This is a genomic window from Paenibacillus shunpengii (genome assembly GCF_042684905.1).
Taxonomy (GTDB): domain Bacteria; phylum Bacillota; class Bacilli; order Paenibacillales; family Paenibacillaceae; genus Paenibacillus; species Paenibacillus shunpengii.
This window is the reverse complement of the sequence record NZ_JBHUMJ010000009.1, coordinates 1-57,671: the sequence shown is the minus strand read 5'-3', so window position 1 is coordinate 57,671 and position 57,671 is coordinate 1. Positions and strand designations below refer to the sequence as shown.

Here is a 57,671-nt window from a genome sequence, read left to right as displayed (position 1 = left end):
AATCTTATAAATGATGGAGCCGGTTCTTTCTATCTGCTGACGAACGACTTTGGGTGTCATCAGCCAATTAGTTTGATGTATATAATTGTGGATGCCGATAAGATGACCTTCAGCGTGCATTCTTCTTAACAGCTCGGGATTGCGCTCTGCATGTTCACCCACAACAAAAAAGGTGGCCTTGGCATTATGCTTCTTCAACAGATCAAGCAGCTGCGGCGTGTAGTCGGGATCCGGGCCATCATCGAAAGTTAATGCAAAATCCTTTAGATTCCTTCCGCGTCTGAATACTCGAAATCCGAATAAACGGCTGATCAAACTAGGTATAAATGCATAAAAAGATGTAATGTAAAAGAGCAACAGCAGCAAGTTCTGCATGACGGTATTCCTCACTTTTTTAGACTCGTAACGTGTGGTTGTAAGACGTACATTACAAAATCTTAAAAACAACACTAACTATTATTTTATCATATTGTGAATAAAATGAACCCTTGATTTTAAAATTAACGTATACTTCCTAGATAGGAGAATTACACACTTTATAAAAGGAGTCGTTGTTATAATATGCTTCCTCTTTACAAAAAATATTGGCGAACCGCACTCGATGTCGGATTAATTGCGCTGACCGTATTTCTGATCATGTTTGTTTCAAGCCAGCTGTACCAGATCGCTGCTCCGGTATTTCTATCTTTTCTTGTATTTGTCATTATCGAGCCCTTGGCTAAGTTTCTACATAAAAGAGGCTTAAAAAAAGCCTTGGCGTCAGCCATTTCGGTACTTTTGTTCGTAGCTGTTCTCTTAGGCATCTTCTTCGGACTAGGTGTAATCATTGTATCGTCCATTACTCAATTCCAGGATAATATCCCGGCGTATATGACACTGATCCAGACCCAATTTACTCAGCTGCTCGAAATGTTTCAGACCCAGTGGAATGCACTGCCGGCAACCGTGACTGACCAAATTAATCAGAATTTTGAAAAAGTAACGGCAGCCCTCTCCTCTTGGGGCGCAGGCTTCCTCGGGTACATAGTCGGTATGCTGAGCTCCTTCTCCTCGTTCATCGGAAATTTTGCAGTGGCCATTATACTGGCATTCTTCCTGAGCGTCGAGTTTGATATGTGGAGAATGATTACCAAAAGAAAAGCACCTAATACGCTTAAGCAAGCTTATCTGTTCTTGAAGAATCATGTATTCAAGGCGATTGGAGCTTATCTTAAAGCACAGCTCATTCTCATCTCCATTACTTTTGTGCTTGTATTGATCGGTCTAATCATTCTCGGAACCGGAAACGCCCTTACACTCGCGCTCATCGCAGCTGTACTGGATCTTCTGCCGCTGCTCGGGGTACCTGTTATATTTATTCCGTGGAGCATTTATTTGTTCATCGTGGGTGATGTCGGAACTGCCGTTGGCTTATTAATCGTAATGGGCGTGACTATGCTCGTAAGACAGCTGGCTGAGCCAAAAATATCAGGCAACTCCATCGGGGTAACGTCCGCCTATCTGATGTTATCCTTTATGCTCATCTCGCTCTCGATCTTCGGCATTTCTGGCGTCATTCTCTCACCAATCCTGCTCATTCTGATTAAAGAATTGTGGCAGCAGGGGTATTTGCAGCGCTGGATCCGATTGCCTGAGGATGAATTCCAATCCTCTCCTTTTGCAGTGGATGATCAGAACAACAGCAATTGATATTGAATTCAAAAAAAAGGATAGCAGGCACGCAATAGCATGCCTTACCTATCCTTTTTTCGTACGTGGAACTTATAGTTCCGCTCCTCTTCTAATCCGAAGTACCTGCAAGAACATCCATAACCTGCTGAAAAAGCGCTGTGGCTTTATGTTGGGAATGAACCGACTCATTTTTCACCAGAACGGCTACAGCGTACTTGGGATGATTTACGGGTCCATATCCGATAAACCACTGATTATTCTTCTCCACGCCATTGTGCAGCACTTGAGCCGTCCCGGATTTGCCGGCTAACGGCCAAATGGCCTGCTGCAAACGAATGCCTGTCCCTTCCTCGACAACCTGCTCCATATAGGATCGCAGCTGCTTCGCAGTCGAACTGTGAATTTGAAAGGGAGAAGCTGTGGGCATCCCGGATTGGGTCAAAGACGGGTCTTTAATCTCGGCAAGGAGCTTGCCATCCGCATAATGAATCTCTGATACAATCTTGGGAGAGAGTACCTGACCTTCATGGAGTACCGTAACGATCATATTAGCCGCCTGAAGCGGGGTGATCTTTACATCTCTTTGACCGATTGCCGTCTGGATCCGAATTCCTTCATCGTTCTGCTTCAATATATCTGCCGAATGGAATACTTCTCCTGCGTCCTCGTGATCAAACAGTCTAAAATCCTGCAGGCCCAAGTAATGCTCCCGATGATAGCCTACTTGCTGTCCAAGCCCCAAAGCATGGGCTGCTTGTAGAAGCTGGCTCGAGGTGAGCCTTGAGGCTACCTCTGCAAACGCAACGTTGCAGGACCCGGCAAAAGCCTCTTCGAATGTAATCGTACCATGTCCTTCTTTTTTCCAGCAGGCCAGGCCATACTTGCCATAATGACCTGAGCAATGAAATGTTTCAGTTGAGCTCACAGCCCCTTGCTCCAAAGCTGCGGCTGCAGTGACCAGCTTGAATATAGAACCGGGAACCGCCGCCGTGGTGGCCTGATTGACCGAGCTGCCGTCCTCAAGGTGAATATCCGCTGGATGGTAAAAAGGACGCGATACCATCGCCCTTACCTCGGCATTGTCCGCATCGAGCACAACGACTGCTCCTTCATTCACCTCAGCTTGAGTGGTCAGCTGCTCCAGCTTCTGCTGAAGGGATAAGTCTATCGTTGTTTGAATATGGAGCGGATATTTGGGATTATGCGGTGCGATAAGTCGTGGTCCCATGCCTTCTACCGGCTTCTTGTGACTATCTACCATATTGGAGACAATGGTTGGACCAAGTCCCTTTAGTAAGGGTTCAAGACTTCGCTCTAGACCTGCGGCACCTGTTTTTACATTAAAGGGATCCTTGACTTCGAGCTTTACAACCGGCTTCTCAGCGTCAGGCATTTCAGATAAATAGCCCAGCCACTGCATTCCATTCTCCTTCAAGGCAGAGTATCGATCCATATAGGGCAGAGCCTGAACATCCTCCAGCTGCAACTGCCGAATTGCCTGGATCTGTGCCTGGCTTAACTTCACCGGCTCTCCTGTGGGAGATTTCCAGTATACAGGGGAATGAAGCGCACTCCATTTCTCCCACAACTGGTTTGCGTCTATATTCAATATATGAGCCAATTTTCGATGCTGCTGTTCCTGTTCCCCATTTAACTTATCCTCTAACGGGAATAAGACCGGAACCCATATCAGCTGCCCTGTAATCGGCTTGTGATTCCGATCCATAAATTGTCCCCTGCCTGAATCCAGCACGATTCCCTGCTCACGCTGAAGCACGGACATTTGCAGCATCGTTCGTTCAGAATTCTCTAAGTGATGATTCACCTGAATGAACTGAATATACCCAAGGCGTATAATTATGGCTGCAAATACGATCAGCATCAGGAATAAGGCGTAAAATATTCTTTGTTTTCGAAGCAAATTCATAGCTGCCGCCTGCCTTTGATTCCTTAGTTAGGATTTATACAAGAAACTCAATTACATCCTATTATCTCCCTTTCCGTTATGCTCAAAACCTATCTTTTTATTAAGTTCATCTCCTCAGATATAGAAAAACCTCCGTCCTGTTGGACGGAGGAAAGTAAAATCATTCAGCTTTCATATGAAAAAGATTATATACGGAATGCAGATAATGTACTTTTCAGCTCCTCGGATACGCGTTCCATTTTGTTCGATAGCTCCACGAGCTGGTTGCCGACACTCTGCTGTTCACTACTGAGAGATGCAACCTCCTGCGACGTAGCAGAGGACTGCTCAGCTACAGAGCTTACACTCATCATCGTTTCAGATAATGTAGCTTGGGATTGACTCAGCGCATCGATGGAAGCGGACGTTTCGGTCAGCTTGTTCACGAACATCCCCATCTGTTCTTCTACGGTTTGGAAGATCTCGCCTGTTTCCTTCACAGCTTGTATCTGTTCCTGGAAGAGCGGGTATGCTTCTGACAATGCTGCTACCGTCTCGTTCATTTCATTCATAATTCGATCCGTCATCTCCGCAACCATGTCAATCGATTGCTTCGATTGATCTGCCAATTGCCGCACCTCGCCTGCTACTACCATGAAGCCTCTGCCTGCGGCGCCAGCTCTTGCTGCCTCGATTGTCGCATTAAGCGAGAGTATATTCGTTTGTCTTGCAATATTATGGAGGACATCCAGAATGCCCAGAATAGATGAAGTGCTTGTTTTGAGTGTATCTACTTTTGTAACCAACGCTCGAATCATCTGCTCGCTTTGCTCCGTTTTGCCTAGCAGCTCACCAAGATACTTTGTACCTTCCTGGCTCGCCCCTTCAACCAGTCTAGCGGATTGATCAAGCTCCTCGTTGGTTCCAACCACCTTCTGCATCTGTGTTGAGATCAGCTCCGTCATCTCACTGCCTCTCTCTGCTTCGGATGCCAGGTTCGTAGCCCCACCTGCAATTTGTTCGGTTGCGATCGCTACTTCAGCTGCTGCTGCAGCCGTCTTCTGTGAGGCTGAGCTAAGCTCAGATGCCGTCAGCAGCACATCTTCTGCCGTCTGATTCGTCTGATTCACGAGCTTGGTGATCTGTTCCATCATCAGATTAAAGCTCTCGGAGAGCATCCCTATTTCATCTTTGCTCTTATGTGTTGTACGCACCGTCAGATTGCCCTTCGCTCCTTCGAACATCAGATCCTTCAAATTCACCAGCGGCTTCGCAATCATGCGTACCATCCATATTCCTAGTAAAATAGCGGGCACTAAGGAAACAATCGCGACGATAATCGTTGTAACGAGAATCGACTGTGCATCCTTAACCAGCTCGACCACCGGGATCATCCCAATAATCCTCCAGCCGGATACATCAAGTGTGTTATAGACTGCCAGAACCTCTTCATTCTGACCATTGATGGTATTCCTTGCATCGGTGGAGCCTGCTTCCTCCGTAATTTCGGAATAGAAGGAGAGCTCAGTTTCGCGGCCTGCCCGATCAGGAAGGGTAGAAGCAACCACAATGCCATCCTCTGAAATTGCTTGTGTAACTCCGTTCTCACCCAAATTTATAGTCTTCAGTTCGTCTTCAATAGCACTTGCCTTAATCTCTATTACGATGATATAAGTACCGATACTGGCATTCACATTTTTAAGAGCTCTGGCCATTCGATATGTATGTTCCTGTCCAGATTCTGCAACTGTAGTTGGCAGCCACATGACCCCTCCGGCTTCGAGCAGGGTATTAAACCATTCTTCCTCACGAACACCACTCATGGTTGAAGCTGCCCCGGTGCTGATCACAGGAACCTCTTCATTCTTATGAATGATGGTCATTGAAGCTACTGTTGCATTTGTAAACTGCATATTCGTAAGCGACTCGCCTACCAGGGACGTTGCCTCAAATCTGTCGAAATCGGATATGCCCGTGCTGAGTAATGTCTCTAGATTGCTTTGAATATGGGTATCGAAAAAGATCTGTGTCGATAAATCTACATAACGCTCCATAATCAGATCGAGCTTTTGACCCACTTGATGAATGGCTTCCTGGTTGGCAACAGAGGCCGTTTCTTTGATCGTCGATTTGGCAGTTTGATAAGACAGGGTGCCTAGACCAAACACGACAAGCAGGATAGCAACCATGAAAATAAGAAATAATCGTACACCTACTGAACGCAAAGGATTAAATTTCAATACTTGCTTCCAAGATAAGATCGAAGCCAGTTCAAGTCTCTTTTTCTCCTTTTTTTGGATCTCCTCCTCATGTTTACGCTTTCTTTTTTTCACTGGATTCCACTTCATCTTTTATTCACCCACCGTAAAGAATTATCATAGCTATGTAAACTTTCTAGTATTATCTATTATTTCGACAAGTTTCTTCCAAAACCTTTGCTTTTTTGAGAAATTAACTATAACTTTTTTCCTAGAATACTATTAAAAAAAAGCCCTCGTTTGCCGATATACGAGGGCTTTGGTCCTGAGTCTTATTTACTTCTTCTTGCGCATCATGTCAAAATACGCTACAGGCTGGTCCACTTTCATCTTAATGTATTGCAGCGGATGGCGGGCAGCCTCCAGCTGATTACCTGCTTCATCGAAGATTTCAGTAACCTTCTGCTTAAAGAATGTTCCATTCGGTCCAAAAAATTCGATCTCCATGCCCGGCTTAAAGTAATTCCGCTGCTCGATCGTTGCTACCTGTGTCTGTGGATCATAGTCCATGACAAGTCCGGCAAAATCATACGGTACTGCCTTCTCTTCCGGCTCATAAATATGATCCTCATGATCTGGTGTATCGTAGAAAAATCCAGTGTTCAGCGGACGATTAGCTGCCTTCTGTATTTCCTCCAGCCATTCCGGCTTCAACACATAGTTGTCCGGATCTTCCATGTAGGAATCAATCGCTTGTCGATATACATTAACGACCGTCGCTACATAATGAATGGATTTCATTCGGCCTTCAATCTTGAAAGAGTCAATTCCTACATCAATTAAGTCTGGAATATGCTCTAGCATGCACAAATCCTTGGAGCCCATTGTAAAGGCCTGATCCTCTTGCTCATACAACGGAATCTGATTGACGCCGAGCTCAAAATTTTGAAGCACACGAGCGTTCTGCATATCCTCCTCAGATACCCACACGCCCTCCTCGCGTACATCTTCAAACAGGTCATATTTCCAGCGGCAGGACTGGCAGCAGCCGCCTCGGTTCGAGTCGCGGTCTGTGAAATGATTGGATAGCACACAGCGGCCGGAATAGGACGAGCACATCGCGCCATGAATAAATGCCTCAATCTCAATATCCACATGCTTCTTGATCTCTTGAATTTCCTCGAAGCTTGCTTCACGTCCCAGAACGACACGCGGCAGTCCTTCTTCTTTCCAGAACTTGACTGCCTGCCAGTTTACCGTTGATTGCTGCGTACTAAGATGCACTTCCATACCTGGAGTCACACGCTGAGCGACCTCTATAATGGCCGGGTCTGCAGCGATAATAGCCGCAATGCCTGCCTCGTACAGATTTTTCAGGTAAGCTTCAATCCCATCCACATCTTCATTATGTGCGTATATATTGGTCGCTACAAAGACTTTGGCACCATATTTCTTCGCAAACTCTACACCTTCACGCATTTCTTCAAAGCTGAAATTATCTGCGTTTGAACGAAGGCCGTATTTTTGACCGCCAATATACACTGCATCTGCACCATAATGGATAGCAAACTTCAATTTCTCCAAATTTCCTGCAGGAGCTAGAAGCTCAGGCTTAGCCAACCGGTTACGCTTACCTGAATACTTCCGTTTTGATAATGTTTCCATTCTACCTATTCGCACCTCGAATCAATAAACTTGTTCTTTGTAGAAAAATCCAAACGAAAGCTCACGCTCTGGGTCTTGCAGCTGACGCACTTCATCCAGCCATTCTTCCTTATAGGCATAACCGGACGGATCAGCAGTATAAGCATCTATCGCTGTACGATAAGCACGGACAACCGCCTCATTATATGCCGCACTCTTCAGAAGCCCTTCAATCTTGAAGGAATGTACACCAGCCGCCATTAACAGATGGAGATCCTCCATAATGCAAATATCCTCTGAGCTCATAATATGCGTGCCATTACGATCCTCGTAAATCGGGAATTTCTCTTCCCTGCGCTCTGCTTCAATGAGGAACAAGCCTCTGGCTAAGCCGAGATCTCCCTCAACGGGGCGGCCTTGCTGCTGCATATAGCTCGCTACCAATTGGCGCTTAGAATGATATATGTTCGTCATCCCATGAACTTGAACCTGGGCTTCAACCTCTAGAAGATCTATCATTTCGGTTATCTCATCCATATTTAGTTCTCTTGCAAGGACAACCCGGCTAGCCCCTTTACGTCCCCAATAATTTGCGGTTCTATAGTTGGTAGAGGTCATCTCTGCGTTCCAGTGCAGCTTAAGCTCAGGTGCAAATTCCCGAACAGCGCTTAACACCGAAGGATCATTAAATTCAATTCCCTCCACACCGGCTTCCGCCAGCGCACGTACATACTCTGGAATATCAGACAGCACATCATTATTCATAATGTTGTTCATGGATACGTAGATTTTGGCATCATATGTCTTCGCCAGCCGTACCGCTTCTGCAATCTGATCCAGCATGAAATTTCCCGCAAGGCGCATTCCAAACCGGTCTTCCCCAATAACAACAGCATCCGCTCCTGCCTTCAGCAGGCGCTCTGCTTCCTGTAAATCACTTGCTGTGACGAGCAGTTCATAAGGCCGTGTCAAAGCCATCCCTCCGTTATTCCGCACTTTCATTACTTTTCTCGATATTGTCTAAATGCTCTTCATAGGTCTCAGCAAATAAATGCTCTGAGCTCCCATCCTTCTTGGTAACGTAAAATAAATAATCAGATGGCTCCGGCGCAAGCGCAGCTTCAATCGCACTTAAGCTTGGGCTTGCAATCGGACCGGGCGGCAGTCCTTCATTCCGATAGGTGTTATATGGACTTTCCACTTCAAGATCCTTGTACAAGAGACGCTCCTTCTGCTTATCCAGCAAATATTGAACAGTAGCATCCATTTCAAGCCTCATATCTTGCTCTAGCCGATTATAAATGACTCCCGCAACGAGCGGTCTTTCACGATCGACCACCACTTCACGTTCAATGAGCGAAGCTGCAGTAAGCAGCTGATGAAGATTCAGGTTAACCGCCTTGAGGTCTGCATCCAGTTCAGGAATACCATTCAGTCTATCCTGCATTTCCGTCAGCATGCGACGAATAATATCTTCCGCTGTACTATCCTTCTTCATCTCGTAGGTTTCAGGAAATAAATATCCCTCAAGTGCATATCGGTAATTTGCATTGTCCGGTATAGAAGCCACCAGAGGAATGTCATTAAACAGCTCCTTATCTTGAACTAACTGCATAAAGATCTTACCGTCTGTAATCCCTTCATCCTCCAGCTTCTGCGCTATCTGCTTTAAAGTATAGCCCTCTGGAATTGTAAAACGCAGCATTTCTTCTTTTTGTACATCTCCGCTATTAAGAGCCGTAATCATTTCATCATAATTCATTCCGGGTTGAAAGGCATAAGTGCCTGCTTGAAAGTTCGCACCTTGATCGTTCAGCTTCAAATATGCTTTGAATAATAGAGCGTTTCGAATCAGTCCCTTATCTTCAAGTAAATCGGCGATGCCTGAGGTACCTGTTCCGGGTTCGATCGTGAAGACAACAGGCTCGTCCTTGGAAGCCACCGGCTTCATGGATTGCCATACATACAGTCCTCCCCCTGCTAACACGACAATAAGCAGGATTAGCACGATGAACCGTCTGAAGTATTTTGCTTTCAAAAAAAATTCCACCCCTTCATAACTAAAAAGAGCGGACTTCTCCGCCCTTCCATAATTCAATCCTATTCATACCTACTATGATAACATACAAATCAGGCACCTCGGTAGAGGTGCCTCATTCTAGCCTTCGTCATCTGGTAAAGACCATTCATCATAGAGCTCAGCAATGTTCTCCCACTCTTCATCATCTTCAATCGTGATCAGCTCAGGAATTCCATTCTCATTGTACATAACCCGAAGCAGCTCATAATCATCGAACTTGCTCTTCAAGGCTTGCAGTACAACATATCCTTGACCCAACACTTCGAACTCAGCGAGAAGCTCATAGGGAACCGACTTACCGCTCTCATCTTCCAGTTCAACCTCAGATCCAAATGTTTCTCTTAAGCGAGTTGTAACGACAAGATTCGCTCTTGAAAAAGGATATTCGGTCATCTATACATTCTCCTCGTCTTCTTCAGCCGCAACAAGGGTATTGAAAGTTTCTTCAACGATGGCCCATTCCGCTTCATCCTGAATCGTGAACAGTTTAATATCATCCCCGTCTTCTTCATAACGGAATGCATATACTTCGGACTCATCTTCGTCCTCGTCCGCTTCCACAGGGACAACCATCATGTATTTAGCATCTGAACCATCGACGTCAAAGGTCATGATGACTTCAAACTCCTCATCGTTGCCTTCCTCATCGGTAATATAAATAATCTCGCGATCCTCGTCCATACCCAAACGATTATCCGTCATAGCTTAACGTCCCCCTCACCTTGTACTTTTGGCATCTAAATAATTTTGCAATATTAAGCTTGCGGCCATTTTGTCCACAACCTTCTTACGCTTCTTCCGGCTGACGTCAGCTTCAACGAGCGTTCGTTCTGCCGAAACGGTGCTCAGCCTCTCATCCCACAGGTGAACGGGCAAGTCCAACATCTCCCGCAGCTTCTGTGCAAATTCCATGCAAAGCTCGCCGCGAGGACCTACGGTGCCGTTCATGTTCTTGGGTAAACCAACGACGATCTCACTAGCTTCGTTCTCACGAACGAGCTCATGAATTCGTCCAAATTCATCCCCATCCCGGCGCCGTTCTATTACTTCCAATCCCTGGGCAGTCCAGCCGAAGGCGTCACTGATCGCGACACCAATTCTTCGGTCGCCATAATCCAAACCCAAAATCTTCATTCAGTTCTCCTATTCTTATCGGTGATTGGCCAGATAAGAACGTACCAGTTCTTCAATCAGTTCGTCGCGTTCTTTTTTGCGGACTAGACTTCTGGCATTGTTGTGACGAGGGATGTAGGCAGGATCCCCGGAGATCAGATAACCTACGATTTGGTTAATCGGATTATATTCTTTCTCCAGTAATGAATCATATACCTTTAGAAGAATCTCTTGTGCAGAGGCTTCTTCCACATCACCCTTGACGTTGAATTTAACTGTCTTATCCATGGAGTCCACTTATGACACCTCGCTCCTGCATAAGGCAAGAGAGTAAACTCTTGCCATGCCGAATTGATTTCTTCTATATCATAACATATTTTGGCGCTTTGCAAATATATCAAAGAAAGTGAGTGTTTTAACTTTTTGCGGGAAGAGCCGTATCGTTATCCTGCGACGATCTGTTCCGCTACGCGGAGCGCTTCATCCAGCTTCGAGGCATCCTTGCCGCCGGCTTGTGCCATGTCAGGACGTCCGCCTCCACCTCCGCCGCACACACTTGCTACTTCTTTAACTATTTTACCCGCATGCAGGCCTTTTTTCACATGCTCCTGCGGTACGACAACGACAAAATTCACTTTATCCTCGTTTGCCGCTCCAAGCACAAGGACCGTATCCGGCAATTTCACCTTGAGCTCATCAGCTAGTGTACGAAGTGCTTCCATTCCGGACACTTCCACTCGAGTTGCAAGCAGCTTGGTATCCCCATGCTGGACTACTTTATCCGTAAGCTGACCTGCTTCTATCGAGCTGAGCTTCCCTTGAAGAGATTCGTTCTCACGTGTCAGCTCCTTCACTTGCAGATGAAGCGAATCAATACGCTTAGGAACATCGTTAAGATTGGATTTGAGCAGTGCAGCGGATTGTTTCAGCAGATCCAGCTGTCCTTCCAGGTATTCATATGCGCCGCGTCCTGTAAGTGCCTCGATCCGTCTCACACCAGAGCCAATGCCGCTTTCGCTTACCAATTTGAAGAGACCAATCTCAGAAGTGTTATTTACATGACAGCCTCCGCATAGCTCGAGGCTGTAGCTGCCCACTTGAACGACGCGCACGATGTCTCCATATTTCTCGCCAAACAATGCCATTGCACCCATAGCTTTTGCTTCATCAATAGATTTATATTCAATGACTACATCTAGTTGATTCCAGATTTGCTCATTTACTTTACGTTCGATGTCGAGCAGCTCTTCTGGCGTAATGCTTCCGAAATGGGAGAAGTCAAAGCGCAGTCGTGAAGGTTCGACCAACGAACCTGCTTGATTGACATGCTCACCAAGCACTTCTTTCAATGCCTTGTGAAGCAGGTGAGTTGCGGTATGGTTCTTGACAATCGCATCCCGGCTCGTCTTGTCTACTTCGGCTTTGACCTTATCCCCTACGCGAAGCTCACCAGCTTCAACGTTTACGATATGAACATGCTGTCCAAGCGGTGCTTTCATCAAGCCCTCTACTTTAGCCACAGCAGCTGCTCCGCGAAGAAGCCCCTTGTCACTAACTTGGCCGCCGCTCTCCGCATAGAAAGGAGTGATATCAAGTACGACTTGACAAGTATCGCCTTCACCGACTGCATCTACACTCACATCATTGTGAATAAGAGCAACTACCGTTGATTCTGTCACGAGGTCATTATATCCAACAAATTCACTTTTAACCGTCAGATCGGCAATCGCCCCGCCTTGAACCTTCATACTCTCATTCTCATGTCGTGCAGAACGAGCACGATCCCGCTGCTCTTGCATTGCTGCATCAAAGCCTTCACGGTCTACAGTCAGGCCATGCTCTGCTGCATAATCCTCTGTGAGGTCGAATGGGAAGCCATAGGTGTCATATAACTTGAAAGCATCTTGTCCGCTGATAACAGAACGTCCTTCTGATTTAGCCTGTCCACTGATATCTGCCAGAATGGCAAGACCATCACTCAGTGTTTCATGGAAACGTTCTTCCTCCGTCTTCACCACTTTAGCAATGAATTCTTGCTTGTCGATAACCTCTGGATAGTATACACCCATAACGTCTGCTACTTGCTGTGTCAATTCATACATGAAAGGACGATCTAGACCAAGAACTTTGCCGTAACGCACTGCACGACGAAGCAAACGGCGGATAACATAACCACGACCCTCATTGGAAGGCAGCACCCCGTCACCAACGGCAAACGCAACGGTGCGGATATGGTCAGCAATGACTTTAAGCGCGACGTCAATCTCTACGCTGTCATTGTATTTCACTCCGGCAATTTCGGCTGTACGCTGAATCATCGGCTGGAACAGATCTGTATCGAAGTTGGAATCTACATCCTGCAGAATCGAAGTCAAACGCTCCAGACCTGCACCTGTATCGATATTTTTGTTCGGAAGCGGTGTATAGCTGCCATCCTTGTTATGGTTGAACTGGGAGAATACCAGGTTCCATACTTCGAGGTAGCGCTCATTCTCTCCACCTGGGTACAGTTCCGGATCGTTCGCGTCATTGCCGTAAGCTTCGCCGCGATCATAGAAAATTTCAGTACAAGGTCCGCATGGACCTTCACCGATATCCCAGAAGTTATCTTCGAGCTTGATGATGCGCTCAGCCGGCAGGCCGACTTTTTCATTCCACAGCTTATATGCTTCTTCATCCTCTGGATAAACGGTAACGGACAAGCGTTCGGGATCAAATCCGATCCATTTCTTGTCAGTCAAGAACTCCCATGCCCAAGTTACCGCCTCTTCCTTGAAGTAGTCTCCAATGGAGAAGTTCCCGAGCATTTCGAAAAAGGTATGGTGTCTGCGCGTTTTGCCGACATTCTCGATATCATTGGTACGGATACATTTCTGTGAATTGGCAAGACGTGGATTCTCAGGCTTCACACGTCCGTCAAAGTACTGCTTAAGAGGCGCCATCCCTGCGTTAATCCATAATAAGGATGGGTCATTATGCGGTACAAGCGATGCGCTGGGTTCGATTTTATGTCCTTTGGATGCAAAAAACTCGATCCATTTGGAACGGATTTCACTAGCCTTCATAGTTCATAACCTCCGGTTTTTAAATGTATATCGATTAGCCTTCGCGACTCTTGGGGTACTCCGCTCCATGGTCAGATTGTTCTCCGATCGTCGTTGTTTCTGAATTTGATCAGAATAATTACCAGTGGTAAAAATTCAGAAACAAATACGAGCGCTTCGCTTCTATGAACAATTCTGCCCACTCCGCTTTGGGTGTGTCCCACTGAAAAGGAAGAAGGCTAAAAAATAAATAAAAAAAAAGGTTATTCCCGGTACGGGAGAAAAAGCCGCAGGGAATAAAAAAACGCCCCTGATGAGATCAGGGACGAGTTAATCGCGGTACCACCCTGGTTATCGCTGCAGCTCATCATACGAATGAGAATACAAGCGATCGCCTTGTAGAACCTGATAACGGTAGGTCAACCGGCGGCTTTAACCGCTCTCCGAAATTAGCTTTCCGCCGCTTCATTCCAGGACTCTTACACCCAGCAGCTCATCACCTAATGATAACTGTTAGTTAGCAGGAGCTGAAGGAGTCCATTCTCTGAGGGAACACCCTGACGTACTTGATTTCATCATTGAATTTACGATATAAACATACATAATTTATTATATCGTTCCAGAATGTACATGTCAACGCAGCCTTTCGGGAAAGGAAAGAGTTGCTGCCTTATTCGATCGTCTTCCGCTTGATATAGTATATAAAGAAATGCTGAAAGATCACCTTAACCGCAGCAAATACAGGAACAGCCAGTACTAGACCGATCACTCCCGCCAGTTCTCCTCCGACAAGCAGCGCAAATATGATCGTCAGCGGATGCAGATGAAGCGTTTTGCCAACCACTTGTGGAGACACTACATTGCTCTCTAGTATTTGGCAAAGGGTGTTCACGATGACGACAAACAGCACCATTTTAAAGGAGATCGTAGATGCCATGACTACCGCCGGAGCAGCACCCAGAAAAGGACCCAGGTAAGGTACAATATTAAACACACATACAACACTCGCCAGAAGCAAGGCATACGGCATGCCAATGATCATATATCCGATGTAAGCAAATATGCCGACAACAATACATACGATAAACTGACCTCTTATATAATTGCCGAGCGCCGTATCAATATCTTTTAAGAGCATGACAATGGATTTTCGCTGTGAACGCGGAAGATAGGAGACGACCGCTTTTTCCATAACATCAAAATCCTTGAGCATGTAAAAAATCAGAAACGGAACGATAAATATATTGAAAATCGTATTGATCGTTGAGCCGATGTTGTCCATAAAAGCGGAGATCCCTGTGGCCAAACGATTCTCCATTTGGTACAGCCATCCATTAATACCTGTCCTAATCCCCGGAGGCATTAAACCGCTGTTCATGTTATTCATTAAGCTCTGTGCATGCATATTGAGCTCAGGCAAGTGCTCATTCAGTTGTTCCAGCTGTTCAACAAACATCGGAATGACATTCATCAGGATAACGACAAGACAGGTGATAAACACAGCATATATAAGCAGCACAGCTATGCTTCTAGGCACTTTACGGCCTCCGAGCATACTAACGACAGGGTTTAGCACATACGATACAATTAAGGCAACAATGAATGGTGCGAGTATAGCTTTGAAAAAATCGTATATATCAAGGAGCATTGGCCGAAGCAGCCAAATAAAATATAAAATGATAAGGGCAAGTAATATGAGCAATCCGTATCGAAACAGCTTGCTGTTTTTTAAGTGCTCCACATCTGTCTCCTCCTCGGACGGGCTTATCCATGTAAGTATATGTAGGACCATCACAATTTAATCCTGTACTCGTCCAAGGGACATAAAGGTACAACAAAAAAACGCTAACTGTATTCCAACAGGCTGAAATACGATTAGCGTTTCTATTTTTTCTGACTATCCCCATCACATGAACCGACAGCTATGTATACTTCTTCTAGAAGTCATGACTAGCGCGTGTTAGACCGTGCATAGAGGAAGTTGTTGGTAATAAGTTATTGTGATATTTGTATGCCAGGATAATCCTGTGGCATCTCATCACCAAAGAATAGATCATCAAGTGAGCTCAGCGTTCCATCCTCTTCCACTTGATACACTGACATCTTATCTCCGTTCACTGTCAGCTCAATAAAGCATCCCCAGCAATAAAATTGGTGTGAACCAATCTTTCCTATATCTTTGGAACTACAATTTGGACATTTCATTAACTTCACCTATCCGTTAGCAGAATATTAAACACTTAATACTGTCATAGCTTGAACTTAAGATCATATACTTGGTTACATATCCGCTCTCTTAATTCATTCTATACAGATGCTGCTCACTTGCAGCAGGAACGATAATGGCATGCTCGCCAAGCGTTATCTCTTCTGCAAGAGGCAGCCATTTCCGGCCTTCCATCAAGTCAGTGACAAACCCGTCACTAATTTCGAGACTTATTATATGATTTCCCAATTCCTGGTCAAAATAAACGTCGGTTACGTGCCCGAGCCTCAAGCCTTCCCTTGTAAGCACCGACATATCTCTTAGTTTATGATGACCTTTGGCATAGCTATATTGTATGTCGTCAGCTTCCGTATGCCGGATCGCCTGTTGATTACGAATCATTACTGCATCCTCGCCATAAGCGACGATGTCTCCCCATTCAATCGTTTTGACCTTGCCCGAAAAAAGGGCTCTACCGTCTAACTCGATTCCACAAATCTTCCAGTCCTCTGTAAGCAAAAAATCAACAATTTTGCCGATTTGTCTGCCGACCGTCATATCATAAACGGCAAGACCTATCATCTCTTGAAGTTTCATGTCTGCTTGGGGGTATCCCTTTCATCTCCTTGAATTAGAATATGAGCAGCACGAGGTGCTACTATATTCGGCCGATGACAACAGGACGCAAATTCCCTCCTCTGTCCGTATATATAGAAACCCTTAAGCTCTACTACGCAGCCGCTTAATAATGGTTCCAACTTTTTGAGCGGTATATACCAAATCTTTTTTAGTATTACCCAGCCCAAAACTAAATCGAATCGCAGAATCCATAATTTCTTCAGGTAATTGCATCGCTTCAAGCACATGGGAACGCGAGAGTGAGCCTGAGGTGCATGCGGAGCCGCTTGCGCAGGCTACACCTTCTACATCAAGATTCATAAGCATCGTCTCCGTTTTGACAGAAGGGAAACTGACGTTAACGATATGAGGAAGAACCTGTTCAGGATGGCCATTCAACACAAATTCACCTTCTCCGACTTCCTTGCTGAGCTCTTCAAGAAACACGCTTCGCAGTTCAAGATCGTGTGCTGTTCTCTCCTCCATATGAGAAGCTGCTATTTGCACCGCTGTTGCAAAACCAACAATCCCCGCCATATTTTCCGTACCCGCACGGCGTTTACGCTCCTGAAGTCCTCCGAACGCGATCGGATTCAGCTTCACCTCACGACGCAGATACAGCGCTCCGACACCTTGAGGTCCGTTAATTTTGTGGGCTGAGAAGCTCATCATATCCACAGGCAATGCATGCAGATTTATAGGAACAGAGCCGAGTGCCTGTACTGCATCGACATGAAATAAAACACCGTACTCCCGTGCAATGCTTCCAATCTCTTCGATGGGCTGAATGGTTCCCACTTCGTTGTTGGCATACATCACACTAATTAAAATCGTATCTGGTCTTATGGCTGATCTCACATCATCTGTGCTGACAAGTCCATAGGAATCAACCGGAAGATAGGTAACCTCATAGCCCTCTTGTTCCAACTGTTCAAAAGAATGGAGTACTGCGTGATGCTCAATGGAAGTGGTAATGATATGCTTTCCATTATTTTCATGGGCAGATAAGGCACCAAAAATAGCCAGGTTGTCACTCTCTGTCCCCCCTGACGTAAATATAAGCTCATCCGGAAAAGAGCCCAAAAAAGCCGCGATCTTATCCCGGGCACTGCTTACGGTACGCTTCGCAGCACGCCCGAAGGCGTGCACGCTCGATGCGTTACCAAATTGACTAGTCATCACCTTAAGCATTGCTTCTGCAACTTCAGGATGCACCGGAGTGGATGCGGCATGATCCAAGTAGATATTCATTTTGACTTTCACCCCGCTTAAATATAGAACATGTAGCTGTCTGATTCAGTATCCTCTTTATAGGAGATCAGATCTTGAAGTGTTGTAGAATCCAGTACCTCTGCAATACTGTTGCGGATACGCATCCACAAGTCACGTTTGGCCGGATCATCTTCCTCTGTAAAATCAACCGGAGAAATCGGTCCTTCCAGCACCCGAATAACATCTCCTGCTGTGATCGTAATGGGCTCGCGCGCCAAAATGTATCCGCCATATGCTCCCCGGATACTCTTAACAAGACCTGCATTGCGCAGTGGTGCGATGAGCTGCTCCAGATAATGCTCTGACAGCTGATTTTTCTCTGCAATACTCTTAAGTGAAGTCGGGCCCTCGCCAAATCGCCCAGACAGTTCCATCATAATGGTTAATCCGTAACGGCCTTTAGTAGATATCTTCAAGTGTGTACACCTCATTGTTTAGTAATATTCTAAGGAACCAGTCGTATTTTGTAATTATGAGCTCGTTCGCATCATGAGAAGGTTTATGTCGTGATTTAATTCGGTCTTATGATCAGCATTGCCATATTTCACAGTATTCCGATCATAACCATTAAACAATGGTAACATAAACAGGACGTTTATGGGGAAAAAACAATGACGATAATATTAAGAATTAGATGAAGCTTTCAATCGATTCAGTCCTCTATATCGTAATTGTTCGATTTACGTCGTAAGTTAGGGTAGAGTGTGTTAAAATAAAACGCGTATTACAATTTTAGATAGAGATGGTGATGACGATGTCTAACGATAATCAAAACACCCGCGTCATCGTCGGCATGTCGGGAGGCGTAGATTCCTCCGTCACAGCACTGCTGCTCAAACAGCAGGGTTACGACGTCATCGGTATTTTCATGAAAAACTGGGACGACACCGATGAATTCGGTCATTGTACGGCAGAAGATGATGCGGAAGATGTCCGCCGCGTCTGTGAACAGCTGGACATTCCTTACTATACAGTCAACTTCGAGAAGGAATACTTTGATAAAGTATTTTCCTATTTCTTAGATGAATATAAGTCCGGTCGAACTCCTAATCCGGATGTCATGTGTAACCGTGAGATCAAATTCGGTGAATTCCTTAACAAAGCGCTCGACCTTGGGGCCGACTATGTTGCTACAGGACATTATGCACGTCTGATTCAAGAGGACGGAGCATACAAACTGCTTCGTGGTGTAGATAATAACAAGGATCAAACCTATTTCCTTAATGCACTGAATCAGGAGCAGCTGTCTAGAGCCATGTTCCCGATCGGTCATTTGCCTAAGCCTGAGGTGCGCCGCATTGCGGAAGAAGCCGGTCTCTACACGGCCAAGAAGAAAGACAGCACAGGTGTATGCTTCATCGGTGAACGCAATTTCAAAGAATTCCTCTCTGGCTATCTGCCTGCCAAATCCGGCGATATGGTCGATATCGAGAGCGGAGAAATAAAGGGTCGTCACGACGGGCTCATGTATTATACGCTCGGCCAGCGTCAAGGTCTTGGCATCGGCGGCTCCGGCAATGGACAGCCTTGGTTTGTAGCAGATAAGGATTTAGAGAAGAATATTCTCTACGTTGTTCAAGGCGACAAGCATCCGAGCATGTACTCTACCGGACTTATTGCCACAGGAGTAAACTGGATTGCGGGTAATGATCACGTACCGAGTGCTCCTTATCACTGTACTGCCAAGTTTAGATATCGCCAGCCGGATCAAGGCGTGACTCTAACCTGGCGTGAAGATGGCACGGTACATGTTCAGTTTGATCAAGAGCAAAAAGCAATTACGCCAGGACAAGCTGTCGTATTTTATGACGGTGATGTGTGTCTCGGCGGCGGTACAATAGATATCGTTGAAAAGGTTACTGCAGGTTCACCTGCTTAAGCGTGATTCAGACACATAAGCAGATGAGTAAAGCCATTCCTCATGTATTACCATGAAGAATGGCTTTTTTCCTGCTTTTTTTATAGGAATTATTTAAATTTTTAATTAACGATGAATGTGGTTAACCACATACCTGCGAATGCAGCAGCTATTCCCACGGTTACAGAACTCATGACGTACAATACGGCCTGCATTCTTTTATGCGCTCTTATAAGCTGCATCGTTTCATATCCGAAGGTAGAAAATGTCGTATACGCTCCGCAAAATCCAATGCCGAGCACTGCCCACCATAACGGTGGCAATATGCCTTTCACGGTGAGCACATACAGGATTCCAAGCAGCAAGGATCCGCTGATATTAATCACCCAGGTACCCCAAGGAAACGATGATCCTGCAGCGGCTGCCTTACGAGTTATGATTTTTCCTAGTGTATACCTGAGCATCGCTCCTGCCATTCCCCCTACTCCAGCAGCCCAGATCATATTGTGTTCTCCTTCCGCGATGCCTTGCCTAACATCCATTTGCCCCATCGGATTCCTACCTCACTCATGAATATTCCGATCGCTACACTTAGAACCACGTATAACACTCCAAGCAACAGCTCACTCATGCCGGCTAATCGGACAACATCCACCGTGAAGGTAGAGAACGTAGTAAAAGCACCGGTAAATCCGGTGCCAATACATAACCTGAGCTCAGGTCTGATGTTCCATTTAGCCGGAGTAACCGTGAAAAACCAGCCCAAAAAGAAGCAGCCTGCCATATTAATCAGCCATATAGTCAGAGGAAACAAACCTTCTCCCGGCTGAATCAGATCCTGTACCCCATATCGGGCTGCCGTTCCCACAAATCCGCCGATACCGATGTAAATAAGCTCCTTCATCCTCTGTGATTCCGGATTCTTCTCCGCTCCTGATTCAGCTTGATTTTGGACTCATTGCCTTGCTCCGTTGCCTCGTAGAAGATTTCATCCTGAATCTCCTTCGGCAAGTATTGCTGCTCTACATAATGCCCCGGATAATTGTGCGGATATTTGTATCCCACATGTCCAAGCTGAACAGAGCCCTTGTAGTGTCCGTCTCTTAGATGGAGCGGCACTTCCGCCGATTTTAATTCATCCATCGTAGCCATTGCTTTGGCTATAGCGGTGTACACTCGGTTGGATTTTGGACTCTCAACCGCAAACAGGATGGCCTGCGCAATGTTCAGCTTGGCCTCCGGCCAGCCGTTGTTGCGGTAAGCCTCAAGGGCAGATACAGCCTGTACCATCGCCTGAGGATTAGCAAGACCAATATCCTCGCTTGCCGCGGCGATGAGCCTGCGTATGAACGTCATCGGGTCCATCCCCAGCTTCTCTACCGCATACAAGAACCAGAAGAGAGCCGCGTCACTGGAGCCCCGAATGCTTTTGTGAAAGGCAGACAGTACATCGTACTGTGTTGACTCATCCGCTTTGACGATGGGACGACGGATCGATTCCTCGGCTACCGTAAGTGTAATATGAATCGTACCGTCTGGATCAGGCGGCGTCGTCAGCGCTGCAAGCTCCAGTGCATTCAGCGCCCTTCTAATGTCTCCGTTTGCCATGGAAGCGATATGAAGAAGGGCATCCTCATCGGCTTCCAGCTTCATATACCCGAGTCCTTTCTCCGAATCATGTAGAGCACGTCGCATGGCGAGGAGTGAATGCTCCTTCGTCAGTGATTCCAACTGAAACAAGGTTGAACGGCTGAGCAAGGCTCCATTCACATAATGAAATGGATTCTCTGTCGTTGCACCGATGAAGATAATGGTGCCCTTCTCCACAGCCGGCAGCAAAGCATCCTGTCTAGAGCTGTTGAAACGGTGTACCTCATCCAGGAAGAGGATTGTCTTCGTGCCGTACATGGACTTATTATTTTGGGCCTGTTCAATGACCTCTCTGACATCTTTTACTGAGGCATCGACTGCATTCAGGCGGACAAATTCGCCTTTCGTATGGTGAGAAATAATATGCGCGAGTGTCGTTTTGCCGCAGCCTGGAGGGCCGTATAGCAGGATAGATGAGACCTGATCTGCCTCAATCGCCCGTCTAAGCAGCTTCCCGGGTCCGACAATATGCTCCTGACCTATATATTCATCCAGGCTCTGCGGACGCATGCGATCAGCAAGCAGCCGCGCCTTCGGCTCCGCATCCTGGCTGTATGAGAATAAATCCATCATTTCACTTCCCTTAAGTTGTGCTTACCTTATCATAACACATGTCCTTCCTGTTCCTGATTTAGGAGTGACACACTTGTAATTTTAATCTTAGGTCCGTACTGCTTGCGGATGACTTTTCTCGCTTCGATGGCGGTTCTGGCTTTGACGATGATTTCCTTGAATTCATTTTCTTCCGTATCAATGACAACCACGTACCTTCTCGCACCGCATTTCATAAATACCACCTCCATGAAGCCTTAAACTTCTCATTTTCAAAAATTCGATTTTTCAATCCTAAATCCTTTATCGGAATTAATTATGGTAAAATCTAACTATTCGGTTGTTAAATACGTTTCTCTCTAGATAGGGAGGTATGCACATGGTTAAACGAACGGCCGCAGCCAGCCTGATAATACTCATCTTGGTTATTTTCGGCGGAAGATTCTATTTCACTTATAAACTGGACGGTCATATTTTGTATGCAGAGTATGCAGTATGTCTGCTTGTCACCATCGGTGTGCTTCTGTATGGTCTTATTACCGAGCAGCGCAATTTGAAAAACAAAACTTATTCGAAGAAGGACATGATGAAATGGTCTCGTGGTCACAAGGTCATCATTCTATGTTCAATCGTCATTATATTGCTGGGCAGCCATTTAATTTATTTGCAATTTCATTATCCCGTGCCCAAAACAGGGCCTGTCGGAGATCTGCTGAATTCAAAACCAGATTGGTTTGATATAATGGTTCGTTTCTATATCATTATGACTGCCGTCTTTACTGCTCTTCGTTCAACTCTTGTTATTCGTGCCTTCTCTCGTGCAATGGAGAAGCAACATGAGATCATTAAGGAGGATGCTGACCATCTCTAAGAAAAACTTGGCTTTAATTATTTTTATCTTTTGCTCTGGTGCTGGACTGTTCAGTTTATCATTTTTGCAATCGGACGGTCCCTTATGGGATTTTCCAATTATTTTAATCGCGTTAGCCAGTTGTAGTTCATTCCTATGCTATTCCATTCTGGAGTTTCGTGAGCTGTTGAACGATAGGGATGAGGACAAAATCAAAAAATTTAAATCCGGCACTTATTATACTTTAATTGTATCCATCATCTGGATCCTGCTTTATATACCCAGGCTTCGGGACGATCTTACTCCAGAAGTGTTTGATGGAAGAGTAATGCCCATTGATTGGGACTCGGCACAGTTACATCTTCTTGGTATTATCTTTTTCTCATTGTTCCTGTTACGGTCAATCGCTGGACTACGGGTTCTGAAAAGGCTCAAACAGAGTGTATCTCGAACATAGAGTAAATTATCAACAAATAGAAAAAGGAGAGCTGCATGTCTAAGAAAACGATAAGCATGGTTCTTTATATTGTAGGAATTGGTATATTCCTCATCCGTACGTTCGTTCACGAAGCTGACCGTCTGATTAGTCTTGATTTTGTACTTCTCACTTTATTTACCGCAGGTGCAGGGATCTATATGATATGGCAAGAGAATCATGAGCTGCTGGGCAGTGTGATGGATGAAAAGCTGCTCAAAATGCGAAGGGAATATCTCTTCGGCTTGTTCGGTATCGGTTTTGTTATACTTCTACAAGTCGATATGCTGTTCAATGAGCTGAATCCAAGACCTAAAATAAACGGCATACCAAGACCTGTCGATTGGCCCTCCGTTCAGATCAAAGTCTTTACCACCATCTTATTTACTGTTTTGTGGGTTCGATATATTTTTGGATACTTTATTCTCCGAAACAAAAAAGCTGAGAACACATAAGCCGCATCCAAATCATGGGTGCGACTTACGTTCCTCAACCTAATTAACTGCCAGCCTTACTCTGGCCAGCCTTCCACAACAACCTCGTCGTTATCCTGCTCCACGTAGTGAGGCCGATCCTCACCATTCATGAGCCACAGCTCATGCAGCGCACGCGTACAGCCGACATATAAGAGCTTGGCATCCCATGCACTGCTGCCATAATGAGCTTGATCTGCGTCAGCAACAATGACAGCATCGAACTCCAGTCCCTTGGACAGATACACCGGAAGCACGGAATAACCGCCCTCATATTGCTTCTTGCCGTCATCGATCAGATTAACCTCCAGCCCTTCTGACCGAAGCCTCTCATGCACAGCTTTAGCTTCCCGCAGAGAACGTGTCAGGATGGATACCGTCCGGTAGTCCTTGCCAATGAGCGTCTCCATTGCTTTTTTCAAGGAAGCTTCTCTTCCCTCTTGTCCGTAATCAATGAGCCGAACACCGTCTCCACTCCGGAACACGGGTACCGCGGTGATGCCGCTTTGAACGCCTTTTTCCAGAATCGTATTAGCAAACTCAATGACTTCCATCGTAGATCGATAGCTTCGGGTCAGCGCAAAATAATCATTATACTCCGGTGCAAAAAGTGAGCTCATTTCCTCCCACTGATGCACGCCTCGATAGGCATGAATGCCCTGGGATAAATCGCCGAGGATCGTAAAGGAGTGCCCTTTGACGAACAGATCCAGAAGTGCGATGTGAAATGGGGAGAAATCCTGCGCCTCGTCAATGACCACATGGTCAAAGCGCTGATTACCGTCCACCTCATGTACCAGTACATGCAAATAGACGAGCGCCGGAAGGTCCTCTTCGCGAATGACATTGTTCTTCAAATCAAGAGCTGTTGACTTCAACACAGACTTTGGAATCTGGCTGACGGCTTCCTCCGGCATGGGGCTCGCGCCTTTGGCTGCTTTGAAGATCTGTTTGTACAGTGTAAGCGGCTCATATTTGGGCCATTTGTTGCCATAAGCCTTCTCTCGTGCCGATGCCTTCTTCTTCCACTCTTTAAGAACGGCGGCCGAAGGCGCCTTTTTGAGCTCCATTTCAATCCAGCGATGTACCCGGGCCATGACTCGTTCTTTGCGCTTCGCGAGAGGGTATGGCTTATACTCTTCCTCAAACCACTTCACAATCTCTGCCCTCGGAAGCACTGCGCCGTCCCAAGGTGAGAAGTCCATGTCCGGTACAGAGCTGATCTCCATCCTCTTAATGCAGTCACGGAGAATTTCCATAAATGCGATAGATCCCTTAAACCGTCCCGGCACTTCCTCCGTAATCTCCGGTAGTTCTCCTTCACCCTCGAACCAATAAGACAGCGTTTCTGCAGGATCGGCCAGCCTCAGCTCCAAATCCAGCAGATTCATAGCCCAATCCGAGAAGGTGCTCTGCTGAATATCGCCAACCCCGAGCTCAGGCAGTACGTTTGAAATGTAATCTAGGAACATATTATTGGGGGCAAAAATAATCATTTTCTCTGCCGAAACCTGCTCCTTGTACTGGTACAGTAAAAAAGCAAGACGATGGAGCGCCACGGTTGTTTTACCACTCCCTGCAACCCCCTGAATAATGAGCGCAGTATTCCGCGCTGCCCGGATAATCCGGTCCTGCTCTGCCTGAATCGTAGATACAATATCACGCAGCTTGTTGTCCTTGTTCTCCCCAAGTCGATAGACGAGGAATTCATCCGATACGGCAGGCTGGTCACTATCCCGATTATACGTGTCTGCCACACGCTCAAGGATCTGCTGGCGAATTACAATATTTCGCTTTAAATATACGAGACCTTCAATGATACCTTCGGGTGATTCATATTCTGCGGGGCCTTCCCCACCAGTAAAAGAATAAAAGAGACTCGCCACTGGCGCCCGCCAATCAATGACCAGCGGCTGATCTGTGTACTCTTCACGATCTACGCCGACTTTGCCAATGTATAGCGGCTTTGAACTGCCAGTGCCGAGCTCTTCAAAATCAAGACGTCCGAAATAGGGCTCCTTTACACTCTTGGAAAGTCTTTGTCTGCGTTCCTCTCGGCCCGCCTCCAGCACCTGCTCTGTAAAGTCATGCCCGGTATATACCGGAACCGACTGAAGCTTCGCAAGCTGCTGATCGACTTCCTTCATCGTATCTTTAAGCCTCTGCTCCTCTTCTTGATAGGCACTTTGAATCGTGTCATCCATAGTTCAGTTACCTCCTAAGAAATATTTTGCAGCTCGGACGTATCCGTACAGCAAAAGGAGTACTAATATACCACAAAAAATAAAGAAAAGCCATTCATTTCCGGAGAGGCCTAGACTTCGCCATGGTGAAGTCTACGGTCTCTTTTACAACAAAGCATATACTACAAAATTGAGCAGGAAGAGCACGGCTATGAAATACATAACCTTAGGCACTTCCCTTCCTTGACCGGCCGCCAGCTTAGCAACGGGATATGCAATGAATCCAAATGCCATACCATCGACAATGCTATACGTGAAGGGAATCATCACCATAATCAGGAATGCAGGAAAAGCTTCAGTATAATCCGAGAACTTGATATCCTTAACGCTTTGCACCATCAGACCGCCGATAATGATCAGAATGGGTGCAATTGCACTATCCGGTATGAGCGTTAATAATGGGATGAACAAAAATGTAGCTCCAAACATTACCGCTGTCGTGAGCGGCGTAAGCCCGGTTCGTCCTCCCGCAGCAATTCCTGCCGTTGTTTCGGCTGCTGCGACTACAGGACTTGTACCGAATATTCCGGCAAACACATTCGTAATGGAAAGTGCCCGAAGGCTTCCTTTAAATGTCTCCGGACGCTGGGTAATGTTCGTATGAGAGGCAATGAGGCCAATATTTTCAAATACAACAATAAGCAGCAGCAAGAAGACCGCAATCCAGAAGGATAGATTCACTAGCCCTGTAAAAGACAGCTCCCCAAACAATTGTCCATACTCTCGTATGGGCTCCGATGCGGACATCATTTGAGATGGGGCTTCTGCAGCACCAAGTACATAAGCCAATATCGTACCTGCAACCATGCTAATAAGGAGTCCGCCCTGCACATTTCTGACGAACAACACAAAAGCTAGCAGTAAGGTAAGACAAGCTGTCAGCACACCAGGATCATCAAAATGGCCGATCGTAACAAAGGTCGTTTGATGCGCGACAACAATCCCGCTTTTTTGAAGACCGATAAAGGTCAGGAATAATCCGATCCCCACCGTAATACCATGCTGTAAATTGTGAGGAATTGCTTCACTAATCACTTTATACAGGTTCGTAAAAGCGACAATCGCAAAAAGAATGCCCGTAATCGTGACCACCGCTAATGCTTCCTGCCAAGTCAATTTCATCGAATGCACCAATGTATAAGCAAAAAATGCGTTTATTCCCATTCCCGGAACTACGATAATCGGCGATTTGCCGATAAACGCCATAAATAAACAGCCAGCAATTGAAGTTAACAAGGTTCCCACCATAGCTGCCTGCAGCGGCATACCCGCATCCGCCAGAATAGAAGCATTGACCATTACAATATAAACCACAGAGAAGTAGGAGATGATTCCTGCACCAAGTTCTTTCTTGAGCACATCTCCTTGTCTCATTCCAACCCATCGGAACAGACTTTTTTGTTTCATAATACTCTAATCCTCTTTTCCTTCACTTCTCAGATATCACATATCCATATAAATACTCAAATACTCCATACAAAGAAAAAAAGCGTGAATACCATACGCTGGTATCCACGCGGGAACAAGTTTATCTTGTTCAGTTTGTGCTCATTTTAAACCTAAACCTGTAAGCATCGGCTTAAGCTTGCTTCTTATTTCTCGGCTAGCAAATCCTTGATGGCTTCACTGACCATGATAAGTCCTGCAACAGGAGGCACAAAAGCATTACTTGCAGGCGGCTGTTTTGCTTTACGGATCTCAGGTGCATTTTCCGGAACAATCTTATCCGTTACATCCTGACGCGGCTTCATCGGCTGCTCTGTTGAGAAGACGACCTTTACGCCTTTCTTAATCCCGTGCTCCTTGCGCAGTTTGTTACGAATGACACGAGCAATCGGATCCATGGAGGTCTTAGAAATGTCGGCGACCTGGAACTTGGAAGGATCCATTTTGTTGGCAGCTCCCATGCTGGAGATCATCGGAATTCCTCTCTCCATACACTCCTTGATTAAGTGAATCTTGTAAATAATGGTATCAGAGGCATCCAGTACATAATCCAGCTCGTATTTAAACAATTCCTCGTAAGTCTCTTCTGTATAGAACATGTTAAGGGCAATGGCATCGATTTCCGGATTAATCAGCTTCACCCGATCTACCATCAGATCTGCTTTCTTCTGACCAATCGTGGTCGTTAAGGCATGGATCTGACGATTGATATTCGTAATGTCGACGACATCCTTATCAATCATAATAATCCGTCCTACACCGGTACGAGCCAAAGCTTCCACGGCCATTGAGCCGACGCCCCCGATGCCGAGAACAGCAACGGTGCTGTTCTTCAGCTTTTCCAGGCCTTCCGGTCCAATCGCAAGTTCCGTTCTTGAAAATTGATGTAGCATGGTGACAATTCGTCCCCCTTACTTAGTTCTTTTCCGCTTTGGGCTTGCGAGAAACGCGGATATGAAGCTGTTCCAGCTGCTTCGTATCTACTTCCGACGGCGCATTCATGAGTAGGTCAGTAGAGCTTGCTGTTTTCGGGAATGCAATCGTTTCACGCAGGTTGTTACGTCCTGCAAGCAGCATAACCAAACGGTCGAAACCGAAGGCGATACCGCCATGTGGAGGCGTGCCGTATTCAAATGCATCCAGCAAGAAACCAAATTTATCGTAAGCTTCTTCCGTGGACAGACCAAGCGCTCCGAACATTTTCTCCTGTACATCCCGTTTAAAGATACGCATGGAGCCGCCGCCTACTTCATAACCGTTCAGTACCAAGTCATACGCCTGAGCACGAATTTGACCCGGATCGGTTTCGAACAGGTGCAGATCCTCTTCCTTCGGACGCGTGAACGGATGATGCTCTGCCACATAACGTTTCTCGTCTTCATCGTATCCAAGGAGTGGGAAATCCACCACCCAAGCAAATTTAAACTTATTATCGTCAATCAAACCAAGCTGACGGCCGATTTTCAAACGCAGTGCGCCCAACACATCTGCTACTACTTTTTTGTTGTCAGCTGAGAACAGAAGCAAGTCTCCGTCCTCCGCGCCTGTGCGCTCTTTGATCGCTTCGATCTCTTCAGGTGACATAAATTTCACGATAGGTCCTTTGAATTCGCCTTCTTTCACTTGAATCCAAGCCAGTCCTTTGGCACCATAACGCGCTGCATAAGGTCCCAGGTCATCAATTTCTTTACGAGTCCATGTTCCGCAGCCTTTCGCGTTCAAGCATTTCACTTCTCCGCCTTTTTCAATAACCGAAGCAAATACTTTAACTCCGCTCGTTGCTACAATATCATTCAGCTCAACAAGCTCCATGCCAAAGCGTAGATCCGGTTTGTCTGAACCGTACTTGCCCATTGCATCCGCATAAGTAATACGCTGGAACGGGGTCTCGATCTCGACTCCTTTGGTTTCGCGGAACAGCTTAACCATCAGATCTTCCATCATTGGAAGCAGCTCATCCTGCTGCAGGAAGGAAGTCTCAATGTCGACTTGCGTGAATTCCGGCTGACGATCGGCACGAAGATCCTCGTCACGGAAGCAGCGAGCAATCTGATAATAACGCTCCAAGCCGCCAACCATAAGGAGCTGCTTGTATACTTGTGGTGACTGTGGCAAAGCGAAGAATTCGCCTTCATGCACACGGCTTGGCACCAGGTAATCACGCGCACCTTCCGGCGTGCTCTTCGTCAGAATCGGTGTTTCTACTTCAATAAACTCTTTTGCATCCAGGAAGTCACGGAATACTTTAGCTGCTTTGGAACGCAGACGAAGCGTTTCCTGCATTTCCGGACGACGCAGGTCCATATAGCGATATTTCAAACGAAGGGATTCATCCACTTCAATTCCGTCTTCGATAAAGAACGGTGGAGTTTTAGATGCATTCAGCACTTCAATCTCTGTAATTTGTACTTCAATCAAGCCTGTTGGCAGGTTCGGGTTAACCGTCTCTTCCTCACGCTTGACTACCGTTCCTTTCACTGCCAGAACGTATTCACTGCGGACACGGTCAGCAATCTTAAGCGCTTCGCCGGAGTAATCCGGGTTAAATACGATCTGCACGATGCCGCTGCGGTCACGCAGATCAATAAAGAGCACGCCCCCGAGGTCACGGCGAGTCTGTACCCAACCGTTTAGTGTAACTGTTTGACCGATGTGCTCGGTCGTGAGTGTTCCGCATTGATGACTTCTTTGCATCTTCATTCTCCTTTGTAATCAGAAATTTATATAAAATCACCCTCCTAAATCCTCCCTGACAGGGAGGACCCCAAAGGGACCCTGCCCTCTGGACACCCGGAAGCTGCAGCAGAAGCAGCAGTTGGTGGAAGGTGAAAAAACTTATGTTGGTGGTGGGAGCGCTACTGTCCTTACCTTTTCCGCGTTGCTGTAAAGGTAAGGACCACGCTTCACTGCGTCCCAAGAGCGTTCAAACCCCTGTAGCCTTCGGCGTGATTTGCATTGCTTCGCTTCATGCAAGGCAAGTGCGCGTAAACCGTGGTAGCCTTCGGCGTGGTTTGTATTGCTTCGCTTCATGCAAGGCAAGTGCGCGTAAACCCTGGTAGCCTTCGGCGTGGTTTGTATTGCTTCGCTTCATGCAAGGCAAGTGCGCGTAAACCCTGATAGCCTTCGGCGTGGCTTGCATTGCTTCGCTTCATGCAAGGCAAGTGCTTGAAAACCCTGATAGCCTTCGGCGTGGCTTGCATTGCTTCGCTTCATGCAAGGCAAAGGCTTGAAAACTCTGATAGCCTTCGGCGTGGTTTGCATTGCTTCGCTTCATGCAAGGCAAGTGCGCCTAAACCCTGATAGCCTTCAGCGTGGCTTGGATCGCTTCGCTTCATGTAAGGCAAGTGCTTGAAAACCCCCTAGCCTTCGGCATGTCTTACACCGCTTCGCTCGGTGCAAGCGGAAGCGCTGCTATACTATTGCAGCGCGGAGACCAGGTCGGCGAGCTTCACAACACGCTGCTCGCCGTCTTGCATTGACTTGAGCGTGATTTCTCCCCGCTCAAGCTCATCCTCGCCAAGTATCGCGGTATACCGCGCTTTCAGGCGATCGGCCGACTTCATTTGGGCCTTCATCTTCCGGCCCAAATAATCGCGCTCTCCGCTGTATCCAGCTTGGCGCAGTTTAAACAGCTGCGCTGTCACCTCGGCCTCAGCAGCTTCGCCAAGGGCTACAAAGTAAACATCAAGCGGCTTCACCGCATCAAGCTCCACTCCCTGCTTATCCAGAATCAGCAGGATACGCTCAAGACCGATTCCAAAACCAATTCCCGGTTGATCCGGTCCGCCGATATCGCCTACAAGTCCGTTATAACGGCCGCCGCCGCCTATCGTATCGATGGCTCCGATTCCTTCTGCTTTCAGCTCAAAGGCAGTCATCGTGTAGTAATCAAGTCCCCGTACAAGACGATGATTCAGTGTATAGGGAATTTCCATACTGTCCAAATAGGCTTGTACCTTCTTGAAGTGGTTCGTTTCTTCCTCACTCAGGCTGTCCAAAATGGAAGGCGCGTCAGTAAATTTATCCTGATCCACCTTACAGTCCAGCACACGCAGCGGGTTCCGATCCATCCGGGATTGACAATCCTTACACAGCGATTCTCTCATTGGGTTAAGGAAGGCCAGCAGGGTCTCGCGATATGCAGCCCGGCTCTCCGCATTACCAACGGAGTTCAGCTCCACGTTAACGCCCTGAAGGCCAAGCTCCCGGCAAAATTGATATCCAAGTGCAATAACCTCTGCGTCAATTGCAGGGTCTACCGCACCGAACGCTTCCACTCCAAACTGGTGAAATTGACGCTGGCGTCCCGCCTGCGGCCGTTCATATCTGAACATCGGGCCAGTGTAATATAGCTTCGTTACATCCGGTTCTCCGTACAGCTTGTTCTCCACGTAGGAGCGGACAACTCCTGCTGTTCCTTCCGGTCGAAGCGTCATGCTCCGATCGCCCTTATCTTTGAAGGTGTACATTTCTTTCTCTACAATATCCGTGGTTTCACCCACACCCCGTTCAAACAGATTCGTCTGTTCGAATATCGGTGTACGAATCTCCCGATAGTTAAACCGTCCGCACAGCTCTCTTGCCTTACTCTCAACATATTGCCACTTCTCTACCACACCTGGCAGCAAATCCTGTGTCCCTGTCGGTTTTTGAAAAGCCATTCTTCATCCCTCCATCACTTTCCAATTCTTTGTTCTAGTATCTAAATTTTCTGAAAAACATAATTAAAAAGAATCCATTCCATAACACCTTTAGTTGCTTAAATCATGGGTTTATATAAATCAGAATTTTGAGTTATGAAATGGAATCAAAACAAAAAATCTCCCGCCCTGTCTCATACATGAAACAGGGACGAGAGATTGCTAGAAGCATATCTACCGTGGTACCACCCACATTCCGAACAAAGATTACTGCTAATCCTTCGTTCGCTTAAGGCGTGTAACGCTCGCCAGCGCGGTACGGCTAATCACCCATTGCTTTCGCCGCCCGTTCTCGAGGAAGTCATTCGTCCGGTCATCATGAGAATCCTTCCAGCCTAAGGGATTCATCTCTAAGCATGTGGGGCACGGAGTACTTGGTCCTGTCATCAAATCACATTATATATCCTTATATTATTGTTCGATTGTAATGAACCCATACATTAAAGTCAAGCATTTTACAAAAGAAAATAACATGCGAGGTAAACTAATTCCAGAAAAAAGACAGAAAAAAACCTACAAAAACGGTTTGTAGGTTCAAAGTATATATTAAAAAAGGGGGTCATGCTGTTATTATAAACAGCATATATTAATAATTGATGTTGTTAATATTACGAGTGTATTACAATTTTGAAAGCGCTTTAACTAGCTTGGTCTAAAATGTCTCATTCCATAAACCGTTACACAACGTTCCTGCGGATTCCGCATCAATCCTTCTGTAAAAGCTTGCTCTTGCATATATCATTAAAGATTACTCATCTATTTCCACATATCCGCCTTTAGAGCGAATTTTGTTTACGACTTCCTCGTATTCTTCATCCTTTACCTTCACAGATAATACATAATGGAGGTTGTCATAGTCGTCAGTAAATACATCCTCCGCATTCAGCAGCCCGCCTTCCCGATTTCCATTGCGATCTGCCGCTGTTGGTTCATCCGGATTACGATCTGACACAACGGGAACTATACCCTCCGTTTGTGTTCCAGCTGCTGTGCCTACAGCACCGGTTGTATTAACCCCCCCTACGTTGTTATAGGGAACAAGAGGAATGAGAATTCGATTTGATCTCCCTATGGAAGAATCCAGTTCACCTACCTCCAATTGCTCTGTAGCAAACGCATGTAGGGAGATTCTGGCACCTTCTGCATCATCCTCGGTTCTGAAATACGCTTGTATTCTCTTCGACATGACAAACCCTCCTTATTAAAATAGTTAGTTCATTGTGTTCTGAAGCACGACATTGAAAGTCGGCTCCATTTTATATCGCTTTTAGTATTTCTCGTACAAATGCAGGTTCATCCTCAGGTGTACGGGATGTAATGAAATTACCATCTACAACGGCTTCCTCATCACGGAATTCAGCACCAGCATTGATCATATCGTCTTTAAGCGGTGGATAAGAAGTAACGGTACGTCCCTTCAACAGATCCGCGCTCGCCAAAATTTGCGGGCCATGGCATATCGCTGCAATTGGCTTCTTCGCCTGATTGACTTCGGTAACGAAGGTCAGAATTTGATCATTCAAACGAAGATTTTCTGGTGAAGATCCACCCGGAATGACGACGGCGTCATAATCAGCTGCACTGACCTCCGTAATGGCTTTTTCAATTGTGTACTCTTCTTTTCCTTGTTTCCCTTTCACGGTAGCTCCTGCTTCAAGGCCGATAATCACGGCTTCATGTCCTGCTTTTTTTACCTCATCGTAGGGAACTTTCATTTCCGAGTCTTCGAATTGGTCTGCTAACAAAAATGCTACTTTACTCATTGATTATCGTCTCCTTTCAAGGCAATAGCGCCTCGAGTATTCATTACCCTGAATGACCTGTTTTATAACATCCACCGCAAAAATCTCTATATCCATAAAAATTCAATTTATAAGTCATCAAATGAAAAAAACTATCTCCTTGAGAGAAGTTCTCCAAGAAAATAGCTCTAAGATCGCGGCAACCGGATTCTGACCGGCTTATCTGTTGATGTTGTTTCATACAACGAGATTGTTTTGGTTGCTGCTACATTGGCCAAATGCATGGCTTCGGGTACACTTCCCGGCAGAAGCAGCATAGACACATTCATGTTCATTTGCTTTAGAGATTGTCGCATACCAAAAAGACACCGTCCTCACTAGGCTTATTCATTACCTAGTATGTCCCGGTGTCTATGGAATTAATCTGATGTAAACCTACGAAGTCGAGTTAGACCTTGCTCTCCAAGATCAGCGTCACAGGGCCGTCATTATTCAGCGCAACATCCATCATCGCTCCAAATTTCCCTGTCTCAACGATAAGCCCCTTGCTTCTAAGCTGCTCATTAAAATACGCATACAGCGGCTCTGCCACATCAGGCCTTGCCGCAGCCATGAAGTTCGGTCTTTTTCCTTTACGTGTATCTCCATACAGCGTAAATTGCGACACGGATAGGATGGCACCGCCGACATCCATAATGCTATTGTTCATTTTTCCGGCTTCGTCCTCAAACACACGCAAACCGGCGATCTTTTCGGCCAAATAGTCAGCATCCTTCAGTGTATCCTCATGCGTTATACCAACAAGCAGCATAAATCCTCTATTTATCTGACCGACAATCTCTTGATCTACAGTTACTTTCGCTTCGCTTACGCGCTGCAATACCACTCTCATGTTGATCTGTACTCCTTATTGCATAATCCGATGTACAGAATATACATCTTTAACTCGCTTAATTCGCTCTACAACCGATTGCAGATGATCCGTATTCCGAATCAGAATGGTCATATGAACCTGAGCAAGCTTATTCTTATCTGTACGCCCCGTAACAGCAGATATATTCGTCTTACTTTCGGACACGGCCTGAAGTACTTCATTAAGCAGCCCATTCCGATCATGTCCAGTAATCTCAATATCGACGCTGTAGCTCGCCGTTTCATTCTCGTTCTCCCACTCTACTTCGATCACACGTGCCGCTTCTTCCCCTTCGAGGTCTAATGACGGAAGATTCGGGCAATCGGTACGATGGACAGAAACCCCGCGCCCGCGCGTAACATACCCTACAATTTCGTCACCTGGCACCGGATTGCAGCAGCGTGCAAATCGCACAAGCAAATTATCAATGCCTTTGACTTTAACACCGTTGGTATGCTGAGCCTTTCGCTCAGGAGCGGCCTTAATTTCCTTGCGTTCTGTCGTAAGCTCAAGCAGGCTTGCTTCCTCCTGCTCTTTCCGGAGCTTCTCTGTCAGACGTGTCACGATTTGGGATGCAGTAATACCGCTGAAGCCAATCGCAGACAGCATATCGTCAATATCGTTAAACGCGAAACGTTTGCAGACCTCCTGCAATTTGTCATCCGTAAGCCATTGAGAAGGCTCGAGGCCAATCCGTTTCAGCTCACGTTCAAGGCTATCTCGACCTTTTTCGACATTTTCTTCACGTTTTTCTTTCTTATACCACTGTTTAATCTTACTGCGTGCATGAGAAGATTGCGCAATCTTCAACCAATCACGGCTAGGACCATACGAATGCTTGGAAGTCAAAATTTCAACTATATCGCCGGTCTTGAGCTGATAATCCAGTGGTACAATTCGTCCATTAACTTTAGCTCCAATCGTACGGTTACCTACTTCTGTATGAATCCGGTAAGCAAAATCAAGAGGCACTGAGCCTGCAGGAAGCTCAATGACTTCACCTTTTGGAGTAAACACAAATACAAGATCCGAGAAAAAGTCCATCTTCAAGGATTCTACAAACTCTGAAGCATCCTTCGCTTCATTTTGCAGCTCAAGAATCTCTCTGAAGAACGTAATGCTGTCCTCTAAATTATTGCCTCCGCCTTCCTTATACGCCCAGTGGGCAGCAATACCGAACTCTGCTGTGCGGTGCATATCCCAAGTACGAATCTGAACCTCGGTCGGCTCTCCCTTTGGACCTACTACGGTCGTATGCAGAGACTGATACATATTGGCTTTGGGCATCGCAATATAATCTTTGAATCTTCCAGGCATCGGCTTCCATAAGGTATGGATAATTCCGAGGGTAGCATAGCAATCTTTAATATTATCAACAATAATTCGAATAGCGAGCAGATCGTAAATTTCGTTAAACTGCTTATTCTTGCTCGTCATCTTCTTATACACACTGTATATATGTTTAGGGCGTCCGGACAGATCGGCCTGAATTCCCATCTCACCCAGCTTGTCGGATATCCGATCAATGACATTATCAATATATTGCTCGCGTTCTGCACGCTTCTTGTGCATCAGGTTAGCAATACGATAGTACTGCTGCGGGTTCAAATAACGGAGTGCAATATCCTCCATCTCCCACTTAATCGCCGAGATCCCGAGCCGGTTGGCAATCGGACAGAAGATCTCCAAGGTTTCATACGAAATACGGCGTTGACTTTCTTCGGACTGAAATTTCAACGTACGCATATTGTGGAGACGGTCCGCCAGTTTAATGACAATGACCCTGATATCCTGAGCCATCGCAATAAACATCTTTCGGTAGTTCTCGTTCTGCTGCTCCTCTTTTGAACGGAATTTAATACGCTCCAGCTTCGTCAGACCATCCACCAGCATGGCACATGTATCTCCGAACTTCTCTTTGATCTCGTCCAGTGATACCGTAGTGTCTTCAACGACATCATGAAGCAGGGCAGCAATGATTGATATGCTGTCCATCTGCATGTTCACCACGATATCTGCAACAGCCAGCGGGTGCAATATATACGGTTCACCCGATTTTCTCGTCTGTCCGTGATGAGCTTTCTCAGCAAAGTCATAGGCTTCACGGATCCGGGTTAATTCGGGTTCTTTGATATAGGCTCCAGCCTTTTCCAGTAATTGCTCTATGCCCATCTAATCTTGTCCGATTCCTTTCTATAATAAAATGGAACCCGCCGATCTTACATCTACACAGGTTCCCCGAAAAAGTGATTTTATAATATTATGACGCTTACCTGCTTCTACGTCAACCGTCGTCATTAGATGACAAGTTATGCTTTTTCACCAACTATAATATATAGGCATCTAGTTCCCCTATGAAAGCGTGTCAAACCACAGAACTGATATGAAAAGAAATTCATTGAAAAATGTCGGAAAACTGTATAATCTATTAAGGATTGCAGAGGCTACATCTAACGATTATGTACGATTTTATTTTGAGGAGTGAACAATTTTGCAGCGTGAAATCGGAGTTAATGAGAAGCTCCCTGTAGGACCAGGTCTACTATTAAGTATTCAGCATTTGTTTGCCATGTTCGGCAGCACTGTACTGGTACCTAACATCTTTGGTGTCGACCCTGGGATGATCCTATTAATGAATGGTATAGGGACCCTTCTCTACATCTTTATATGTAAAGGAAAAATACCTGCCTACCTTGGCTCCAGCTTTGCTTTTCTTGCACCTGTGGGAGTGGTATTAGGACAACATGGGGATAATGGGTATTCCATGGCCCTCAGCGCGTTTATTGTCACGGGTATTATCTTCTGTCTTGTTGCTTTGATTATTAAATATACCGGCACAAAATGGCTGGACGTGCTCTTTCCCCCGGCAGTGATGGGAGCTGTTGTGGCTCTAATCGGACTGGAACTCGTTCCAGTCGCAGCAGGAATGGCAGGACTTGTTGGCACGGAAGAGGGTTGGTCCCCGGATGCAACCACAATCACACTATCCATGGTCACTCTTGGTGTAACCGTGCTGGGCTCCATTCTATTTCGTGGATTTGCGAAGATCATTCATATTCTGATCGGTATTGTGGCAGGTTATCTGCTTGCGTTCTTTATGGGAGTAGTCGATACAGCCAGCTTCTCAAGTGCAAGCCTGTTTAAAACGCCAGAAATAACGACTCCTACTTGGGATATGGGGGTAATCTTTACGATTGTACCGGTAGCCTTGGTCGTTATCGTTGAGCATATCGGTCACCTGCTCGTTACAGGCAGCATCGTAGGCAAGGATCTGTCCAAAGATCCTGGGCTTCATCGTTCCCTGCTGGGTAACGGCATCTCAACAGTGATATCTGGATTCGTTGGCTCTACACCCAACACAACTTATGGGGAAAATATCGGTGTCATGGCTTTAACTCGCGTTTACTCGATATTCGTTATCGGAGGGGCTGCGATTATCGCCATTATACTTTCGTTCTCAGGAACGTTTACCGCTATTGTCGCCAACATTCCGACCGCTGTAATGGGAGGCGTATCCCTTCTCTTGTTTGGGATCATTGCCGCATCCGGCTTCCGAATCTTTGTCGAGCAAAAAGTTAATTTCTCCAAAACCAAAAACATGCTGCTGACTACACTTGTATTCGTTACAGGGCTCAGCGGTGCTACCCTTGAGATAGGAACCGTACAGTTAAAAGGTATGGCACTTGCCACGATTGTTGGTATGATTGCTGCGCTGCTGTTCTATCTCTTCGAAAAACTGGGCTGGATGAATGAACGTGAGGATGAGTCCGCTCACTAAGATATACACAACATACACATACGAACGAAAAAAAGGTGATCAGCTATAGCTGATCACCTTTTTTTCAATCATCTGACGTTTATTCGTCAAAATATTTCCCGGGAAACGGGAGATTAGTATTTCATAAGTGAATACACATTCACATCTGTAAGTTTATCTCTACCCTTGAGTTCTTCGAGTTCAATCAGGAATGCAGCGCCAACTACGTTTCCACCCAACTGACGAACTAGATTTACGGAAGTCGCAATGGTACCGCCTGTTGCGAGCAAATCATCAGCAATGAGTACATTTTGGCCTTTTTCAATGGCATCCGTATGCATCGCTAATTGATCTTTACCGTATTCGAGATCATATCCGATTTCAATCGTTTCCCCTGGTAGTTTACCGCTCTTGCGAATAGGTGCAAAACCAACACCCAGCGCATAAGCAAGCGGCGCTCCAACAACAAAACCGCGTGCTTCCGGGCCCGCAATCACGTCAATTTTCAAATCAGATACAAGCTGCTTGATTTCATCTACCGCTTTGCGGTACACTTCTCCGTCCTTCAGCAGTGTTGTAATGTCCTTGAAGCTGATTCCGGGCTGCGGAAAATCAGGAATAACCCGAATGTAATCTTTAAAATCCAAAATAATCTCCTCCTAAAATAAATAAATGCTTAGGATGCACCTTTCATGTGAGTCATCATCCATTGCATCAGTTGGGGCGCTGCCAAATCGAACATCGCATGTTCCATATCAACGAGCTGTTCAATAGCCTGGTAGTTTCGGGAATCCATCAAATTTTGCTTGGAAGGATTCCTCACGAATGTTATTGTACCAGAATTTCGTTCAATGAATGACAGCTCCTCAAACACATCCATCACTTTGGAGATCATCCTTACAGAATATCCGCACTGACGACTGAGTGCCTCCATCATTCCTTTTTCCGGTACAGCTTCTTGTCCCCATTTGGATATAAGGACATATATACGTTTAAAATCATCACGCGTAAATCGCTGCAATCTCTCGCTTCGATGTACATGGGCGTGAAGAAGAATAACATTACCCGTTCTCTTGATCAAGCTTTGCATCGCTGTTAATTGCTCGGCAGTTTCGGGGGTATCCAGAACAAACAGATTATCCAGCTGCTCTCCCTCAAATTCTAACGCTAAGTCGTTCTTCGGAACGACTCCAACCTTCCTATCATATACCCAAATAGCCTTTTCATTCAATTGGTTTTCTAGACCAAATATATTTTTTTCATGAACAAGCACTCCGCTGATGCTTGACGGTGATTGAGCCCGGCTGCCCAGCTGCTGTATGAATCGCTCGATTTCGCGTCCTGGGTCCCTGCTTCCCCGATAATCAAACACCTGGTGCTCAGGAAATCTGAAATCGTCCAGCATCAGCTGCAGCTTCCTGGAGCCATTCCATTCATTGATTTGCAGCTCGCCCATCACTTCAAGTGCAGAGCCCTCTGGAAGATAGTCTGCATATATGCCGTTCCCAAATGAAACAGCATCAATAAGCTGACCATCTTGTTCTAGCGTAAGCTTTAAATGAGACTGATCTTTCCCCATCTTGCGGATGCCGACCAGATTCACATTTCGAATCACGAATTTAGGCGTAGGATTATCCATGCCAAATGGCTGAAGCAGCTCCAGCTCCTCAATGACAGACAGAGGTACCTCGCCTAGGCTGCACTCTCCATCTGTATCCTTCACCGGGATAAAATGCTCAGGCTGCATCGTTCTCTCTGCGTACTCATTCAGCTGCTCCTCAAAAAGTGTCAGTTGATCACGATGCAGCGTCATACCTGCAGCCGCAGGATGACCTCCATAATGATCCATGACATCCTTGCAAGCAGTTAGTGCCTCATAGATGTCGAGCCCAGGAACCGACCGGGCAGAGCCTTTACATTTGCCGGTCTCTGGATCGATGCCCAGGATTAGTGTGGGACGATAATAACGTTCCAGCACTTTTGAAGCTACAATCCCGACAACACCTGGATTCCAGCCCTCTCCTGCAATGACGATGACATGCGGAAGGTGACCTTTGGAGGCTTTTTTCTGCTCCAGCATCTCGACAGCCTGCTGGGTCATTTGCTGCACCACCTGCTGACGCTCCCGATTCAGCAGATCCAGTTCCTCAGCAAGCCTTACAGCTTCATCCTGATCCTCGGTTGTTAATAGGGCAACAGCCCTGCCTGCATGATCAAGCCTGCCGCTAGCGTTAATGCGGGGACCTACTGAAAAACCGATATGAACAGAATTGACGGTTGCTAGTTCAACTCCGCTGATCTCAAGGAGAGCACGAATCCCAAGATACGCCGAATTTTTCATCGATTCGAGACCTTGTTTTACAATGATTCGATTCTCATCTGTAAGCGGCATTAGATCCGCTATCGTGCCGATGCTTGCAATTTCCATCCATTCTTTCGGTACATCTCCCAGAATCGCTTGGGCAAGCTTAAGAGCAACCCCTACACCAGCTAAGCCTTTGAAAGGATAGGGACAATCTTTTTGCTTGGGGTTAATTAATGTATAGGCTTCCGGTAATACATCAGGAGGCTCGTGATGGTCAGTGACAATGACATCGATACCGAGCTCTTTTGCATAAGCAATTTGTTCTACCGCACTTATCCCTGTATCTACCGTGATGATTAATGTAACTCCCTGTTGATGAGCCCAGTCCAGCGCATGATTATGAAGGCCATAGCCTTCATTAGCACGATGGGGAATATATATATCGTAAGAGGCAGAGAGTCTGCGCATTAAATGAATCATCAGCGAGGTACTAGAGACTCCATCGGCGTCATAGTCGCCATATATTAAAATATGTTCACGCTGATCCAGCGCATCCTTAATGCGAGGTATTGCTTCCTTCATTCCTTTTAACAGATAGGGATCATGCATGGACCCCGCACCAGCATTTAAAAAGTGTGAAGCATCATCTATCTTACCTAAGCCTCGATTAGCAAGCAGTCTAGCCATCAGGGGAGATATGTTTAGATCATCAGCTAATTTCTGTACTTCTTCCTCATCATGCTTCGGCATATTCCATTGATATTTCGAATAAAGCACTGTAAATCACCTTTCTTTCTATACAGAATGAACTTGGCATCATTAATCCATAGTTCAATCTATCCAGCACGCCACAAACCTTTTGTATCCAAAGTAACAGCTGCTTATATACAATGGCCGTTTGTTCACTGAAGCAAAGTAGTAGACTCGCGTTCAGCCAGCTCATAATTACTCTTATATGGATACTCTGATAGATACGGCAGAACTTCTATGCTGACCTCTGTAACCTGTTCAAATCTTCCTGTAAGCAGAACCTTGACACGCTCTGACGTTTCCTGTGCCTCAGCAACGCTCATTCTTGGATTTACGGTCACTCTCACATCTACATAGATACCACTCGTCCGCTCGTAGGCGTTAATCTGTTCAACCGTTACAATACCATGTACACGCTGAACTGTCTCCATGTAATCATAGGTATCTTGTCGAACTTCCTTATCTTTGCGGCCCAAGAAATAGCTTGCGAGCAGCTCATATCCCTTCCAGATTACGATTCCGGATGTGATAAGCGCAGCAACAGGTTCACTGTATAGAAGCAAAGAGTAATCCATTTCTTTACCGATCATAGCAAGCGTGATGCCTGTAAGGACGATTATAGAGCTATATAGAGCTAAACGGTGATGACGGCCCATGATATGTATGGCTCTTTTATCCTTGTAGCTGCGTCTCCATTCATATTGAAACCATATCTCTCTTGCAACAAAAGCAACAAACGCGATGATTAAGACCATCAGCTGCGGCGGTTCAAGATCTCCTGCCACCATAACATAGATCGAAGAGAAAGCAATTTGCATTGCACCTAATATAACGAGCAAAGGAATGATCAGTGCGAGAAATTCTCCGAATCGAACCGTGCGGCTTGTAGAGGATTCTATGATGGGTTCCTTGTCAGCGTTACCGAACCGATGTGTAATAAGTGTAGAGACCTCACCTGCGGAGTATATTGCGTCGCTCAAAAGTGCCTTGTTTCCCGAAATATAACCTACACTGCCTTTTAATATCGTAAGTCCCATATTTCCGAGCATACTAGTCCAGAAACGAGACCTGTTCATTTTTTCCATATAATCAGTGGTCATCCGTGTTCCCCCTCTACACGTTAGACGGTTAGATTCGAAAGCCGCGCCTTACTCAGACGCGGCTTTCATTGTTTTACCATTGAAGTCAGTTAGCCGACTTCGCAGGATTGTTTGTTTTTGGCTTTTGTTTATTTTTAAGAATGGCCCAGAGCGGGCTTGCAATAAATATAGACGAGTAGGCACCGAAGACAAGACCAATCACCATAGCCAGTGAGAACATGCGAATCGATTCGCCGCCCAGCAGGAATAGGAACAGTGATGCAATAAATACGGTAATTGTCGTATTCAATGAACGAGTCATTGTCTGTGCAATGCTTCGGTTTACAACCTCATTCACATCTTTACTTGTCTTGGTCTTAGCAAATCTCAAATTCTCTCGAATCCGGTCAAACACAACGATCGTATCATTAATGGAGAAACCGACAATGGTTAATACTGCCGTAATAAAGGTCAGATCTACTTCCCATCTGAATAAAGAGAAAATACTGATAACGACAAATGCATCATGCAGCAGTGCGACGATTGCAGCTACAGCAAATCTCCACTCAAACCGAATGGTAACATAGATCAAAATGCCCAAGCTTGCAATCAGTACGGCATAAATTGCATTGCGTCCCAGCTCTTTGGCCATTTCCGGATCAACGGTGTTGACTTCAAAGGACGCTTCCGGGTCAATTTGTTCATTAAAAGCGGACTTCAAATTAGCTTCCTGTTCTTCATTGAGCACCGAAGAAAAACGAATATTCACTTGGCTTGTACCTGCAGAAATGGCAGGCTCGTCATCTGCCAGCCCCAGCTCTTCAAGGACAGGTTCAATTTCTTCCGTTGTAATCGTTTTGGACGCAGTCACGTCCACATTCGAGCCAGATCGGAAATCTACGCCATAATTAAGTCCGAAGACAGCAAGGCTTAATATCCCAAGCAAAGTAATGACGATGGAAAACGTATAAAAATATTTACTTATTTTGATGTAATCAAATTCCCAATTAAAGCGCACGAATTTCACTCTCCTTCACGCCGAAGTAAGAAGGCTTCTTAATCAGTTTTGCTTTGACAAGCAAGTTCAGCAAGAAGCGGGAGAAGAAGATATTCGTAAGAATACTCGTTACAATATCTATGATCAGAACGATTGCGAAGCCTCTGACTGCTCCGGTACCAAGCCAGAACATAACACCAGCTGCAATAATCGTGGTCACATTCGAATCCATTACCGTACGGAATGAGATCCGTTCACCGGACTTAACAGCAGACATGACGCTCTTTCCGCTGCGAAGCTCTTCTTTAATCCGTTCATAAGTAATAATATTGGCGTCAACCGCCATCCCGATCCCCAGAATGAAGGCCGCAATCCCTGGCAAGGTGAGAACGAAATCTCCCCAATAAAAAATAAGCAGAACAAGCCATGTATGCACGATGAGACAAAAGCTTGCTACAATCCCAGGTATACGATATAAAGCGATCATAAATATTAAAATAAAGACGGATGCAACAATCCCGGCTTTAATTGTCTGTTCCAGGGACAGCTGTCCAAGTGAAGCACCTACGCTTTGAGAGTATTTCTCTGTCAGCTTCAGTGGGAGCGCTCCAAGATTGATGGTGTCTCGAAGCTGGTTCGCTTCTTCCCGTGTGTAGCTGCCTGTGATCTGTGCCTTGCCATCGGTCAATACTTGCTGAACAATGGGTGCAGATAACAGTTCATCATCCAGATAAATGGCAAGCTCTTGACCTTGCAGACGCTCCGTAATTTCTGCGAATTTCTCCTTATCCTTCACCTGAATGTCCACCATAGGCTCATTTAGGCTGCCAAATACAACAGAGGCGCCGTTCTCGACAAACTCATTACCTCTGAGTTCAATTTTGCTGTACTCGCCGGGCTCGTCCCCATCCTGCGCACTGCGGAACGTCAGAACAGCCGGCTCCTTCATCTTGCTGCGTACCTCGGTCTCATCCGTAACCCCAGCAAGCTTCAAGCGAATCCGGTTCGAACCTTCTGTTGTTACTTCAGGCTCACTTGTTCCTAACGCATTTGCACGTTGCTCGAGACTCTTCGCCGTCTGAGTAAGTGATTCTCTGGTGACTTCTTGTCCTGCTTCCAGCGGCTCAGCTTCATATAAAATCTCGAAGCCTCCCTTTAAATCGAGGCCGAGGCGTATATTGTTAAGCAGACCTGGGCTTGTAAAAGCCATAACGCCGGCGGTCACTAGCACGACCAGAATGAAACTGATAGCTCTCTTCATGCCGTCACTTTTATCCCCCTTCATTCTCAATATTCCTATTATAGCTATGCAGGAAATCTCAGTCAATTTTCCTATATGAAAAAGGCATCGGGCGAACCGTTATTTCGGAAACAAAAAAATCCCTCTTCCAATTAGAAAGAGGAACCTCGATAAGCGGACAGCGTCATGTAATTCATAAAGCTGGTTGCCTTCAGCGATAAAATATCGTTAACCAGCTGATGCAGCTGCGGAACGCCGTGTTTCTCATATTTATGACTAATACAATTCCACACATCCTTACTGGTTACATGCTCATATCCTACCAACCGAAGTTCCTCAGCCTTACTGCAGCATAACAGCTCGATGGCTTCTTCAAGCTCCTGTCCATCCATTTCTTCAATTGTGGAATCCATCTGCTTCAGTCCTCCTTTAGACCTTCCATAATCCTTTATTCGTCTTATACCCGCTATACTCCTGCCTGATTCAGGATTAGAAGGCTGTTATATTCAGGAAATATCATAATTGGCAAACTTCCTAGTCATGAGATGGGACAGGTTTGGCATATCCATTTATTAAGAGCCAGTCCATCAGACACAGGAAATCGTATTAACCCAGGGGAAGAGGGAAATCCATTTATGAAAAAACAAACATTCATCCAAGGAACCATGATTCTACTTGCAGCCGGCATTATCAATCGTATCCTTGGATTTATTCCCCGTATCGTACTGCCCAGAGTCATTGGAGCTGAGGGGGTTGGTCTATACCAGCAAGGCTATCCATTTTTTATCGTCATTGTAACTTTGATTACTGGGGGCCTTCCCTTAGCGATTGCCAAGCTAGTTGCTGAAGCGGAATCGTTAGGCAATAACGGCACATCCGAAAAAATTCTTCGAGTCAGTCTTTTGTTCACATTGTCGCTGGGCGTATTATTCACTACCTTATGTATTATCTTTGCACCATGGGTAACGAGCACCATTCTAACGGATGAGCGAGTATATCATACCTTTGTGAGCATGACCCCCATGATTCTCATCATCGCAGTTTCGTCCGTGTACAGAGGATATTTCCAAGGTAAGCAGAACATGATTCCCTCTGCTGCTTCATCCATTGCCGAGACGCTCATGAGAATATTATGTGTGCTGTGGTTCTCCTATCTTCTGCTCCCTCGGGGTATCGAATATGCGGCAGCAGGAGCCATGCTGGGCGCGGTCGCAGGTGAACTGATCGGTATGATTGTGCTCCTCTGGCAGCATGAGAAGCACAGGAAAACAGGGAAATCCTTACCCTCTCTCCCTTCTTCGGCACCCACTAAACAGAGTCAGGGGCAACAAAAATCAATCTTCAAAAAACTGATGGCCATCTCCATTCCCGTTACAGCCGGGCGCCTAGTAGGTTCATTGTCTTACTTAATGGAGACCATCGTTACGGCTCAAAGTCTCGCTCTTGCAGGGCTGACCAAGGCATTGGCTACAGCACAATATGGAGCACTTCAAGGAATGGTCATCCCTCTGCTGCTGCTGCCAGGTGCGCTCACATCATCACTGGCGACATCCCTCGTGCCTTCCTTATCCGAGGCAGCCGCAAGAAAAGATTATAAAACCATTCATAAGAGACTACATCAATCTCTCAGACTTGCGCTCGTTACCGGGGGACCCTTTGCCGTCGTGATGTTTGTGCTCGCAGAACCTCTATGCCGGCTGCTATACGACGATGGCTCCATTGCCAACATGCTCAAGACCATGACTCCTTTTGCTCTGTTCATCTATGTACAGGCACCACTTCAGGCAGCATTACAAGCTTTAGATCGGCCAGGAAGAGCACTCATTAACACCACAATCGGTGCTGTTATCAAGATCACCCTTATCCTTACGCTGGCTTCAAGACCTGAATATGGCATATACGGAGCCGTCATCGCTATTTGTGTTAACTCTCTCATCGTCACTCTGCTGCACGGCCAAAGTTTGAGACAACTGCTTGGTTTTCGTTTTCGCTGGCTTGATCTTATTAAAGTGGCCGCAGGTATGGTAATTATGGCCGGGCTAACACAGTATTTATTCCTTCATCTGCCCTGGACCCATTTATCCTTCTTACAATTTATAGTTTCCAGCTTCATAGGTCTTATCGCTTATTTAGCAGTGATGGCAGCCTGCCGATTAATTGATCTGCACGATTTATCCCGTGTTCCTTTTATCGGCTCATGGATATCACCACGTAAATAGTTTGCTGCATATTTTCAATTATTTTTTAGAGCTGTCTTTTTTAGCATTCACGTAAATCTCGCCCTTATGATCAATCGAGCATAGAAAAACTTCTTTGAAATCTTTTATACCGTGCTCTTGGATTTGATTCTTCAGCCAGAAGCGGTTTTTCTGAATCATATCCAGATTCGCATCCTGCACCTTCCCATCCATAATAAGTGGAAGCGGCAGTGCCTCGTATCGGATATTCGTCAGATTAATACTGTTCTGATCCAACTCTTCAGCAGCTTCGCTCATATGCGAAAACAGGCTTTTCTGCGACTGCTTGTGTCGCTCATCCGGCTTCTTCTCTTTTGGAATGACGGACAGCTTACCTGTTGTCTCTAGAATGGCAAACTGTAATTCATCGATATTATCAACATTCTGCTCACGCAATTGCAGCATGAGATCATCGAGATTATAACGCTGTCTCTTCATCTCATCACGCTGCAGTTTCCCATTCGACACGAGAATGACCGGTTTACCATCGACAGCAAGACGAAACCATCTGCTCTTGAGCCCGAGGAGCGCGAGACTAACCTGCAGAATAATGAGGGTTATTATCGGCACGATGCCTTCATATAGAGGTCTTTCCACATCCTCTATCGCGAAGACGGCAATCTCTGCAAGCATGATGGATATGACCAAATCAAAAACAGACAGCTTTCCTATCTCTCTCTTGCCCATCAAACGAATTGCAAAAGCAGCAATACAGTACATGAGCACAGTACGCAGTATATGTAGCACGACATGATCGATCATGATCCAGGCCTCCCTGTAGCTTTGGGTCAAATGTGGACATTGGTAATGGATAGGTTGACCGAAGTTCATGAGTGCCATTCCATTTAATTAATGGAAAATGAGTTCTTAAGCCGTATAGCTTGGCCATAGAATGTATTAATTACAGCCGATCAAGGAGGTTTCCTGTATGGATTTCGTACGCCGCGTATTTTCCATTCGTATTCACAGCCCGCTGCTCTCAGGATTGATTACTGCTTTTATCTGGATGTTTGTTGGTGCCCTGGTATTGTCTCTCTTTCTGTGGCTGACGGGTATGCGAGAGCAAGACTTATCCTTCTATACCTATTTAGTTCATTCCATTGCCCTTTTGTTTGGAGGGTTTGCTGCAGGAAAAAAATCAGGAGAACGCGGATGGTATCATGGTGGTATTACAGGAGCTGTCTACGGTCTTCTCGTCTTTGTTATCGGATTTCTCGCACTTAATTCTTCGATTCAACTATATGATTTGCTGCAATGGGCAATTGCATTTATCGTCTCTGCCTTGGGCGGCATATTCGGTGTCAATGTAAAAAGATGATCTCAAAAAAAGGACTCCTGAATGGAGTCCTTTCTCACTTCTTTAGCTTTAGAGGCAATGCTCAGTCCTGTTAAGGACATCATATCACTCTTTTCTAAGGCAGAAGCTTATGCTGTTTCTTCGCTTTCTCTAGGAACGACGGAGCTGATGCTGCTGCGGTTAAATGTCAATTTAGTGACATCGTTTACACGCAATACGATCGTATCGTCCGTTACTTCTGTAATTACACCGTGAAGTCCGCCGATGGTTACGACCTTATCTCCCTTTTTCAAGGAGTTCAGCAAATTTCTATGTTCTTTTTGTCTTTTTTGCTGCGGTCTGATCAGAAGAAAATAGAACACCGCAAACATAAGTACCATCATAATGATGAGCTGAAGACCGCCACCGCCTGCTGCTTGTAATGGAGCATTTATCATCTGTTTTCCCCCCTTTCACAAATTCACATACCTTATCATCAAGTACCGCTTATAAGCTACATTCCCCTGATTTAAAACCCTTTGTCATTATCATGAAGTCCATATTGCTCAAAGAACTCATCACGGAAATCTAGCAGACGGTCATCCATGATCGCCTGACGCACTTTCTTCATTAAATTCAATAAGAAATGCAGGTTATGATACGTTGTAAGACGCAAGCCAAACGTTTCGTCTGCCTTAATTAAGTGTCGTAGATATGCTCTGGAGTAATTCCGGCATGTATAGCAATCGCATTCAGGATCAAGCGGACTGAAGTCACGGGCATACTTCGCATTACGAACCACTAGTCTGCCTTGACTGGTCATTGTTGTTCCATTACGTGCAATACGAGTAGGAAGTACACAATCAAACATATCCACGCCTCGGATGGCTCCCTCAATCAATGCATCCGGAGAACCTACCCCCATCAAATAACGCGGCTTGTCTGCCGGAAGCAATGGGACTGTATAGTCCAAAACTTGGTACATCAAATGTTTGGGCTCGCCCACACTGAGTCCACCAATAGCATACCCCGGGAAATCCATGGAAGTCAAATCCTGAGCGCTTAGTTTACGCAAATCTTCATGCATTCCACCCTGTATGATCGCGAATAATCCTTGGTCATGAGGTCTTGCATGACTCTCAAGACAGCGCTCTGCCCAGCGGCTCGTTCTTTCGAGTGATCTCTTGACATATTCATAGTCTGCAGGATAAGGAGGACATTCATCAAAAGCCATCATAATATCCGAGCCTAGAGAATTCTGAATCTCCATCGCAACCTCAGGAGAGAGGAATTTTTTATCTCCATTTAGATGCGAACGAAAGTGTACACCTTCCTCGGTGATTTTACGCATTTCACTCAAGGAAAACACTTGAAACCCACCGCTGTCCGTTAGGATAGGACGATCCCAGTTCATAAATTTATGCAGGCCCCCTGCTTCGCGCACGATATCGTGCCCTGGACGCAGGAATAGATGATAGGTATTGCTCAGTATAATCTGAGCCTCCATCTCTTTGAGCTCTTCTGGGCTCATTGTCTTAACTGTGGCTTGGGTTCCTACCGGCATAAAAATAGGAGTCTCAATCACACCATGCGGAGTATGAACTCGTCCCAGACGTGCGCCTGATTGTTTACAAGTTTTTATATGTTCATAAGTAATTGCTGCTGACATTTTATTATTCTCATCCTCTATCTTAGTAAATGAACATTGAATCTCCGAAGCTGAAGAAACGATATTCTTGATTTACTGCCTCTTTGTAGGCAGTCATGATGTTCTCAAGACCAGCAAGAGCACTCACCAGCATGACAAGTGTTGACTTAGGAAGGTGGAAGTTCGTAATTAAAGCATCTACAACCTTGAATTCATACCCAGGGTACATAAATATATCTGTCCAGCCACTGCTGGCTGTGAGCTCTTTACCTTCAAGCTGAGTTCCAACGGTTTCGAGAGTCCGGCAGCTTGTTGTTCCCACCGCGATAACGCGTCCCCCACGTTTTTTCGTCTCATTGATCAGATCTGCTGTTTCTTGATTCAAGGAGTAATATTCCGCATGCATGACATGCTCCTCTACGACATCGACCGACATGGGGCGAAACGTTCCAAGCCCTACATGAAGGGTAATAAATCCAATGGAGATCCCTTTGTCTTGAATTCTTGCAAGAAGCTCTTTAGTAAAGTGAAGTCCTGCTGTAGGAGCCGCTGCAGAGCCTTCATGCTTAGCATATACCGTCTGGTAGCGCTCTTTATCCTCCAGCTTCTCCTTAATATACGGAGGAAGTGGCATCTGCCCTAAGCGATCCAGTATTTCCTGGAAAATACCATCATAGCTAAAGCGAATAACTCGTCCACCCATATCACTCTCTTCCTCAATGGTAGCGGACAACTCTTCACCAAAACGGATGACGGCTCCCTTCTTCAGCTTTTTCCCCGGCTTAACGAGCGTTTCCCAGCGATCTTCCCCAAGATTATGCAGCAGGAGAACCTCTGCCTTGGCACCCGTGTCTTCTTTAATACCAAACAATCTGGCGGGTATAACCCTCGTATCATTAAGTATTAAGGTATCGCCTGGGTTAAGAAAATCTATGATATCCGTAAAAGTGTGGTGCTCCATCTCACCCGTCTCTTTATTGAGCGTAAGCAGCCGTGATGCACTGCGCTCTTTAAGCGGCGTTTGAGCAATCAGAGACTCGGGTAGTTCAAAATCATACATATCTACATTCATAAGTTCGTCATTCCTTAACAATAATTACATTCTGATAATAGTGTTTCAAAATAGACTGGTAATCATACCCTTCATCTGCCATTCCCTTGGCACCCCATTGAGACAAGCCCAATCCATGACCGTAGCCCTGTCCGTTAAATAGGAAGGATTGAGTCTTGCTTACAGCTCGCGCATCTCCCTCGCCATTCATAACGACCATTGAATTGCCTGAGTAGGATGAGGTTCCTGAAGCCGAAATGACATGAGCACCGCCGGAACCTTTTTTCTCCGCGGTTTGTCCATTTGCACCTAGTACAGTATAACTTCCGGTATCCGTAATATCAAACAATGTGCTTGGCAAGCTGCCAAATGCAGACCGATAAGCATCACCATATTTCACACCAAGCACCTGACCGTTCGCCTGTACTTCTAAAGCCCGGCCTGATGGCCCTCGTTCCGTAACTTCAAGGCTCGTGATCGAAGACGGTACAGCTGTGTTCACCTTCCCTTGCAGCATCGCAACGACCTCTGCGGAAGTGAAAGGACCTCTCATCCAGCTGAAGCTTCCCGATTCATTAACCTTACCCAGAACGACGACTTCGGTTCCCGGATTCAATTGAGCTATTGGGTTGACAGTCGATTGAATTAATGGAATTTTTCGCACATTCGTATTCTGAGCCGTTACTGTCAGCTTTGGAAGCCCTGCTGCCGTCGTGCCTTCCAGCAATTTGGTATTGTCTTCCCTTACGTAGCCTGTCTTGCCATCCGTAAGCAGCACATGATACCACTCGTATGTACCTTGCTGTGCTGCTTGGTCTCCAGGACTTGCCACACTAGCGAATAGGTTGCCGCCGCCGTTCCATACCTCCGAAGGATCAGCCGTTGTTCCGCCTGCATTAGAGGAGAAGATGGCTTCAATAATCTTGCCGCCGCTCTTCAGGACTTCACCTGCTGTCGCATTAACGGCCTGTGTAACACGCTCATGCTCTGCTCCGATCCCGTTATAGGCCTGACTAAGTGTCGTATCTACAACATTGGCTATTGTAAATCGATTGCCCTGATATAGAGCATAGCTCCGTGCAGCAACAGCCTGGGCTTTCAATGTCTCTTCCGGCCAGGAGGTATACACCTCTGTTCCCACGACAGAGTAGAGATATTGCTCAAGCGGCAGCTCATTAACCAATGCCAATTGACCGTTATAGGTGCTAATCTCAAAATCACCACGATAGGTTCTCGCTGATCGTTCCGTAACGCGAATACCTGCATCTCCTCCGTCCAGCACGAGCTTAGCATCATTTCCACTGACGATATAATGATCCCGCGCCGCTGGTGAAGCAAGGTTCAGCGTAGTATCCTCACGAATTATAATTGCCTTGGTATTTGGAGAGACCGGAGTCACGGTAAGCTGGGGCAGCTGCTGTTTTACTGCTTTTTCCACTGAAGTGAGCAGTGCATCTGTCGTCTCTTCACCGATCCAAACTGCATATTCAGGAGCTCCTGTACCCGTAGCTTGCAGCACAGTATACGCATCCAATCCTTCAGCCGTAATTGTGCTGCGTACCTTGTCAGCTGCCGCCTTGGAAGCATAGACACCGACAGAGCTATGTTTACTTCCCTTCACCGCAGGCTTTTGTCCATTTAACAGAGTGCTGTTATTCTGGGCTATACGTGAAGAAGCCGCTTCAGCCAGACTCAGCGTATTATAATTTCCTGCATATACCTGATACACGGTCTTACCGCTCTTAGAAGCAGAATACATTATCGGTTTGTCAGCTGTGCTCTGCAGAGCCTTAGTGATCGCTGCCGCTTTGGCAAACTCATTGGTTTCGAATACTTTCACACGATATCCGTCAACGCTGAATCGAACCTCGTCAGCATTTGAAAGTGTGATCCATGCTTCATATCCGTTACTGCCTATTATTCCAGCAGACCCATTACCTGCTGTTTGCATGGTAACTGCCGGCGTGGTTGACTTATACGTGCTGCCTAGATCAGCAAACATGGCAACACGAATCGTATCAACTTCCGATGCATCAGCATATGACGGCATGTAAAGACTTCCTGCTACCACTGCCGCTGCTACAGCGAGCTTCGCCCCCTGTAACCAATGCAGACGACGCTCGCTCGACTTTGTTCTTCGGTACATTTAGTTATTCTCCTCCCCCATGTTGGTGCAAAAGACTCCCTCTCCATTGCATAATGTTCATATCGTTTCTCTGGCTGTACAATTATACCTGTAGATTTGTTCTACTTATCCAACACTTTGAGCATCATTTGATATAAGATATGCAGCAGAAATACATGGCCAGTTCTCCAGCAGCGGGGCATTATTGCCTATGAACATGTCTTACTCTAGGTCAAACTCTTACTTATCTGTTGGCATGGGAATACCAAGATGTTCGTATGCCGCAGGTGTTACCACTCTGCCTCTAGGTGTCCTTTGAAGAAATCCAATCTGAAGCAGATAAGGCTCGTAGACATCTTCAATGGTCTGACTTTCTTCACCTATTGTTGCTGCAATCGTATCCAGTCCGACAGGCCCGCCCCGGAAGCTCACAACCATCGACTTCAGCATCTTATAATCTATATCGTCAAGTCCACGCGGATCAATTTGCAATCTTTTTAAAGCTTCCTCTGCCAAAGCAGAAGTAATGATTCCATCTCCCCGCACCATAGCAAAATCACGCACACGCTTCAGCAATCTGTTCGCAATTCGAGGCGTTCCTCTTGAACGAAGTGCAATCTCTTCGGCAGCATCGCCAACAATCTCAATACCGAGCAAATCCGCTGTACGAGATACAATGTAAGTCAGCTCGTCCACGGTATAGAACTCAAGACGACTGATTACTCCGAAACGATCTCGTAACGGTGCTGATAGCAGTCCTGCTCGTGTAGTAGCACCTACCAATGTAAACGGAGGAAGATCCAGTCGCACAGAACGCGCACTCGGTCCTTTTCCGATCATAATATCAAGAGCAAAATCCTCCATAGCCGGATACAGCACTTCTTCTACGGAACGATGCAATCGGTGAATTTCATCGATAAAGAGAACGTCCCCTTCCTGCAGATTGGTTAAGAGCGCAGCCAGATCACCCGGCCGTTCAATGGCAGGTCCTGAGGTTGTCCGAAGGTTAACACCCAGCTCATTCGCGATAATGTTGGATAATGTCGTTTTGCCAAGACCCGGAGGTCCGTACAATAGCACATGATCCAGCGCCTCGTTACGCATCTTGGCAGCTTCAATGTATACCTTCAGGTTCTCTTTGACCTGATCTTGCCCTATATACTCATTTAAATAGCGGGGACGCAGACTTAGCTCCACCGCGTGATCTTCCATCATCAGATTGGCGGATATAATCCGTTCATCCATATTTATCCCTCTATTCTGCTTCAAGCATTAACAAGCGGAGATATCCCGCTTTTTTTATCCAGTAAACAACATTTTGAGTGCCTTTTTCATCAAAAGATCTGCTGTATCCTCAGCAGTTGTCTCATTCTTCATCTTGAGCCATACCTTATCCAGCTCGCTGTCTGTATATCCAAGTGCCTTCAAGCCTTCACGTGCCTCTGACCAGTAGGAGCCATCCCCTTCTTCCGCCACATTCGGTGCGAATAGACCGGTAGCATACATGGCACCTCCAAATCCGTCAAGCTTGTCCTTCAGGTCAAGTATCATCCGCTGAGCCGTCTTTTTACCGATACCCGGCAGCTTCGTAAGAAACGTAATATTCTCCTGATGAATGGCCGCGATCAGCTGATCTGGTGTACCTCCAGTTAGGATGCCCAGTGCTACCCGCGGACCAATCCCGGAGACTTCAATTAATTTACGAAAAAGCTGCTGCTCCTCACGCGTAGAAAAACCGTATAACAGCATTGCGTCCTCTCTCACATGATGATGAGTATACACCGTTACAGCAGTTCCTTCCTGCTTAGCAAAAACAAAAGGGTTCGGGCAAAAAATCTGATAGCCGATTCCTTGAACATCGATGACCACATAATCATTTTCAATCATGACAACAGGCCCTTTAATATAATCTATCATTTTCTCGTAACCTCATTTAACTTCGAATTTAGTGTATAGGAATGGGCATGACATATAGCCACAGCCAAGGCATCCGCGACATCATCCGGTTTAGGGACGGTCTGCAGCTTGAGATACATCCGAACCATCTCCTGAACCTGTTTCTTCTCTGCCTTACCGTAGCCAACGATAGCCTGCTTAACCTGCATCGGTGTGTACTCAGCTATAGGCAGTCCCCTCTGCGTAGCCGCAAGCACCAGCACTCCCCTCGCTTGACTTACTGACATCGCTGTAGTTACATTTCGATTAAAAAACAATTTTTCCAGTGCAACTGCATCCGGCTTATATTTATCTATCAATTGGCACATAGCTTCATATACATGTAGTAGTCGTTCCTCATCAGGCGTGTGTGCCTCTGTCTGTATCGATCCGTATTGTACAGGTGTTAATTTGTTCCCTGTTTTATCCACGAAGCCAAACCCTACAATAGCTATCCCAGGGTCAATTCCTAAAAAGCGCAAAACCATCTCTCCTTAACATCTGCGAACATATGTATCGTTTAATCATTATATCAAATGTTCAAGGCATAGAACGAAAAAGTTTGCACTTCGACGAAAACTCCTACAATTTCGTGAAATTTCGAACATAACAAACACAAAAAAGGCAGTTTTCACTGCCCTCTCTTTCAATTAACTGCATATTAAATTATTCAGAAATATATTCATCTTACAATATTCCCGACTGGTGCAACTGCATAATCGCTAAAAGTCGATAAAACACTGTTGTATTCATCAACATCCTGAATGCGAATTCCTTTGTGGAGCTGCTCTAGGACTCCCTCTGGGAGAGAGGATTCCATCGTCCCTACATCCAGCTGAAAAAAAGTACGAATGACCTTCTCTTCATCAGGTTCACCTTGGTACAGTATCAAATTCCCATTAGGGTCTACTCCCATAAATGCATTTTCTCTGCATTCTGGAGATAGATCATGAATCTGTTCATTCAGTATAAGTCGGTCCTGTTCCAAGCGACCGCTCCAATCGGGATGCTGCTTAATCATGGAGACCATTTCAGCGGTATCAAATATTCCCAGAGATATGGTCTCCACGCCACAAATATAACTCTTCTCCAAGGCGACTTCTCTTACCTGCTCTGTACCTTCAAGCTTGTTGATAAGCACTTCCTGTGAGGGGTCAGACTCTTTCATAAACGTCATATGATTCCCAATGACCTCCACACTGTCCGGCATAGTCAATAAAGACTGCAATGTTTGTGATAACGGAAGCCCTCCGATAGCCATAGCCGCGAGAAGCAAACACATGGTAAGCGTCCAGAAAGTTCGTTTAAGTCGTTTGAATCGTTTATCTTTATCTTTTCGTCGAAAAAAAATCAATGGAATCCCCTTCTATCACACTTTTTTGTTAAGTGTGACCGGAATTCAATAAATATATACAAAAAAGGTTACCGCCTAAGCGATAACCTATTTATGAATCGGGATGACACGATTTGAACATGCGACCCCCTGGTCCCAAACCAGGTGCTCTACCAAGCTGAGCTACATCCCGATAAATAATGCCGGTGAAGGGACTCGAACCCCCACGGTTTCCCTCACGATTTTGAGTCGCGCGCGTCTGCCAATTCCGCCACACCGGCCTATTTTGTAAAAAAAAGAAAAAGCGGAAGACGGGAATCGAACCCGCGACCCTCGCCTTGGCAAGGCGATGCTCTACCGCTGAGCCACTTCCGCTTAATAGGATGCGCGTGGAGGGACTTGAACCCCCACGTCAAAGACGCTAGATCCTAAGTCTAGTGCGTCTGCCAATTCCGCCACACGCGCATATATATGGAGAGTCATATCGACTCGAACCAACTACTTATCAAAGATTTAAATGGCGGAACTGACGGGATTCGAACCCGCGATCTCCTGCGTGACAGGCAGGCATGTTAGGCCTCTACACCACAGTTCCACGTAAATCAATTGCGGGGGCAGGATTTGAACCTGCGACCTTCGGGTTATGAGCCCGACGAGCTACCGAGCTGCTCCACCCCGCGATATTAAGAATGGAGACTGAGGGGATCGAACCCCCGACCCTCTGCTTGTAAGGCAGATGCTCTCCCAGCTGAGCTAAGTCTCCATTATGTAAAGTTTAAAAGAAAGTGACCCGTAGGGGATTCGAACCCCTGTTACCTCCGTGAAAGGGAGGTGTCTTAACCCCTTGACCAACGGGCCGCTGGCTCCCCGAACAGGACTCGAACCTGTGACAACTCGATTAACAGTCGAGTGCTCTACCAACTGAGCTATCAGGGAATATGTAATAAAATAATAGTTCAGCTTGGCGGCGTCCTACTCTCCCAGGACCCTGCGGTCCAAGTACCATCGGCGCTGGAGGGCTTAACGGTCGTGTTCGGGATGGGTACGTGTGGAACCCCTCCGCTATCGCCACCAAACATGATTTTTGCGCTGTGATATCTTCGGCGAATCATCACCAGCAAAATATCAATCCTTAAAAAGGACATGCAGCTTCAAATCTTTACAAGGAATTTACTCCCTGAAAACTAGATACGAAACAATATGCGATGTTAGAATCTTTGTTTACCCGGTTTTGTTCCGGGCCCCGAGAAAGTATTCGGATTCACCTTCGAAGCATTCGCTTCA

The 57,671-nt window shown here is 46.0% G+C and carries 52 protein-coding genes, 9 tRNA genes and 1 rRNA gene (1 of these 62 running past the window's edge); 7 read left to right on the top strand and 55 right to left on the bottom strand.

Translation table 11 applies throughout. From position 1 onward, the window contains the following. Nucleotides 1-375 carry the 5' end (the start) of a polysaccharide deacetylase family protein gene (locus ACFSVM_RS21510; protein ID WP_379264488.1) on the bottom strand. 1,062 nt of this gene lie to the left of the window's left edge, so the window shows 375 of its 1,437 coding nt (coding positions 1-375); the start codon lies at nucleotides 373-375; the stop codon falls past the left edge of the window. Nucleotides 376-561: 186 nt separating this feature from the next. On the opposite strand from ACFSVM_RS21510, the gene ytvI reads away from it, so the two are divergent. Continuing rightward, nucleotides 562-1,689 (top strand): sporulation integral membrane protein YtvI, encoded by a 1,128-nt coding sequence (gene ytvI, locus ACFSVM_RS21505; RefSeq protein WP_076313458.1) that lies wholly within the window; start codon nucleotides 562-564, stop codon nucleotides 1,687-1,689. A 91-nt stretch (nucleotides 1,690-1,780) separates the two neighbouring features. On the opposite strand, the gene ACFSVM_RS21500 is transcribed toward ytvI, so the two are convergent. The 15 genes from ACFSVM_RS21500 to cymR form a co-directional block, all read right to left on the bottom strand. Then, nucleotides 1,781-3,598 carry a peptidoglycan D,D-transpeptidase FtsI family protein gene (locus ACFSVM_RS21500; protein ID WP_090725137.1) on the bottom strand — a complete coding sequence of 606 codons (1,818 nt, stop codon included), beginning with the start codon at nucleotides 3,596-3,598 and terminating at the stop codon, nucleotides 1,781-1,783. Nucleotides 3,599-3,783: 185 nt separating this feature from the next. After that, entirely contained in the window at nucleotides 3,784-5,925 is a 2,142-nt protein-coding gene (locus tag ACFSVM_RS21495) for a methyl-accepting chemotaxis protein (protein WP_379264485.1), read from the bottom strand. A 186-nt stretch (nucleotides 5,926-6,111) separates the two neighbouring features. Then, entirely contained in the window at nucleotides 6,112-7,440 is a 1,329-nt protein-coding gene (locus ACFSVM_RS21490; RefSeq protein WP_076313461.1) for a peptidase U32 family protein, read from the bottom strand. A 21-nt stretch (nucleotides 7,441-7,461) separates the two neighbouring features. After that, nucleotides 7,462-8,397, bottom strand: coding sequence for a peptidase U32 family protein (locus tag ACFSVM_RS21485; RefSeq protein WP_090725134.1), 936 nt, complete (start codon nucleotides 8,395-8,397; stop codon nucleotides 7,462-7,464). A gap of 7 nt (nucleotides 8,398-8,404) precedes the next feature. Further along, nucleotides 8,405-9,457, bottom strand: coding sequence for an endolytic transglycosylase MltG (gene mltG, locus ACFSVM_RS21480; protein WP_083655907.1), 1,053 nt, complete (start codon nucleotides 9,455-9,457; stop codon nucleotides 8,405-8,407). Nucleotides 9,458-9,577: 120 nt separating this feature from the next. Continuing rightward, nucleotides 9,578-9,892 carry a DUF1292 domain-containing protein gene (locus ACFSVM_RS21475; protein ID WP_047913293.1) on the bottom strand — a complete coding sequence of 105 codons (315 nt, stop codon included), beginning with the start codon at nucleotides 9,890-9,892 and terminating at the stop codon, nucleotides 9,578-9,580. Beyond that, entirely contained in the window at nucleotides 9,893-10,201 is a 309-nt protein-coding gene (locus ACFSVM_RS21470; protein WP_076313463.1) for a DUF1292 domain-containing protein, read from the bottom strand. Between the two features lie 15 nt (nucleotides 10,202-10,216). Further along, a complete protein-coding gene (gene ruvX / locus ACFSVM_RS21465) occupies nucleotides 10,217-10,633 on the bottom strand; it encodes a Holliday junction resolvase RuvX (protein WP_379264481.1) in 417 nt (138 codons plus the stop codon). A 15-nt stretch (nucleotides 10,634-10,648) separates the two neighbouring features. After that, complete coding sequence (locus tag ACFSVM_RS21460; protein ID WP_047913296.1) at nucleotides 10,649-10,909, bottom strand: IreB family regulatory phosphoprotein; 261 nt, start codon at nucleotides 10,907-10,909, stop codon at nucleotides 10,649-10,651. A gap of 146 nt (nucleotides 10,910-11,055) precedes the next feature. Then, on the bottom strand, nucleotides 11,056-13,677 hold the full coding sequence (alaS, locus tag ACFSVM_RS21455) for an alanine--tRNA ligase (protein ID WP_379264478.1): 2,622 nt from the start codon (nucleotides 13,675-13,677) through the stop codon (nucleotides 11,056-11,058). Nucleotides 13,678-14,326: 649 nt separating this feature from the next. Further along, nucleotides 14,327-15,397: an AI-2E family transporter gene (locus ACFSVM_RS21450; protein ID WP_379264476.1), complete on the bottom strand. Its 1,071-nt coding sequence runs from the start codon at nucleotides 15,395-15,397 to the stop codon at nucleotides 14,327-14,329. Between the two features lie 254 nt (nucleotides 15,398-15,651). Beyond that, nucleotides 15,652-15,861 (bottom strand): hypothetical protein, encoded by a 210-nt coding sequence (locus tag ACFSVM_RS21445; protein WP_076313466.1) that lies wholly within the window; start codon nucleotides 15,859-15,861, stop codon nucleotides 15,652-15,654. Between the two features lie 91 nt (nucleotides 15,862-15,952). Then, on the bottom strand, nucleotides 15,953-16,459 hold the full coding sequence (locus tag ACFSVM_RS21440) for a PRC-barrel domain-containing protein (RefSeq protein ID WP_379264474.1): 507 nt from the start codon (nucleotides 16,457-16,459) through the stop codon (nucleotides 15,953-15,955). Between the two features lie 123 nt (nucleotides 16,460-16,582). Beyond that, nucleotides 16,583-17,731 carry a cysteine desulfurase family protein gene (locus tag ACFSVM_RS21435; RefSeq protein ID WP_379264472.1) on the bottom strand — a complete coding sequence of 383 codons (1,149 nt, stop codon included), beginning with the start codon at nucleotides 17,729-17,731 and terminating at the stop codon, nucleotides 16,583-16,585. Nucleotides 17,732-17,748: 17 nt separating this feature from the next. Next, on the bottom strand, nucleotides 17,749-18,168 hold the full coding sequence (cymR, locus tag ACFSVM_RS21430) for a cysteine metabolism transcriptional regulator CymR (RefSeq protein ID WP_047913302.1): 420 nt from the start codon (nucleotides 18,166-18,168) through the stop codon (nucleotides 17,749-17,751). A 332-nt stretch (nucleotides 18,169-18,500) separates the two neighbouring features. Between cymR and mnmA the strand changes: the two genes are divergently transcribed. Next, complete coding sequence (mnmA, locus tag ACFSVM_RS21425) at nucleotides 18,501-19,631, top strand: tRNA 2-thiouridine(34) synthase MnmA (protein ID WP_379264469.1); 1,131 nt, start codon at nucleotides 18,501-18,503, stop codon at nucleotides 19,629-19,631. Nucleotides 19,632-19,732: 101 nt separating this feature from the next. On the opposite strand, the gene crcB (ACFSVM_RS21420) is transcribed toward mnmA, so the two are convergent. Genes crcB (ACFSVM_RS21420) through ACFSVM_RS21405 form a run of 4 tightly spaced genes read right to left on the bottom strand, consistent with a single transcriptional unit; the run spans nucleotide 19,733 to nucleotide 22,048 of the window. Beyond that, the gene (gene crcB / locus ACFSVM_RS21420; protein ID WP_379264467.1) at nucleotides 19,733-20,113 is read right to left on the bottom strand and encodes a fluoride efflux transporter CrcB; all 381 of its coding nucleotides are present in this window, start codon (nucleotides 20,111-20,113) and stop codon (nucleotides 19,733-19,735) included. Then, entirely contained in the window at nucleotides 20,110-20,514 is a 405-nt protein-coding gene (crcB, locus tag ACFSVM_RS21415; protein ID WP_379264465.1) for a fluoride efflux transporter CrcB, read from the bottom strand. The genes crcB (ACFSVM_RS21420) and crcB (ACFSVM_RS21415) overlap by 4 nt, the downstream gene beginning before the upstream one ends. Next, on the bottom strand, nucleotides 20,511-21,830 hold the full coding sequence (locus tag ACFSVM_RS21410; RefSeq protein WP_379264525.1) for a replication-associated recombination protein A: 1,320 nt from the start codon (nucleotides 21,828-21,830) through the stop codon (nucleotides 20,511-20,513). Before ACFSVM_RS21410 ends, crcB (ACFSVM_RS21415) begins: the two co-directional genes overlap by 4 nt. 32 nt (nucleotides 21,831-21,862) lie before the next feature. Then, on the bottom strand, nucleotides 21,863-22,048 hold the full coding sequence (locus ACFSVM_RS21405; RefSeq protein ID WP_379264463.1) for a hypothetical protein: 186 nt from the start codon (nucleotides 22,046-22,048) through the stop codon (nucleotides 21,863-21,865). A gap of 143 nt (nucleotides 22,049-22,191) precedes the next feature. Here ACFSVM_RS21405 and ACFSVM_RS21400 point away from each other — a divergent pair, with 143 nt between their 5' ends. Beyond that, nucleotides 22,192-22,683, top strand: a complete 492-nt coding sequence (locus ACFSVM_RS21400; RefSeq protein ID WP_379264461.1) for a hypothetical protein — start codon at nucleotides 22,192-22,194, stop codon at nucleotides 22,681-22,683. Nucleotides 22,684-23,154: 471 nt separating this feature from the next. Continuing rightward, nucleotides 23,155-23,592 (top strand): hypothetical protein, encoded by a 438-nt coding sequence (locus ACFSVM_RS21395; RefSeq protein ID WP_379264459.1) that lies wholly within the window; start codon nucleotides 23,155-23,157, stop codon nucleotides 23,590-23,592. Between the two features lie 56 nt (nucleotides 23,593-23,648). Here the strand turns inward: ACFSVM_RS21395 and ACFSVM_RS21390 are convergent, their stop codons facing one another. From ACFSVM_RS21390 to ACFSVM_RS21345, 10 genes are all read right to left on the bottom strand, one after another. Then, nucleotides 23,649-25,814 (bottom strand): HelD family protein, encoded by a 2,166-nt coding sequence (locus ACFSVM_RS21390; protein WP_379264457.1) that lies wholly within the window; start codon nucleotides 25,812-25,814, stop codon nucleotides 23,649-23,651. Between the two features lie 144 nt (nucleotides 25,815-25,958). Next, nucleotides 25,959-27,260 (bottom strand): NCS2 family permease, encoded by a 1,302-nt coding sequence (locus ACFSVM_RS21385; RefSeq protein ID WP_379264455.1) that lies wholly within the window; start codon nucleotides 27,258-27,260, stop codon nucleotides 25,959-25,961. Between the two features lie 185 nt (nucleotides 27,261-27,445). Then, the gene (locus tag ACFSVM_RS21380) at nucleotides 27,446-28,192 is read right to left on the bottom strand and encodes a tRNA threonylcarbamoyladenosine dehydratase (protein ID WP_379264453.1); all 747 of its coding nucleotides are present in this window, start codon (nucleotides 28,190-28,192) and stop codon (nucleotides 27,446-27,448) included. 22 nt (nucleotides 28,193-28,214) lie between these two features. Beyond that, entirely contained in the window at nucleotides 28,215-29,993 is a 1,779-nt protein-coding gene (gene aspS / locus ACFSVM_RS21375; RefSeq protein ID WP_379264451.1) for an aspartate--tRNA ligase, read from the bottom strand. Between the two features lie 722 nt (nucleotides 29,994-30,715). Beyond that, nucleotides 30,716-31,960, bottom strand: a complete 1,245-nt coding sequence (gene hisS / locus ACFSVM_RS21370; protein WP_379264449.1) for a histidine--tRNA ligase — start codon at nucleotides 31,958-31,960, stop codon at nucleotides 30,716-30,718. 787 nt (nucleotides 31,961-32,747) lie between these two features. Then, nucleotides 32,748-33,185, bottom strand: a complete 438-nt coding sequence (locus ACFSVM_RS21365) for a hypothetical protein (protein ID WP_076313482.1) — start codon at nucleotides 33,183-33,185, stop codon at nucleotides 32,748-32,750. 70 nt (nucleotides 33,186-33,255) lie between these two features. After that, nucleotides 33,256-33,762, bottom strand: a complete 507-nt coding sequence (locus tag ACFSVM_RS21360; protein ID WP_047913318.1) for a type 1 glutamine amidotransferase domain-containing protein — start codon at nucleotides 33,760-33,762, stop codon at nucleotides 33,256-33,258. Between the two features lie 167 nt (nucleotides 33,763-33,929). Continuing rightward, entirely contained in the window at nucleotides 33,930-34,097 is a 168-nt protein-coding gene (locus tag ACFSVM_RS21355) for a hypothetical protein (protein ID WP_179085549.1), read from the bottom strand. A 92-nt stretch (nucleotides 34,098-34,189) separates the two neighbouring features. Continuing rightward, complete coding sequence (dtd, locus tag ACFSVM_RS21350) at nucleotides 34,190-34,633, bottom strand: D-aminoacyl-tRNA deacylase (protein WP_090725112.1); 444 nt, start codon at nucleotides 34,631-34,633, stop codon at nucleotides 34,190-34,192. Between the two features lie 15 nt (nucleotides 34,634-34,648). Continuing rightward, a complete protein-coding gene (locus tag ACFSVM_RS21345) occupies nucleotides 34,649-36,826 on the bottom strand; it encodes a RelA/SpoT family protein (RefSeq protein WP_076313484.1) in 2,178 nt (725 codons plus the stop codon). Between the two features lie 319 nt (nucleotides 36,827-37,145). Here ACFSVM_RS21345 and uraA point away from each other — a divergent pair, with 319 nt between their 5' ends. Next, nucleotides 37,146-38,432 (top strand): uracil permease, encoded by a 1,287-nt coding sequence (gene uraA / locus ACFSVM_RS21340; RefSeq protein WP_090725110.1) that lies wholly within the window; start codon nucleotides 37,146-37,148, stop codon nucleotides 38,430-38,432. A gap of 113 nt (nucleotides 38,433-38,545) precedes the next feature. Here the strand turns inward: uraA and ACFSVM_RS21335 are convergent, their stop codons facing one another. From ACFSVM_RS21335 to ACFSVM_RS21310, 6 genes are all read right to left on the bottom strand, one after another. After that, the gene (locus ACFSVM_RS21335; protein ID WP_047913322.1) at nucleotides 38,546-39,058 is read right to left on the bottom strand and encodes an adenine phosphoribosyltransferase; all 513 of its coding nucleotides are present in this window, start codon (nucleotides 39,056-39,058) and stop codon (nucleotides 38,546-38,548) included. Nucleotides 39,059-39,087: 29 nt separating this feature from the next. Beyond that, the gene (recJ, locus tag ACFSVM_RS21330) at nucleotides 39,088-41,493 is read right to left on the bottom strand and encodes a single-stranded-DNA-specific exonuclease RecJ (RefSeq protein WP_076313486.1); all 2,406 of its coding nucleotides are present in this window, start codon (nucleotides 41,491-41,493) and stop codon (nucleotides 39,088-39,090) included. A 125-nt stretch (nucleotides 41,494-41,618) separates the two neighbouring features. After that, the gene (locus ACFSVM_RS21325) at nucleotides 41,619-42,566 is read right to left on the bottom strand and encodes a cation diffusion facilitator family transporter (RefSeq protein WP_090725107.1); all 948 of its coding nucleotides are present in this window, start codon (nucleotides 42,564-42,566) and stop codon (nucleotides 41,619-41,621) included. A gap of 85 nt (nucleotides 42,567-42,651) precedes the next feature. After that, nucleotides 42,652-43,563 carry a protein translocase subunit SecF gene (gene secF / locus ACFSVM_RS21320; protein ID WP_076313488.1) on the bottom strand — a complete coding sequence of 304 codons (912 nt, stop codon included), beginning with the start codon at nucleotides 43,561-43,563 and terminating at the stop codon, nucleotides 42,652-42,654. Beyond that, nucleotides 43,553-44,803 (bottom strand): protein translocase subunit SecD, encoded by a 1,251-nt coding sequence (gene secD, locus ACFSVM_RS21315; protein WP_076313568.1) that lies wholly within the window; start codon nucleotides 44,801-44,803, stop codon nucleotides 43,553-43,555. Before secD ends, secF begins: the two co-directional genes overlap by 11 nt. A gap of 131 nt (nucleotides 44,804-44,934) precedes the next feature. Next, nucleotides 44,935-45,195, bottom strand: a complete 261-nt coding sequence (locus tag ACFSVM_RS21310; protein WP_047913325.1) for a post-transcriptional regulator — start codon at nucleotides 45,193-45,195, stop codon at nucleotides 44,935-44,937. 222 nt (nucleotides 45,196-45,417) lie between these two features. Here ACFSVM_RS21310 and spoVB point away from each other — a divergent pair, with 222 nt between their 5' ends. Further along, complete coding sequence (spoVB, locus tag ACFSVM_RS21305; protein WP_379264442.1) at nucleotides 45,418-47,001, top strand: stage V sporulation protein B; 1,584 nt, start codon at nucleotides 45,418-45,420, stop codon at nucleotides 46,999-47,001. An 18-nt stretch (nucleotides 47,002-47,019) separates the two neighbouring features. Here the strand turns inward: spoVB and ACFSVM_RS21300 are convergent, their stop codons facing one another. Further along, the gene (locus ACFSVM_RS21300; RefSeq protein WP_379264440.1) at nucleotides 47,020-47,781 is read right to left on the bottom strand and encodes a YetF domain-containing protein; all 762 of its coding nucleotides are present in this window, start codon (nucleotides 47,779-47,781) and stop codon (nucleotides 47,020-47,022) included. A gap of 166 nt (nucleotides 47,782-47,947) precedes the next feature. Between ACFSVM_RS21300 and ACFSVM_RS21295 the strand changes: the two genes are divergently transcribed. Then, nucleotides 47,948-48,337 carry a TIGR04086 family membrane protein gene (locus tag ACFSVM_RS21295; protein WP_047913328.1) on the top strand — a complete coding sequence of 130 codons (390 nt, stop codon included), beginning with the start codon at nucleotides 47,948-47,950 and terminating at the stop codon, nucleotides 48,335-48,337. Nucleotides 48,338-48,444: 107 nt separating this feature from the next. On the opposite strand, the gene yajC is transcribed toward ACFSVM_RS21295, so the two are convergent. The 18 genes from yajC to rrf form a co-directional block, all read right to left on the bottom strand. Further along, nucleotides 48,445-48,753: a preprotein translocase subunit YajC gene (gene yajC, locus ACFSVM_RS21290; protein ID WP_047913329.1), complete on the bottom strand. Its 309-nt coding sequence runs from the start codon at nucleotides 48,751-48,753 to the stop codon at nucleotides 48,445-48,447. A gap of 71 nt (nucleotides 48,754-48,824) precedes the next feature. Further along, the gene (gene tgt, locus ACFSVM_RS21285) at nucleotides 48,825-49,964 is read right to left on the bottom strand and encodes a tRNA guanosine(34) transglycosylase Tgt (RefSeq protein WP_047913330.1); all 1,140 of its coding nucleotides are present in this window, start codon (nucleotides 49,962-49,964) and stop codon (nucleotides 48,825-48,827) included. A 22-nt stretch (nucleotides 49,965-49,986) separates the two neighbouring features. Further along, the gene (gene queA / locus ACFSVM_RS21280) at nucleotides 49,987-51,015 is read right to left on the bottom strand and encodes a tRNA preQ1(34) S-adenosylmethionine ribosyltransferase-isomerase QueA (RefSeq protein WP_047913331.1); all 1,029 of its coding nucleotides are present in this window, start codon (nucleotides 51,013-51,015) and stop codon (nucleotides 49,987-49,989) included. A gap of 7 nt (nucleotides 51,016-51,022) precedes the next feature. Then, the gene (locus ACFSVM_RS21275) at nucleotides 51,023-53,140 is read right to left on the bottom strand and encodes a SpoIID/LytB domain-containing protein (protein WP_379264436.1); all 2,118 of its coding nucleotides are present in this window, start codon (nucleotides 53,138-53,140) and stop codon (nucleotides 51,023-51,025) included. A gap of 219 nt (nucleotides 53,141-53,359) precedes the next feature. Next, nucleotides 53,360-54,364, bottom strand: a complete 1,005-nt coding sequence (gene ruvB, locus ACFSVM_RS21270; protein ID WP_047913332.1) for a Holliday junction branch migration DNA helicase RuvB — start codon at nucleotides 54,362-54,364, stop codon at nucleotides 53,360-53,362. Nucleotides 54,365-54,418: 54 nt separating this feature from the next. Next, complete coding sequence (ruvA, locus tag ACFSVM_RS21265) at nucleotides 54,419-55,036, bottom strand: Holliday junction branch migration protein RuvA (protein ID WP_047913333.1); 618 nt, start codon at nucleotides 55,034-55,036, stop codon at nucleotides 54,419-54,421. After that, nucleotides 55,033-55,536, bottom strand: coding sequence for a crossover junction endodeoxyribonuclease RuvC (ruvC, locus tag ACFSVM_RS21260; RefSeq protein WP_047913334.1), 504 nt, complete (start codon nucleotides 55,534-55,536; stop codon nucleotides 55,033-55,035). Before ruvC ends, ruvA begins: the two co-directional genes overlap by 4 nt. A gap of 200 nt (nucleotides 55,537-55,736) precedes the next feature. Further along, nucleotides 55,737-56,408: a BofC C-terminal domain-containing protein gene (locus ACFSVM_RS21255; protein ID WP_379264433.1), complete on the bottom strand. Its 672-nt coding sequence runs from the start codon at nucleotides 56,406-56,408 to the stop codon at nucleotides 55,737-55,739. A gap of 98 nt (nucleotides 56,409-56,506) precedes the next feature. Continuing rightward, nucleotides 56,507-56,580, bottom strand: a tRNA-Pro gene (locus tag ACFSVM_RS21250). Nucleotides 56,581-56,588: 8 nt separating this feature from the next. After that, nucleotides 56,589-56,668 (bottom strand) — tRNA-Leu (locus ACFSVM_RS21245). A 22-nt stretch (nucleotides 56,669-56,690) separates the two neighbouring features. Continuing rightward, a tRNA-Gly gene (locus tag ACFSVM_RS21240) sits at nucleotides 56,691-56,762 on the bottom strand. 9 nt (nucleotides 56,763-56,771) lie between these two features. Beyond that, nucleotides 56,772-56,852: transfer RNA gene (locus ACFSVM_RS21235), tRNA-Leu, on the bottom strand. Between the two features lie 53 nt (nucleotides 56,853-56,905). After that, nucleotides 56,906-56,982, bottom strand: a tRNA-Asp gene (locus tag ACFSVM_RS21230). An 11-nt stretch (nucleotides 56,983-56,993) separates the two neighbouring features. Then, nucleotides 56,994-57,067, bottom strand: a tRNA-Met gene (locus tag ACFSVM_RS21225). Nucleotides 57,068-57,077: 10 nt separating this feature from the next. Further along, a tRNA-Val gene (locus ACFSVM_RS21220) sits at nucleotides 57,078-57,150 on the bottom strand. 23 nt (nucleotides 57,151-57,173) lie between these two features. Further along, nucleotides 57,174-57,245: transfer RNA gene (locus tag ACFSVM_RS21215), tRNA-Glu, on the bottom strand. Between the two features lie 2 nt (nucleotides 57,246-57,247). After that, a tRNA-Asn gene (locus tag ACFSVM_RS21210) sits at nucleotides 57,248-57,323 on the bottom strand. 23 nt (nucleotides 57,324-57,346) lie between these two features. Continuing rightward, nucleotides 57,347-57,463 (bottom strand): 5S ribosomal RNA (gene rrf / locus ACFSVM_RS21205). Between the last annotated feature and the right edge of the window lie 208 nt (nucleotides 57,464-57,671).

What these genes read in the sequence shown, in the direction of transcription:
- ytvI (WP_076313458.1), top strand. Translation starts at nt 562, where the DNA reads ATGCTTCCTCTTTACAAAAAATATTGGCGAACCGCACTCGATGTCGGA.
- ACFSVM_RS21500 (WP_090725137.1), bottom strand. Translation starts at nt 3,598, where the DNA reads ATGAATTTGCTTCGAAAACAAAGAATATTTTACGCCTTATTCCTGATG.
- ACFSVM_RS21495 (WP_379264485.1), bottom strand. Translation starts at nt 5,925, where the DNA reads ATGAAGTGGAATCCAGTGAAAAAAAGAAAGCGTAAACATGAGGAGGAG.
- ACFSVM_RS21490 (WP_076313461.1), bottom strand. Translation starts at nt 7,440, where the DNA reads ATGGAAACATTATCAAAACGGAAGTATTCAGGTAAGCGTAACCGGTTG.
- ACFSVM_RS21485 (WP_090725134.1), bottom strand. Translation starts at nt 8,397, where the DNA reads ATGGCTTTGACACGGCCTTATGAACTGCTCGTCACAGCAAGTGATTTA.
- ACFSVM_RS21475 (WP_047913293.1), bottom strand. Translation starts at nt 9,892, where the DNA reads ATGACCGAATATCCTTTTTCAAGAGCGAATCTTGTCGTTACAACTCGC.
- ACFSVM_RS21470 (WP_076313463.1), bottom strand. Translation starts at nt 10,201, where the DNA reads ATGACGGATAATCGTTTGGGTATGGACGAGGATCGCGAGATTATTTAT.
- ruvX (WP_379264481.1), bottom strand. Translation starts at nt 10,633, where the DNA reads ATGAAGATTTTGGGTTTGGATTATGGCGACCGAAGAATTGGTGTCGCG.
- alaS (WP_379264478.1), bottom strand. Translation starts at nt 13,677, where the DNA reads ATGAAGGCTAGTGAAATCCGTTCCAAATGGATCGAGTTTTTTGCATCC.
- ACFSVM_RS21445 (WP_076313466.1), bottom strand. Translation starts at nt 15,861, where the DNA reads ATGAAATGTCCAAATTGTAGTTCCAAAGATATAGGAAAGATTGGTTCA.
- ACFSVM_RS21440 (WP_379264474.1), bottom strand. Translation starts at nt 16,459, where the DNA reads ATGAAACTTCAAGAGATGATAGGTCTTGCCGTTTATGATATGACGGTC.
- ACFSVM_RS21435 (WP_379264472.1), bottom strand. Translation starts at nt 17,731, where the DNA reads ATGAATATCTACTTGGATCATGCCGCATCCACTCCGGTGCATCCTGAA.
- mnmA (WP_379264469.1), top strand. Translation starts at nt 18,501, where the DNA reads ATGACGATGTCTAACGATAATCAAAACACCCGCGTCATCGTCGGCATG.
- crcB (WP_379264467.1), bottom strand. Translation starts at nt 20,113, where the DNA reads ATGATCTGGGCTGCTGGAGTAGGGGGAATGGCAGGAGCGATGCTCAGG.
- crcB (WP_379264465.1), bottom strand. Translation starts at nt 20,514, where the DNA reads ATGAAGGAGCTTATTTACATCGGTATCGGCGGATTTGTGGGAACGGCA.
- ACFSVM_RS21410 (WP_379264525.1), bottom strand. Translation starts at nt 21,830, where the DNA reads ATGGATTTATTCTCATACAGCCAGGATGCGGAGCCGAAGGCGCGGCTG.
- ACFSVM_RS21405 (WP_379264463.1), bottom strand. Translation starts at nt 22,048, where the DNA reads ATGAAATGCGGTGCGAGAAGGTACGTGGTTGTCATTGATACGGAAGAA.
- ACFSVM_RS21400 (WP_379264461.1), top strand. Translation starts at nt 22,192, where the DNA reads ATGGTTAAACGAACGGCCGCAGCCAGCCTGATAATACTCATCTTGGTT.
- ACFSVM_RS21395 (WP_379264459.1), top strand. Translation starts at nt 23,155, where the DNA reads ATGTCTAAGAAAACGATAAGCATGGTTCTTTATATTGTAGGAATTGGT.
- ACFSVM_RS21390 (WP_379264457.1), bottom strand. Translation starts at nt 25,814, where the DNA reads ATGGATGACACGATTCAAAGTGCCTATCAAGAAGAGGAGCAGAGGCTT.
- ACFSVM_RS21385 (WP_379264455.1), bottom strand. Translation starts at nt 27,260, where the DNA reads ATGAAACAAAAAAGTCTGTTCCGATGGGTTGGAATGAGACAAGGAGAT.
- ACFSVM_RS21380 (WP_379264453.1), bottom strand. Translation starts at nt 28,192, where the DNA reads ATGCTACATCAATTTTCAAGAACGGAACTTGCGATTGGACCGGAAGGC.
- aspS (WP_379264451.1), bottom strand. Translation starts at nt 29,993, where the DNA reads ATGCAAAGAAGTCATCAATGCGGAACACTCACGACCGAGCACATCGGT.
- hisS (WP_379264449.1), bottom strand. Translation starts at nt 31,960, where the DNA reads ATGGCTTTTCAAAAACCGACAGGGACACAGGATTTGCTGCCAGGTGTG.
- ACFSVM_RS21365 (WP_076313482.1), bottom strand. Translation starts at nt 33,185, where the DNA reads ATGTCGAAGAGAATACAAGCGTATTTCAGAACCGAGGATGATGCAGAA.
- ACFSVM_RS21360 (WP_047913318.1), bottom strand. Translation starts at nt 33,762, where the DNA reads ATGAGTAAAGTAGCATTTTTGTTAGCAGACCAATTCGAAGACTCGGAA.
- ACFSVM_RS21355 (WP_179085549.1), bottom strand. Translation starts at nt 34,097, where the DNA reads ATGCGACAATCTCTAAAGCAAATGAACATGAATGTGTCTATGCTGCTT.
- dtd (WP_090725112.1), bottom strand. Translation starts at nt 34,633, where the DNA reads ATGAGAGTGGTATTGCAGCGCGTAAGCGAAGCGAAAGTAACTGTAGAT.
- ACFSVM_RS21345 (WP_076313484.1), bottom strand. Translation starts at nt 36,826, where the DNA reads ATGGGCATAGAGCAATTACTGGAAAAGGCTGGAGCCTATATCAAAGAA.
- ACFSVM_RS21325 (WP_090725107.1), bottom strand. Translation starts at nt 42,566, where the DNA reads ATGACCACTGATTATATGGAAAAAATGAACAGGTCTCGTTTCTGGACT.
- secD (WP_076313568.1), bottom strand. Translation starts at nt 44,803, where the DNA reads ATGAAGAGAGCTATCAGTTTCATTCTGGTCGTGCTAGTGACCGCCGGC.
- ACFSVM_RS21310 (WP_047913325.1), bottom strand. Translation starts at nt 45,195, where the DNA reads ATGGATTCCACAATTGAAGAAATGGATGGACAGGAGCTTGAAGAAGCC.
- spoVB (WP_379264442.1), top strand. Translation starts at nt 45,418, where the DNA reads ATGAAAAAACAAACATTCATCCAAGGAACCATGATTCTACTTGCAGCC.
- ACFSVM_RS21300 (WP_379264440.1), bottom strand. Translation starts at nt 47,781, where the DNA reads ATGATCGATCATGTCGTGCTACATATACTGCGTACTGTGCTCATGTAC.
- ACFSVM_RS21295 (WP_047913328.1), top strand. Translation starts at nt 47,948, where the DNA reads ATGGATTTCGTACGCCGCGTATTTTCCATTCGTATTCACAGCCCGCTG.
- yajC (WP_047913329.1), bottom strand. Translation starts at nt 48,753, where the DNA reads ATGATAAATGCTCCATTACAAGCAGCAGGCGGTGGCGGTCTTCAGCTC.
- tgt (WP_047913330.1), bottom strand. Translation starts at nt 49,964, where the DNA reads ATGTCAGCAGCAATTACTTATGAACATATAAAAACTTGTAAACAATCA.
- queA (WP_047913331.1), bottom strand. Translation starts at nt 51,015, where the DNA reads ATGAATGTAGATATGTATGATTTTGAACTACCCGAGTCTCTGATTGCT.
- ACFSVM_RS21275 (WP_379264436.1), bottom strand. Translation starts at nt 53,140, where the DNA reads ATGTACCGAAGAACAAAGTCGAGCGAGCGTCGTCTGCATTGGTTACAG.
- ruvB (WP_047913332.1), bottom strand. Translation starts at nt 54,364, where the DNA reads ATGGATGAACGGATTATATCCGCCAATCTGATGATGGAAGATCACGCG.
- ruvA (WP_047913333.1), bottom strand. Translation starts at nt 55,036, where the DNA reads ATGATAGATTATATTAAAGGGCCTGTTGTCATGATTGAAAATGATTAT.